Source organism: Glaciecola sp. KUL10, from assembly GCF_003203515.1.
In the GTDB taxonomy this organism is placed as follows: Bacteria; Pseudomonadota; Gammaproteobacteria; order Enterobacterales; family Alteromonadaceae; genus Glaciecola.
The window spans coordinates 1-57,671 of the sequence record NZ_BGNG01000004.1 but is presented as its reverse complement, the minus strand read 5'-3'; the positions used below and the strand labels follow the sequence as shown (position 1 = coordinate 57,671).

General features: G+C 41.8%; 45 protein-coding genes and 1 pseudogene (1 of these 46 running past the window's edge). 12 read left to right on the top strand and 34 right to left on the bottom strand.

Annotation, left to right across the window (positions count from 1 at the left end; translation table 11 throughout):
* Positions 1–1,600 carry the 5' portion of an ATP-binding cassette domain-containing protein gene (locus tag KUL10_RS08345; RefSeq protein ID WP_110428473.1) on the bottom strand. 314 nt of this gene lie to the left of the window's left edge, so the window shows 1,600 of its 1,914 coding nt (coding positions 1–1,600); it begins with the start codon at positions 1,598–1,600; the stop codon falls past the left edge of the window.
* Between the two features lie 158 nt (positions 1,601–1,758).
* On the opposite strand from KUL10_RS08345, the gene KUL10_RS08340 reads away from it, so the two are divergent.
* Complete coding sequence (locus tag KUL10_RS08340) at positions 1,759–1,968, top strand: YheV family putative zinc ribbon protein (protein ID WP_110428472.1); 210 nt, start codon at positions 1,759–1,761, stop codon at positions 1,966–1,968.
* 26 nt (positions 1,969–1,994) lie between these two features.
* On the opposite strand, the gene KUL10_RS08335 is transcribed toward KUL10_RS08340, so the two are convergent.
* A complete protein-coding gene (locus tag KUL10_RS08335; RefSeq protein ID WP_110428704.1) occupies positions 1,995–2,228 on the bottom strand; it encodes a SlyX family protein in 234 nt (77 codons plus the stop codon).
* Positions 2,218–3,195 (bottom strand): WD40 repeat domain-containing protein, encoded by a 978-nt coding sequence (locus tag KUL10_RS08330; protein ID WP_110428471.1) that lies wholly within the window; start codon positions 3,193–3,195, stop codon positions 2,218–2,220. The genes KUL10_RS08335 and KUL10_RS08330 overlap by 11 nt, the downstream gene beginning before the upstream one ends.
* Positions 3,196–3,292: 97 nt before the next feature.
* Between KUL10_RS08330 and KUL10_RS08325 the strand changes: the two genes are divergently transcribed.
* Positions 3,293–4,063 (top strand): FKBP-type peptidyl-prolyl cis-trans isomerase, encoded by a 771-nt coding sequence (locus KUL10_RS08325; protein ID WP_110428470.1) that lies wholly within the window; start codon positions 3,293–3,295, stop codon positions 4,061–4,063.
* Between the two features lie 52 nt (positions 4,064–4,115).
* On the opposite strand, the gene KUL10_RS08320 is transcribed toward KUL10_RS08325, so the two are convergent.
* Entirely contained in the window at positions 4,116–4,370 is a 255-nt protein-coding gene (locus tag KUL10_RS08320) for a hypothetical protein (RefSeq protein ID WP_110428469.1), read from the bottom strand.
* A 196-nt stretch (positions 4,371–4,566) separates the two neighbouring features.
* Between KUL10_RS08320 and greB the strand changes: the two genes are divergently transcribed.
* On the top strand, positions 4,567–5,064 hold the full coding sequence (greB, locus tag KUL10_RS08315) for a transcription elongation factor GreB (RefSeq protein WP_110428468.1): 498 nt from the start codon (positions 4,567–4,569) through the stop codon (positions 5,062–5,064).
* 72 nt (positions 5,065–5,136) lie between these two features.
* Positions 5,137–7,461: a Tex family protein gene (locus KUL10_RS08310; RefSeq protein WP_110428467.1), complete on the top strand. Its 2,325-nt coding sequence runs from the start codon at positions 5,137–5,139 to the stop codon at positions 7,459–7,461.
* A 37-nt stretch (positions 7,462–7,498) separates the two neighbouring features.
* Here the strand turns inward: KUL10_RS08310 and KUL10_RS08305 are convergent, their stop codons facing one another.
* The 3 genes from KUL10_RS08305 to bioH all read right to left on the bottom strand — a co-directional run bounded on the left by KUL10_RS08305 (position 7,499) and on the right by bioH (position 9,521).
* Positions 7,499–8,320, bottom strand: a complete 822-nt coding sequence (locus KUL10_RS08305) for a putative metalloprotease CJM1_0395 family protein (protein WP_110428466.1) — start codon at positions 8,318–8,320, stop codon at positions 7,499–7,501.
* 9 nt (positions 8,321–8,329) lie between these two features.
* A complete protein-coding gene (locus KUL10_RS08300) occupies positions 8,330–8,566 on the bottom strand; it encodes a hypothetical protein (protein ID WP_110428465.1) in 237 nt (78 codons plus the stop codon).
* A gap of 139 nt (positions 8,567–8,705) precedes the next feature.
* The gene (gene bioH, locus KUL10_RS08295) at positions 8,706–9,521 is read right to left on the bottom strand and encodes a pimeloyl-ACP methyl ester esterase BioH (protein WP_110428464.1); all 816 of its coding nucleotides are present in this window, start codon (positions 9,519–9,521) and stop codon (positions 8,706–8,708) included.
* 45 nt (positions 9,522–9,566) lie between these two features.
* On the opposite strand from bioH, the gene KUL10_RS08290 reads away from it, so the two are divergent.
* Entirely contained in the window at positions 9,567–10,349 is a 783-nt protein-coding gene (locus KUL10_RS08290) for a ComF family protein (protein ID WP_110428463.1), read from the top strand.
* A 6-nt stretch (positions 10,350–10,355) separates the two neighbouring features.
* Here KUL10_RS08290 and KUL10_RS08285 read toward each other — a convergent pair whose 3' ends face one another.
* On the bottom strand, positions 10,356–12,947 hold the full coding sequence (locus KUL10_RS08285) for a M14 metallopeptidase family protein (protein ID WP_110428462.1): 2,592 nt from the start codon (positions 12,945–12,947) through the stop codon (positions 10,356–10,358).
* A gap of 177 nt (positions 12,948–13,124) precedes the next feature.
* Here KUL10_RS08285 and nfuA point away from each other — a divergent pair, with 177 nt between their 5' ends.
* Both nfuA and KUL10_RS08275 read left to right on the top strand, forming a co-directional pair.
* Positions 13,125–13,703, top strand: coding sequence for a Fe-S biogenesis protein NfuA (nfuA, locus tag KUL10_RS08280; RefSeq protein ID WP_110428461.1), 579 nt, complete (start codon positions 13,125–13,127; stop codon positions 13,701–13,703).
* 341 nt (positions 13,704–14,044) lie between these two features.
* On the top strand, positions 14,045–18,625 hold the full coding sequence (locus tag KUL10_RS08275; RefSeq protein ID WP_158525346.1) for an EAL domain-containing protein: 4,581 nt from the start codon (positions 14,045–14,047) through the stop codon (positions 18,623–18,625).
* Here the strand turns inward: KUL10_RS08275 and KUL10_RS08270 are convergent.
* A complete protein-coding gene (locus KUL10_RS08270; protein ID WP_110428459.1) occupies positions 18,622–19,947 on the bottom strand; it encodes an MATE family efflux transporter in 1,326 nt (441 codons plus the stop codon). The genes KUL10_RS08275 and KUL10_RS08270 overlap by 4 nt on opposite strands.
* A 102-nt stretch (positions 19,948–20,049) precedes the next feature.
* Between KUL10_RS08270 and KUL10_RS08265 the strand changes: the two genes are divergently transcribed.
* A complete protein-coding gene (locus KUL10_RS08265) occupies positions 20,050–21,174 on the top strand; it encodes a polysaccharide deacetylase family protein (protein ID WP_158525345.1) in 1,125 nt (374 codons plus the stop codon).
* A gap of 47 nt (positions 21,175–21,221) precedes the next feature.
* Here the strand turns inward: KUL10_RS08265 and KUL10_RS08260 are convergent, their stop codons facing one another.
* The 6 genes from KUL10_RS08260 to KUL10_RS08235 form a co-directional block, all read right to left on the bottom strand.
* Positions 21,222–22,745 (bottom strand): tryptophan halogenase family protein, encoded by a 1,524-nt coding sequence (locus KUL10_RS08260; protein WP_110428457.1) that lies wholly within the window; start codon positions 22,743–22,745, stop codon positions 21,222–21,224.
* Positions 22,742–24,247 carry a tryptophan halogenase family protein gene (locus KUL10_RS08255; protein WP_110428456.1) on the bottom strand — a complete coding sequence of 502 codons (1,506 nt, stop codon included), beginning with the start codon at positions 24,245–24,247 and terminating at the stop codon, positions 22,742–22,744. Before KUL10_RS08255 ends, KUL10_RS08260 begins: the two co-directional genes overlap by 4 nt.
* A gap of 6 nt (positions 24,248–24,253) precedes the next feature.
* Positions 24,254–25,279, bottom strand: a complete 1,026-nt coding sequence (locus KUL10_RS08250) for a cupin-like domain-containing protein (RefSeq protein ID WP_110428455.1) — start codon at positions 25,277–25,279, stop codon at positions 24,254–24,256.
* The gene (locus KUL10_RS08245) at positions 25,269–26,009 is read right to left on the bottom strand and encodes a SapC family protein (RefSeq protein WP_110428454.1); all 741 of its coding nucleotides are present in this window, start codon (positions 26,007–26,009) and stop codon (positions 25,269–25,271) included. The genes KUL10_RS08250 and KUL10_RS08245 overlap by 11 nt, the downstream gene beginning before the upstream one ends.
* 99 nt (positions 26,010–26,108) lie before the next feature.
* Positions 26,109–29,195 (bottom strand): TonB-dependent receptor, encoded by a 3,087-nt coding sequence (locus tag KUL10_RS08240; protein ID WP_233499756.1) that lies wholly within the window; start codon positions 29,193–29,195, stop codon positions 26,109–26,111.
* A 214-nt stretch (positions 29,196–29,409) separates the two neighbouring features.
* Positions 29,410–32,550, bottom strand: coding sequence for a TonB-dependent receptor (locus KUL10_RS08235; RefSeq protein ID WP_110428452.1), 3,141 nt, complete (start codon positions 32,548–32,550; stop codon positions 29,410–29,412).
* A gap of 192 nt (positions 32,551–32,742) precedes the next feature.
* Here KUL10_RS08235 and KUL10_RS08230 point away from each other — a divergent pair, with 192 nt between their 5' ends.
* Both KUL10_RS08230 and KUL10_RS08225 read left to right on the top strand, forming a co-directional pair.
* Positions 32,743–33,333, top strand: a complete 591-nt coding sequence (locus KUL10_RS08230; RefSeq protein WP_110428451.1) for an RNA polymerase sigma factor — start codon at positions 32,743–32,745, stop codon at positions 33,331–33,333.
* Positions 33,330–34,352, top strand: a complete 1,023-nt coding sequence (locus KUL10_RS08225) for a FecR family protein (protein WP_110428450.1) — start codon at positions 33,330–33,332, stop codon at positions 34,350–34,352. Before KUL10_RS08230 ends, KUL10_RS08225 begins: the two co-directional genes overlap by 4 nt.
* A 188-nt stretch (positions 34,353–34,540) precedes the next feature.
* Here the strand turns inward: KUL10_RS08225 and KUL10_RS08220 are convergent, their stop codons facing one another.
* The 8 genes from KUL10_RS08220 to KUL10_RS08185 all read right to left on the bottom strand — a co-directional run bounded on the left by KUL10_RS08220 (position 34,541) and on the right by KUL10_RS08185 (position 41,876).
* A complete protein-coding gene (locus tag KUL10_RS08220) occupies positions 34,541–36,238 on the bottom strand; it encodes a flotillin family protein (RefSeq protein WP_373415183.1) in 1,698 nt (565 codons plus the stop codon).
* 96 nt (positions 36,239–36,334) lie between these two features.
* Positions 36,335–36,988 carry an OB-fold-containig protein gene (locus KUL10_RS08215; protein ID WP_110428448.1) on the bottom strand — a complete coding sequence of 218 codons (654 nt, stop codon included), beginning with the start codon at positions 36,986–36,988 and terminating at the stop codon, positions 36,335–36,337.
* Positions 36,989–37,154: 166 nt separating this feature from the next.
* Complete coding sequence (locus KUL10_RS08210) at positions 37,155–37,787, bottom strand: N-acetyltransferase (protein ID WP_110428447.1); 633 nt, start codon at positions 37,785–37,787, stop codon at positions 37,155–37,157.
* An 8-nt stretch (positions 37,788–37,795) separates the two neighbouring features.
* The gene (locus tag KUL10_RS08205; protein ID WP_110428446.1) at positions 37,796–38,443 is read right to left on the bottom strand and encodes an SCO family protein; all 648 of its coding nucleotides are present in this window, start codon (positions 38,441–38,443) and stop codon (positions 37,796–37,798) included.
* 148 nt (positions 38,444–38,591) lie between these two features.
* Positions 38,592–39,494: a heme o synthase gene (gene cyoE / locus KUL10_RS08200; RefSeq protein ID WP_110428445.1), complete on the bottom strand. Its 903-nt coding sequence runs from the start codon at positions 39,492–39,494 to the stop codon at positions 38,592–38,594.
* Positions 39,495–39,521: 27 nt separating this feature from the next.
* Positions 39,522–40,505: a heme A synthase gene (locus KUL10_RS08195; protein ID WP_110428444.1), complete on the bottom strand. Its 984-nt coding sequence runs from the start codon at positions 40,503–40,505 to the stop codon at positions 39,522–39,524.
* Between the two features lie 21 nt (positions 40,506–40,526).
* Positions 40,527–41,141 (bottom strand): hypothetical protein, encoded by a 615-nt coding sequence (locus KUL10_RS08190; RefSeq protein ID WP_110428443.1) that lies wholly within the window; start codon positions 41,139–41,141, stop codon positions 40,527–40,529.
* 18 nt (positions 41,142–41,159) lie between these two features.
* The gene (locus tag KUL10_RS08185) at positions 41,160–41,876 is read right to left on the bottom strand and encodes an SURF1 family protein (protein ID WP_233499755.1); all 717 of its coding nucleotides are present in this window, start codon (positions 41,874–41,876) and stop codon (positions 41,160–41,162) included.
* A 62-nt stretch (positions 41,877–41,938) separates the two neighbouring features.
* Between KUL10_RS08185 and KUL10_RS08180 the strand changes: the two genes are divergently transcribed.
* Positions 41,939–42,148, top strand: a complete 210-nt coding sequence (locus KUL10_RS08180) for a DUF2909 family protein (protein ID WP_110428442.1) — start codon at positions 41,939–41,941, stop codon at positions 42,146–42,148.
* Here the strand turns inward: KUL10_RS08180 and KUL10_RS08175 are convergent.
* The 8 genes and pseudogenes from KUL10_RS08175 to lexA all read right to left on the bottom strand — a co-directional run bounded on the left by KUL10_RS08175 (position 42,145) and on the right by lexA (position 50,317).
* Positions 42,145–43,026: a cytochrome c oxidase subunit 3 gene (locus KUL10_RS08175; protein ID WP_110428441.1), complete on the bottom strand. Its 882-nt coding sequence runs from the start codon at positions 43,024–43,026 to the stop codon at positions 42,145–42,147. The genes KUL10_RS08180 and KUL10_RS08175 overlap by 4 nt on opposite strands.
* An 11-nt stretch (positions 43,027–43,037) precedes the next feature.
* The gene (locus tag KUL10_RS08170) at positions 43,038–43,628 is read right to left on the bottom strand and encodes a cytochrome c oxidase assembly protein (RefSeq protein WP_110428440.1); all 591 of its coding nucleotides are present in this window, start codon (positions 43,626–43,628) and stop codon (positions 43,038–43,040) included.
* 30 nt (positions 43,629–43,658) lie between these two features.
* The gene (ctaD, locus tag KUL10_RS08165; protein ID WP_110428439.1) at positions 43,659–45,266 is read right to left on the bottom strand and encodes a cytochrome c oxidase subunit I; all 1,608 of its coding nucleotides are present in this window, start codon (positions 45,264–45,266) and stop codon (positions 43,659–43,661) included.
* Positions 45,267–45,277: 11 nt separating this feature from the next.
* A complete protein-coding gene (coxB, locus tag KUL10_RS08160; protein WP_199509212.1) occupies positions 45,278–46,390 on the bottom strand; it encodes a cytochrome c oxidase subunit II in 1,113 nt (370 codons plus the stop codon).
* Between the two features lie 772 nt (positions 46,391–47,162).
* Positions 47,163–48,194: a hypothetical protein gene (locus KUL10_RS08150; protein WP_110428437.1), complete on the bottom strand. Its 1,032-nt coding sequence runs from the start codon at positions 48,192–48,194 to the stop codon at positions 47,163–47,165.
* A 124-nt stretch (positions 48,195–48,318) separates the two neighbouring features.
* Positions 48,319–48,438: pseudogene (locus tag KUL10_RS18805) on the bottom strand (DNA mismatch repair endonuclease MutH); the annotation flags it as partial.
* A gap of 272 nt (positions 48,439–48,710) precedes the next feature.
* A complete protein-coding gene (gene zapE, locus KUL10_RS08140) occupies positions 48,711–49,448 on the bottom strand; it encodes an AFG1/ZapE family ATPase (protein ID WP_233499754.1) in 738 nt (245 codons plus the stop codon).
* 248 nt (positions 49,449–49,696) lie between these two features.
* Positions 49,697–50,317 carry a transcriptional repressor LexA gene (lexA, locus tag KUL10_RS08135; protein ID WP_110428436.1) on the bottom strand — a complete coding sequence of 207 codons (621 nt, stop codon included), beginning with the start codon at positions 50,315–50,317 and terminating at the stop codon, positions 49,697–49,699.
* A 163-nt stretch (positions 50,318–50,480) separates the two neighbouring features.
* Here lexA and plsB point away from each other — a divergent pair, with 163 nt between their 5' ends.
* The gene (gene plsB / locus KUL10_RS08130; RefSeq protein ID WP_373415182.1) at positions 50,481–52,922 is read left to right on the top strand and encodes a glycerol-3-phosphate 1-O-acyltransferase PlsB; all 2,442 of its coding nucleotides are present in this window, start codon (positions 50,481–50,483) and stop codon (positions 52,920–52,922) included.
* 158 nt (positions 52,923–53,080) lie between these two features.
* Here the strand turns inward: plsB and ilvA are convergent, their stop codons facing one another.
* The 3 genes from ilvA to KUL10_RS08115 form a co-directional block, all read right to left on the bottom strand.
* Positions 53,081–54,616 carry a threonine ammonia-lyase, biosynthetic gene (ilvA, locus tag KUL10_RS08125; RefSeq protein ID WP_110428435.1) on the bottom strand — a complete coding sequence of 512 codons (1,536 nt, stop codon included), beginning with the start codon at positions 54,614–54,616 and terminating at the stop codon, positions 53,081–53,083.
* Positions 54,616–56,463: a dihydroxy-acid dehydratase gene (ilvD, locus tag KUL10_RS08120; protein WP_110428434.1), complete on the bottom strand. Its 1,848-nt coding sequence runs from the start codon at positions 56,461–56,463 to the stop codon at positions 54,616–54,618. The genes ilvA and ilvD overlap by 1 nt, the downstream gene beginning before the upstream one ends.
* 491 nt (positions 56,464–56,954) lie before the next feature.
* A complete protein-coding gene (locus tag KUL10_RS08115; protein ID WP_110428433.1) occupies positions 56,955–57,281 on the bottom strand; it encodes a hypothetical protein in 327 nt (108 codons plus the stop codon).
* Between the last annotated feature and the right edge of the window lie 390 nt (positions 57,282–57,671).

The following is a 57,671-nucleotide window of genomic DNA, read 5'->3' as shown; positions in this document are numbered from 1 at the left end:
CTTCCATTTTTGAGCTTTTTGCAGCTTGTGCATTTGAAGCAAACAGCCATTTTTTATAGTCGTCCAAATCACCTTTAAAGCTGCTGACTTCGCCTGAATCAACCAAATAAAAGTCATCACACACCGTGGATAATAAGTAGCGATCGTGCGAGACCAAGACCATTGCACCTTCAAACGCTTGAAGTGCATAGTTAAGGGCTTGACGCATTTCAATATCAAGGTGGTTGGTCGGCTCATCTAGTAGCAGCATATTAGGTTTTTGATAGACAATCAGTGCTAATACTAGACGTGCTTTTTCGCCACCAGACATTAAATTAACTTGCTTGTAGACCTCGTCACCTTGGAAACCGAAACCGCCTAAGTAATCTCGAATTTCTTGCTCACTGAGCTTTTTATCCAATCTAAATAAGTGCTCAAAAGGATCGGAGTCTAAATGCAAAAGCTCGACCTGATGCTGAGCAAAGTAACCGATTTTTAAGCCAGCGGAGGTGTGGTATTCACCGCTCATTGGGCTAAGTTGTTCTGATAACAGCTTTATCAAGGTAGATTTACCCGCACCGTTTTTTCCCAACAAACCAATGCGAGAACCAGGCACAAGGTTCATCTTTACTTCGTTTAAAATAACGGTTTCGCCATAACCCACTTTGACCTCTTCCATTAAAACGAGTGGATTGGGCAGCTTATCAGGTATTTTAAATTCAAAACTGAATGCAGATTGAGCGTGAACAGGCATCAAATCTTGCATTTTTTCAAGTTGTTTAACCCTGCTTTGAGCTTGTTTGGCTTTGCTCGCTTTTGCTTTGAAGCGCGTAATAAATGCATTTAAGTGCGCTTTCTTTTTTGCCTGCTTTTCATATTCGCTGGCTTGCAAGCGAAGTCTTTCAGCACGTTGCTTTTCAAAACCAGAGTAATTGCCCGAATACATCACGAGCGCAGTTTGCTCAAAGCTCACGATGCCGCCGACACATTCATCAATAAAGGACTTGTCGTGGGAAATGAGCAGGAGTGTGCCTTTGTAGCCTTTAATCCAATTTTCTAACCAAATAACTGCGTCTAGATCTAAGTGGTTAGTCGGTTCATCCAGCAGCAATAAGTCGGATTCGCACAAGAGTGCCTGAGCAAGATTGAGGCGCATTCGCCAGCCACCTGAAAAATCAGACACTGGGTTTTGCAATTGCGCAGTTGAAAATCCCAAACCATCAAGAATAACCGCGGCTCTCGCTTCAACATCGTAAGCGCCAATATGAGCGAGCTTTTCATGCAACTCAGCGATTTTTTCACCTTGGTGAGCGTCTTCAGCATCGAGTAATTGAGCTTGTAGCTTTCTTAATTCGGTATCGCCGTCAATGACATATTCAAGCGCACTTTTTTCGCTAGCAGGCGTTTCTTGAGCCACTGAAACAATGCGCCAGTGTTTAGGCACAATACAATCACCCGCATCAGCTTGAAGCTCTCCGCGCAGCATCGAAAACAGCGTCGATTTACCGCAACCATTGGCGCCGATGATCCCAATTTTGTGGCCAGGATAGATTTCAATATTGGCATCTTTAATTAATGTTTTGATACCGCGTTGAAGAGATAAATTTGTTAATTGAATCATTTAGTGATGGCTGCTTATGCGCGTAAAACAAAAAGTCTATGGAAAGGCGCAAGAATACCAAAGATGAGTGGGTTTTGCGCGTCACTATTTACTTTAATGTGCGCTATAATCGCTAGCCATACGTAAGACTCTGAAGATAAGGGAAATGGAAAATAAGTATGAGTCAGAAAAAACAAAAACGTCGGTTTATTGCAGGCGCTAAATGTCCAAGTTGCAAAAGCTTAGATACGCTAATGCTGTATTTTGAAAACAATGTAGAAAAAATGAATTGCGTACATTGCGGCTATAATGAATCTCAAACCGATGAAGAAGTCGAACAAGCGACTCGTGCCAATGAGAACGTGATAGGCTTGTTTAAACCCGAGTAGTAGAACCCGAGTAGGAGCGGCAAACCTCAGTAGTGAGGCGGAATCTCCTCTCCAGAGTTAATGTTAGAGCTGGTGCTTTGCAAGCTTTTCAGTTTCTCAATAATCACTTGCTGTTTTTGTTCAAGCGCATCAATCGCCATTTGTTGTTGAGTCACAATCTGGTTGAGTTGTTCAATTGTGTCTTCCTGAAAAGCCACTTTAAATTCAAGTTGGTCAAGTTGCGCTTGTGTTTGTGCGTTTAAATCAGTGTTATTTGTCATGCCAGTATTCAACATTGCCCGAGCTTGCAATTGAGATAACGCCATTTTCGTTGAAACCCACCCCATATACAACAGCAGACTGTCTAGCAATGCCATTATTGGGTGCGACACGCCATTGCTCTAGATTATCACCTGTCGCAACATCCCATAATGCTAGGCGTCTAGCCGGTGAACCCGTTAGCAGTTTTGTACCGTCTTCGCTAAACCTCACACTCGTAAACACAATCTGACGTTGAATAAAGTTTAAGCGGCTAATAGCATTACCTGTTTGGGCATCCCAGATAGTGGCATCGTCTTGACTGTCAGCGGTAAACAGATAACGCGCTTGATCATCAATGCTCACCATAGTCACTCGGTTGGTATGATTAAACACATGGATGACTTGCCCCGTCTGTGTGCTCCATAAATAGGCTTTGTAATCATTACTGCCGGTAATAGCAAACTTACCATTAGGCGAAATATCTACTGTGTTTACTTTTTCAGTATGTCCCAAAAACTCAAGTCTTCTGCCCGTATCAGGCTCAAAAAACAAAACGGTGCCATTTGCCCTGCCAACCAACACACCTTTACCTTGGTTACTTATGGCTACATCGCGGATCGTTGACTCATCTATTCGCCAAAATCCGATGGGTTCGCCAGATGCAATATCCCAAACGGCAAATGCTTCATTGTCGGCCGTAATCGCCACGCTTTGATCTGCGCTAATATGAACATTATCCACTAAGTTGGTGCCGTCACCTTGGTGCCGCCACGTGAAGCGATTTTTATGTTCACTTAAGGACCACACTTGAATGTGCGAATTAACCGTAGTGACGACCGCAAAACTGCCGTCGGTGCTGATATCCGCATCATAGATTCCACCATCAGAAACACTGTCTTTTGCGTCGGGTGGGGTAAACTCACCAGAACATCCACTCAATAAAAATGCGGAAATAAGCAATAAGGCTAAAAACATCTGTTTAATCATGGGAAAGTGGTTTCTTCTTTGTGTCTTGACCTTTACTATAGCGGCAGTAATACAAAATTCCGCAACCTTCAAACAATAACAATATTGGAGAGATTTAATGAAGAAGGCTACCCTGGCGCTAGCAATCCTATCTGCATTAGCACTTAGTGCTTGTCAAAAACAAGACGCACAACAAGCAGAAACGGCCGAGACTGCAGCAAGTACTGAACAAACAAGTAAAGAAGACCCATACACTACCGATGCACAAAAGCATTCTTATGCACTTGGTGCTAGCATGGGTTTATTTGCACAAAACCGTATCGAACAACAAAATACGTTTGAAGTCGAAACTGATTTAGAAGCCTTGATGCAAGGCTTTAAAGACGGACTCGAAAAAGAAACCATCTACAACATGCAAGAGATTCAGCAATTAACACAAGCTTCTGATGCAGTCTTACGTGAAAAGATGGCAGCCAAAGAAGAAGCATCAAAAGTTAAGAACCTTGAAGAAGGCCAAACATATCTTGCTGAAAATGGTAAGCGCGAAGGCGTTACGACTACCGAATCTGGTCTTCAGTACGAAGTGTTAATTGAAGGTGAAGGCGAGCGTCCAGCCGCAACTGACACTGTAAAGGTTCACTATCGTGGAACAGTTATAGACGGCACTGAGTTTGATTCATCATACTCACGCGGCACGCCTGCTGAGTTCCCTCTGAACGGTGTAATCTCTGGCTGGACTGAAGGTGTTCAATTAATGACAGAAGGTTCAAAATATCGCTTCCACATCCCTGCTAATTTAGCATACGGCGAACGTCAACAAGGCCCAATCATCGGGCCAAACTCAACGCTTATTTTTGATGTTGAGTTATTAGAAATTGTTAGTAAATAATATCGAATATCTTTGATTCGAATAATACGCCATTGTCGTTCAGACAATGGCGTTACTCTACTACGTTTGCGATGTATTGTTTTTTACTCATCTTTCTGATTATTTTTCTACCCAAGTAACAAGTCAGCACACCAATACTAAAATAGGTAAGTGATTGCAGTGAATCTGACACAAGCATCCAAGCAAAAAAGCTGTAGCCCATCAAAAACAAACCTGTAATAAACACTAAAAACCCCAGAAAAACGATCATAAAATGTTTAACGGGTAAATGTTCAATATTGTTGTTGTGATTTTGGTTTAATCCCATAAACTTCTCCAAAGATTGTTTATGGCGTTGAATACGTGAAGCACCTAGCGTAGTCGTCGCCTACCGCTAATAAAGTCCAAAGTGCTAGTATCGGATATAATGACATTAACGTACAGATTAATGTTCATTTTTTCGCCATATTTGTTAATTAATTGTACCATTTAATGTAAATCAGTTCATATAAGAGATTGCTAATTTGCCTACCCAAATAATTACTCGCGAAGGATATGAAGCGCTAAAAAGAGAACTCGACTTTTTATGGCGTGAAGAACGCCCTGAAATAACCAAAAAGGTGACATGGGCAGCAAGTCTTGGTGACCGAAGTGAAAATGCAGACTATCAATACAACAAAAAGAAACTCAGAGAAATTGATCGACGTGTACGCTATATCACAAAAGCACTAGAACGCTTAAAAGTAGTTGATTATGACCCACAACAAGACGGTCGAATATTTTTTGGAGCTTATGTAGAGCTAGAAAATAGCAAAGAAGAAACACTGCAATTCAGAATCGTTGGCTATGACGAAATCTTCGGTCGCAAAGGCTATATATCAATCGACTCACCCATGGCACGCGCCTGTTTGAAAAAACAAGTTGATGACGAAGTCCACGTAAGCACTGAAGCAGGCAAGTTTGAATGGTGGGTAGTGAATATTAGCTATCAAAAACCTGAAAATTGGCTATCGGATACGTAGCAAATCCATCGACTTGAATGTTATCATTCGGCCTAGAAAATCTTACTAATCATCTATCCATCAGAGTCTTTCATGATCATCGAAAAAATTGCCAATGAGCTCAACGCGAGTGCAGCTCAAATTACTGCCGCTGTAAAATTATTAGATGAAGGTGCAACTGTTCCCTTTATTGCTCGCTATCGAAAAGAGGTGACGCAAGGCTTAGATGATACTCAACTGCGCACACTTGAACAGCGACTGGTTTATCTGCGCGATTTAGAAGATCGACGCAAAGTGATCATCAAATCGATTGATGAACAAGGCAAGTTAGACGAATCTTTGAAAACTAAATTACTCAGTGCAGACAATAAAACTGCGCTTGAAGATTTATATTTGCCATTTAAGCCGAAGCGCAGAACCAAAGGACAAATTGCCATTGAAGCTGGCTTAGAGCCACTTGCTGACACACTTTTTAATGACCCATCTGCAGACCCAGAAGCCTTAGCGCAAACCTTCATCAATGAAGAGAAAGGAATCACCGATTCCAAAGCTGCGCTCGACGGTGCAAAATTCATTTTGATGGAACGTTTTGCAGAAAACGCTGAGTTACTTGCCGCAATCAGAAGCTACCTAAACAAACATGCACACGTAAAAAGTAAAGTGCTTGCGGGTAAAGAAAAAGAAGGCGAAAAATATAGCGACTACTTTGAATATTCAGAAAGCTATTCTAAAGTGCCTTCACACCGTGCACTTGCGATCTTCAGAGGTCGAAACGAAGGGATCTTGCAGGTCAATATCGATGCTGATCCACAACAAGAAGACAGTGTTAAACACTCTCATTGCGAAGATATTATATGCAGAAGCCTAGGTTTAAACTTGCATAGCACCTCGCGTGATAAGTGGCTGCAAGGCGTTGTTCAGTGGGCGTGGAAAATTAAAATACTCTTGCATATGGAAACAGAGCTGTTTGGCAAACTGCGCGAACAAGCCGAAGAAGAAGCCATTAAAGTATTTGCTAAAAATCTAAATGATTTACTAATGGCTGCTCCGGCTGGCCCTAAAGTCACCATGGGTCTTGATCCTGGTTTGCGAACGGGGGTAAAAGTCGCAATTGTTGATGAAACCGGCAAGGTTTTACATACCACCACCATTTTTCCGCATCAGCCGCAAAACCAATTCGATAAATCAGCACGCACTTTGGCAACATTGTGTAAACAGCACAAGGTTCAGTTAATCAGTATCGGTAACGGCACTGGTTCTAGAGAAACAGACAAGCTTGTAAGTGAGGTACTCAAAGCCATTCCTGAGTTGGGTGTGCAAAAAATCGTGATCAGCGAAGCGGGCGCCTCGGTATACTCAGCGTCTGAACTTGCTTCAAAAGAACTACCAGGCATGGATGTATCTTTGCGCGGCGCAGTATCAATAGCACGCCGCTTACAAGACCCGCTTGCCGAGCTGGTGAAGATAGAGCCCAAAGCGATTGGAGTTGGCCAATATCAACATGACGTTAGCCAAAGCCTATTAGGCAAGTCACTTGATTTGGTGATAGAGGATTGTGTAAACGCGGTAGGCGTTGATTTAAATACTGCGTCTATTGCATTGCTCAGTCATGTGTCGGGACTGAACAAAACCCTTGCTCAAAATATCGTAAATTATCGCGATCAAAACGGTGCGTTTAATGATCGCAAAGCCTTGAAAAAAGTCGAACGTCTTGGTCCTAAGGCATTTGAGCAAGCAGCCGGATTTTTAAGAGTGATGAATGGCAGCAATCCATTGGATGCATCGGCCGTTCACCCAGAAGCATATCAAGTCGTGGATACGATTGTCGCTAAATCAGGCCATGCGGTTAACGATATGATTGGCAATACCGATTTGCTGAAACAGTTATCACCCGATGATTTTATTACCGATGAGTTTGGTCGCCCCACTGTTGTTGATATTTTAAAAGAGCTTGATAAGCCAGGCCGCGATCCACGTCCAGAATTCAAAACGGCAAGCTTTAAAGAGGGTGTTGAAACGGTTGCAGACCTTAAAGTCGGTATGATCTTAGAAGGCGTCATCAGCAACGTTGCTAACTTTGGTGCCTTTGTTGATATTGGCGTGCATCAAGATGGCTTAGTGCATATTTCTTCTATCTCGAATACCTTTATCAAAGATCCTCGCGAAGTCGTGAAAACAGGCGATGTTGTTAAAGTCAAAGTCATGGAAGTAGACACACAACGCAAGCGAATCTCGTTAACCATGCGTTTAGATGATGAGCCGACCGCCAATCAAGCAAATGCGTCAAAGCAGAAGCCTCAGACCAAGCAGCAAGCGCACAAAAAAGCGCCGAATAAACCAGCGAGTAATCAAAAGTCGTTTGGAAATGCGGCAATGGGTAATGCCTTTGCAGATGCATTTGCAAAGGCTAAAAAGTAGATAATAGGCGCTGTTAGTAAGCACTAAGTGTTACGAACTATGCGCTGAGTGAAACCCCGCTTTGTTGGCTTTTACCTATTTTTGAGTAAAAGCCATCAATAACGCTTTTAGTTTTTGCAACAGTATCGCTTTGTTCAAAACTGTTTGCATCAAATGATGAATCATTATCCGATGCTTGTTCGCCCGATGATTCCGTTAGTTCTTTAACGCGTTCTTGCGACATTTCAGAACGCGCAGCTTGTTCTTTTTGTGAGGCCTCTGACGCTACCTTATAGTCTTGAGTAGAGGGTTCAGCCGGTGCCAGTGCTGCGGCCTTAACTTGCTGCATTTTACGCACCGTTTCTTCTGGCTCTTTAGCTTCTGAAACGTCTATTTTGACTTCGCCCGCAACCGCATAGCGATTGCCATCAGGGCCTTTCTCATATTCGTAAGTAGGTGAGCCAGCGTATTGTCCACCCACGGCGGCGTGCGCCTGTTCGTGCAGTCGAACTTCTAAATCACGCGCCTTTAAATCGGCAATTTCTTTTTGCTCTTGCTGTTCTGATTGCTTATCTTTTGCGTCTTGTTTACCCGCTGATTCTTGCTGGGTATCGTTAGTTTGCTCGCCTATCGATGCTTGTGTCGGATCGAATGGCGTCGACTGCTGATTTGCACTGGGTTTTTCGTAAGTAGGATTGTTAAACGCATTTGACGAAGAACGCTCTTGCTCATTTGCAAGTCCTTTCTCGGTAGCTGATTTTTCGTTTTGAGCAAGTGCAGGAATGATCTCACGTTGCACGTTATCACGGCGCGCCGATTCTGTTCCAACGTTATTGGTTGGAAATCCGTTCGCAATGGGTAAAGGCGTGACAACGTTCATCGTATTTACTTACGCCAGTGTATCGATCAGTGTGCCAAGCATTTCATCGGCACGTTTAATTACGCTTGCCGAAGCCTGCGCTTGTAAACTGCCAGTGGTCAAGTCGACAACACTTTCGTTTAAGTTGCTTTGTGCTGGGCGCGTTGCGATGTTCGCAGCAGCCTCGGTGACCTTAGCTTCGCCGCGTTTGTAGCCTTCAAAACCAGAATACAATGCGGATTGAGCACCATTTATCGGTGAAATCATGTTTGAACCTCATAATCAAAACACTTTTCAGTGTGTCTAATTATCGACCAATTCTTTACAAAACTGAAGTTAAAATAGCTAATACTGACGGCAAAATAGGCTATCTGTTCAACTTTCGTACATATTTATTTACAGGTGACTATTTTTTATCAATAGAATTAGTGAGTTGAGTTTGATTCAAAAAGGCCATTATATCGTCATAAATTTGCTCGCAATCAGTGACAAATGGCGCGTGAGACGCTTTTTTGTGAACAATGCTAGTGCTATTTGGATGTAAATCCGCGATTTTTTCAATCACTTTATAGGGGATCAATAAATCCAATCGACCGTAGATACGCAGTGTTGGTAACACGATCTTACCGATGGCTTCACGTAAATCAACGGTACTTAACAAAGACAAGCCCGCATCTAGCAAAGCAGGATTAGGTGAAGGCTTTGATAAAAGTCGTTCAGATAAGGTTCTAATCGCGGCTTTTCTTGCAGAAATATCAGCAATCCCTTGCATTTGAATTGCTAAAAATCGATTTAAGGTCTTGCCGTGATCGTCACTTAGTTGACGATGGAATAAATCTAACACATTAGGTTTGATGCCCAACCAATCGTGACTTTCTTCAAACTTTGGCGTGCTTGCGATACACACAAGCCCTGATAATTTGCTAGGATCATCAATCGCAATCTTTTGAGCGACTAGCCCGCCTAGCGACCAACCTACCAATATTGAGTTTTCGGGAAGTCGCGTCTCTACCCAATTAGCTAAATAGACTAGGTTATAGTGTTCTGGCGTGACATCAACGTCATGAGCGTCACCATAGCCAGGTAAGTCGATACACTGACACTTTACATGCTTGTTTAACATATTAGTCAGTGACGTCCAAACGCCACTGTTCATACCCCAACCATGAAGAAAAACAAGCGTTGGTTCAGATCTAGACGACAGGCTACTAAGTTGATTCATCTTGCTAAACTACCTTTCAAATTTACGATTTTGCCATGTTGAAATATGACCAATAGACAGCGCCTTATTTTGCACTCAGCTTTAAATAAAATTAAGCAGATGCGTGATAACTTAATATCAAAAACAGCTGCGTTTATCGGCCACCAACATTGCTATTTCTGTCATCAAACGAGTGGATTACTAACCTGTCAATATTGTGAAAAAGACTTGCTTAACGGGCCTCAATCAAACATTTTTTTAACCCATTATTGGATGCATTCGACGCGCGTAAACCTACTCAACAATCCAAAAATTAATAAGCACTTACTGACCCCAAATTATGCTAATTTGATTGTCCTTAGTGAATACAAATGGCCAGTAGATAAACTCATTTTAGACTTAAAATTTGCTCAAAAGGTGTATTGCGCACATATCATTACCGACTGGTTTATTAAACGTGTGCATCCGCTTTGCCTTGAGTCTATAGAAGCACTAGTGCCAATCCCATTGAGCCATCTACGTTATATGCGACGCCAATATAATCAGGCACAAATTTTGGCGGATTTATTGGGGCAACACTTCTCTATTCCTGTCATCAATCCGTTGGCAAGAGTGCGACATACCCAAGCACAAGCCAAGCTGAATCCAGAGCAACGGCAAAGCAACCTTAAAGATGCCTTTGCTTGTGTTGACGAACTTCCTTATCAACACCTTGCGCTCATCGATGACGTGATCACAACTGGCGCAACCATCAATCAAGCTTGTAGTGCCTTGCAAGCCAAGCAAGCTGACTTGCAAATTACTGTCATCACAATGGCAATATCGTTAACCAGTGATGCTAAGACCTAAGCGTACTTACAAAAGACTAGACATAAAGATACTGTTTGCCATTAGCTTGTTAGTGCCGTCCCAATAACCTCTAAAGTGGATATTATCGACAAATGCAATGACCACACCTCTACCTTGTTGTTTAACCGTCAACGCAGTGGTATTGCCGATTAATGCTTGCAACTCATCCGCAGTGTAGCCAGCCACCAATGGTTTCTCTTTATAAATGGCAATATTTTCAAAGGGCTCAGCCGAGGTTTTCATCACCAGATTACTGGTTTTAAAGAATGCGAGCTCATCGTTTTCATAACCAAAAAATAGTGGATGAGTAAGGTCTATTTTCGCTTTGTAAACCGAACCTGCAATCAACTTCTTAGCGCGTAAGGCTTGACGGTCACCATAGGCTAGGCCCTGAGTCGAAAACGCATTATCAATATCTTCGTTGCTGAGGATCTTGTTATCAATCCACGAGTTCTTTGCAAACCAACTAACCGCGTTTTTCTGCCCGATTAACACGCCGCCTTTTTGCACCCAGTTTTCGATTTTTTCTAAGGTCGATTTTGATAATGACCCATAACGCCCATTGGCAAAGATAATGTGTGTATAACGATCGATATCCCAACGGTTAAGATCTTCTAAATCCCATAACGTCGCTGGCAAATTAACGCGAGTGTCTAGGTAGTGCCAAATTTCACCCACTTCATATTGTGAAGTACCTTTTCCACCCACCATTAGTACGTTTGGTAATTCCACTTTTGCAAACTGGCGACTGCCCAAATCAATGCCTTTTGAAGTTAGACCAGAGGTAATCGTCGTTAAATCTATCTTATGATCGTCAGCAAGTGTCTTAAGCGTAGCCTGCCAATTTTCAGGTTGTGCTAATGCGCGAGAAATCATCACGGCACCAGCATTAAAGTCTTTTTGAGTGCCTTGTGCATCAACAGTTGCGGCAAAGTCAGCTCCTGCTAATCGCACTTCAAAGTCTTTTTCTAACAATGATTGGAGTAATGCCGGTGCTTTTGCGTCGTGCCACTCAAATACATAGGCATAGGCGTTTTCGGCAATATTGCTATTGTCCACAACATGCTCAAAACCTTGCGACGTACTTGATATTTTGCGCGCAGCTCGTTGACTGACTGATTCATAAGGTAAGTTAAATGCTAGAGGCAAATTCCAGTTAGACACATCATAAAATGTGTTATCAACAAAGCGTTGGCGTTCAGAAAAAAGTGACCGAATCAAACGGTATTGAACTTGATTAACGGGCACATACACACTTTGTTCAGCATTAAAGGTTTTGTCGTCATAGAAAAAGTCTTTATCCAAGACTTCGTACTTAATCTTGTGTGATGTAAGGATGCTCAACGCACGCTCAAAAGCACTTTTGTTTTTGCTAGCTGAGACCACAAACCCGCCGATATCATCTTCTTTAATCAACGAAGCAGTATCTCTGTGGAATTGACTCTGATAGGCCAGAATAGCCGCTTTGTTTTCTTGAGAACCTTTAAAAGTCGATAAAGACGTTGTTACCTGGTTTTGTATACTGGCAGGAAAGCTAAGCTCACCGTTAATCGATTCTTGCAGATGACCACGACTGCTGGCTTGCTCAAACAATATCCCAATACTGCCATGCGCATCTGGATACGTTGAACCCTTGCCATAATAGAAATCGTCAAAGCTTTCTTCAGTAAAATAAAGCTGGTCAGTGTCGTCTAGCGCTTGTGCGTGGAAGTTACCCAAAGACTTTGTGAGTGTCACATTGGTGTCTGGTGTCCAAGGGTTTTTGCGCGAACTCACACCCGGTTGAAAGAAGTAAGTGCTGTTGGTACCCATTTCATGAAAATCAGTCAACACATGCGGTCGCCATTGATGGAACTGTTTGATTCTAGCTTGCGATTCTGGGTGCGTTAGTAAAAGCCAATCGCGGTTCAAATCAAACCAGTAGTGATTGGTCCGACCTGACGGCCAGTGTTCAATATGCTCGCGATGGCGAGGATCGGCGACGAGGTTTTTGCCTTTGTGCATATTAGCCCACTGCGCAAAACGCGATAGCCCGTCTGGATTGAGAGCAGGGTCAAGCAGGACAACGTTTTCAGCTAACAACGACAATACTTCTGGGCTTTGTGAAGCAGCAAGATGATATGCAATTAGCAAGGCCGCGTTCGCACCTGACGGCTCATTTCCGTGCACGCTATAACCCATATAGATAAAGAGTGGTGCATCTGATGGCGCAGCTTTGCCCGTTTGAATACGTTCTAGGTGAGCCTTTTGATAATCAGCTATTTTGTCGTGATTATCGGCAGCCGTTATCGTCATCAAAATCAAATCACGTTGTTCGTGAGTTTGACCTGTTGTAGTGATGGTAATGCGGTCAGAGGCTGCATCAAGCGCACGCATATAGCTTAATAGTTGGTCATGACGCACATGCCAAGTGCCTACTGGATAACCAAGTACCTGTTCAGGGGTTGGAATATCAGCGAGGTAATTTTGATTTTTAGGAAGGTAATCAAGATCGCTTGTAACCGTCTTTGCTGACGCAAAATGACAGAAAAATAAGAGTGCCGCGCATATTGACCACACTTTCCCACAGCGACCATTCGCATTTAACCTTCCAAACATAGTAAGTCCTCGTTCTTGAATAACGCCTAATCATACCCCATCTCTTAGCCATAAGGCGTTTAAAAAACAAGCGCATGAAAAAAACAGATAATACTTGAGTGTTTTACTCAAGTAATTTTGTTATTATGCATAGCAATTAAGTTTGTAACCAACAATGATAGAACATCAGAGGGTTAAATGATCACTATTTCTGAGTCTGCGCAAAGCCACTTCGCAAAATTATTATCGCAACAAGGCGATGGAACAAATATTCGTGTTTTTGTTGTTAACCCAGGTACATCAACCGCCGAGTGCGGTGTATCCTACTGTCCACCAGATGCAGTTGAAGATACAGACATTCGGTTAAATTTCAATGGGTTTGATGCAGTAGTCGACGCTGAAAGCGCACCGTTTTTAGAAGAAGCTGAAATCGACTTCGTGACTGACCAAATGGGCTCGCAACTCACGCTTAAAGCCCCTAACGCGAAAGCTCGTAAATTATCTGACGACGCACCACTAGTAGAACGAGTCAATTATCTGATTGAAACCGAAATCAATCCCTCACTCGCCAGTCATGGCGGAAAGGTCATGTTAGTCGAAATCACAACTGATGGCGTTGCTGTGCTTCAGTTTGGTGGCGGTTGTAACGGCTGTTCAATGGTCGATGTTACCCTTAAAGACGGTATCGAAAAGCAAATGCTTGAACAATTTGCTGGTGAGCTAACGGGTGTTAAAGATGCTACTGAGCATGAAGCGGGTGAGCATTCTTATTATTAAATTGTCTTACTATGAAAGTGTAGGTTATTTCGTTACCAAGGATGGTCACATACAGTTATCTATAAACTGCTCGTTCGGTGAAAGACCGCTTTTGATTATTGATCTACCTTCAAGCACTTAACAGTGCCATTAAACCAACCTTTCTAAATTTCATTGAAATGAAAAATAACTGAAGTACAAAAAAACCTCCACACTGCAGTGAATACTATCCAATAAAAGTCAATTGCTAACACCCAAGTGATATAATTTTAACAGTTTAAGTAGCAACTTGACTTTTTATAGAGCATCCCAAAAGGCGTTGAATTTATATTAATATGATTTTTCAAGTATTTACGAGAAAAGTGAGGTTCATAATTGTTGCAGTGATTGTATCACTGTTAATTGCGTGTGTTTGTCTAAACAATGCCTTTGCAAATGAAAACGCGCTTGTTCCATTGATAAAAGAGCCTAGACTTTCGTATATAAATACAAACCTAGGGTTAGATCAAGATACGATTCACTCCATTCTTATTGATTCTGAAAATTTCATGTGGCTGGCTACCGAAGAAGGCCTGAATAGATTTGACGGCGCAAGCTTACTGAAAGTGTCAGGAAAGCATAAAGAGCTGGATTCTTCATCGATATATCAGCTGTTTGAACATAGTAGCGGCAAAATTATTATCGGTACCGCTAGCTCAGGGATATTGAGCTTAGATAAGTCAAGCCAAGAGGTTATTACCTTATTAGATCCTAAAGACCTTGATCACGCTGAATGGTATCAGTATGTAGATAGCATCATTGAAGGCAAAAAGGACGAATTAATTGTCGGTTTGAGCCACTCAATTTACAGTTTGAATCTCGAAACTAATGAAAACGAACTGCTCTTTTCCCTAACTAAAGAACAGTACGACAATGGCGTCATTATCCGTACCTTATATTTAACTGATAACACCTTATTAATCGGCACAAACTTCGGATTAACTACCTTAGACTTAACAAACAAATCATCGGCTTTCATTTATGGAAATACAGACCAAAGTGAAGATAGTTTTAACGTTAAATTACTAACTGATTCACCTAAAGGTGAGTTATTGATTGGCACCGTCAAAGGCTTATTTGAAGTGTCGATTGCTGACATCTTGAAAGAAGCTAACAGCGATAAACCCGAATTAAAACTAAATACCATCTTGCCACTTCGCAATATTTGGGATCTTACCTTCGTTGATAGCGAAAACGCCTACATTGCAACTGACCTAGGATTGTTTGAACTCAAGTACAACGAGCTCACAAGCCGCTTTCTGTTTGCCCCATTCAAAGCATATGAAGTGCTATCTTCCTCTGAGATAACTACACTTGCTCATGATAAGGATGGCAACATATGGTTTGGGACACCCAAAAACGGGGCGATGCTCTGGTCACCCAAAAGCCTTCTTTTTACGAATATATATAACTCTTTATATCTGCCAGATCAAAAGCGACTAAGCGACAATATCGTTTATTCAGTCTTCGAATACGATTCGAATACGCTGTTCGTGGGCACTAGCAATGGATTAAACAAATACACATACAGCGACGGTCAAATCACACAATTCAATACCAGTCAAAGGAATGTAGGTGATTATACTGATTCTGAAATAATTGAAATGGCAAGTACGCAGACTGGTTTTTTATGGTTGAATACGCAAGACGGTCTTAGATACTATGACATTGATACAAACCGATTTGCTGCTTTACCCTTCAAATCTGAAGAGATAAATGACTTTCTGGAACAATATTTATACTCGGTGAATTTTGAAGATGAAGATCGTATTTGGCTAATTAGCCTCGATGGAATTTGGGTGTTCGACACTAATCCTGAAAAGCTAACTCAAGTTGAATTAGACGGCTCTGGTATAGACATAGCTGAAGTGTATTATTTTCTCGGCATAGACAAACATTCCAACTCCATGCTGTTAAGCACCCCGTCTCGGGTGTATGGAATAAATCTTGATGATCTTTCCGTAACACTAAAGCACTCGATCGCAAATGAAGGTAAAACAAACTTTGTGCCTACTCAATTTATACCTGCTGATAATGGCATATCATGGCTTGTATACGCAGGTTTGGGTTTATACAAAATAGATTCGAAGACGTTTTCTACTATCAGCAAATATTCGACTGATAATGTCCTCACAACCAACTTAATTTACGATGTAAAAAAAGACAAGGAGGGAGTGTTTTGGTTTTCATCCCACTCTGGCATACACACATTTGATGAGACAACAGAGCAAAGCGTTTCTTACAACTTTGAAAGCGGCCTTCCTACTTCAGAATTCAACCTTGGTGCTGGCGAGAAATTGCAAGATGGACGGTTTGTATATGGCAGCAACCTAGGCATTACTATATTTTCTCCATCAGAAATTAAAAAAGCGACCGAAGCGGAATCTGACGCGTTATCGATTACAAATGTATCCTTAAGCTCAAGAAGCATCAGCACGCCTCTCACACTTTTGAACGATTACACACTCAATTTAAAGCATGATGATTTTGGCTTAACCGTATTTGTATCATCAATGGCTTACAAGAACAAAAGCAATCAAACATTTAGATACACGATCAAAGAAAACAAAAATATACTGACATCAGCCGCAGTCAACGGTGCTTCTGTCTCTTTGCCAGCATTAAAGCCAGGAAACTATGAGCTTGAGATCACAAGTGCCGGCACTGATGCTTCACGCATGTATTTGAATGTCGCATACCCACCATTTCTTTCACCATTTGCCTACTTGATATATTTTTTGTTGAGCATTTCTATTCTTAGTTTTATCTATATCAAAAGACGAAAAGTTCGTTTGGTCATAGAAAGTGCCAATGCACAGGTTAGCGAATACAATAAGAGACTGACTGATGCATTAACTGCCAGTAACTCTGCAATTTGGTCGTACTCATCAGAAAAAGACTGCATATACGCTGATAGAGTTGCTCTCGATTTAAAGATCCAAAATAACTCTGCTATGAGCTTGCCTACGTATATTGAGCGCATGCATGAGCTTGACAAACCACGTTTCAATAAAGCATGGTTTTCACTTGTAAACAAAGAAAGTAGTAAACTTGATGTGAGTTACCGAGTCATGTCAGAGGAAGGGATTTGGATATGGTACAGAGATGTTGGTAGCCTGTATTCATTGCCCGATGGTCAATTTGAAATTAAAGGTACTTATAGCAATATCACTTCGTCCGTCGCGGCTGAAGAAAAGCTCAAACTATTGGGAAAAGCCTTTACACATACCAATGATTGGGTATTAATTTTTAATGCAGACAAACAATTAATCGCAACCAATCAAGCGGTCAAAAAGGCCTTTCGCGTGCCATCATCAGATGATGAGGAGGTGAGCAACCACCTTCTGTTAAAAAAATTTCCTGAGCTGAATGAGTCAACACTAATGCGTCTAAATCGTATCAGTGTTGGCGAGAGATACAAGGTTGAGCATACACTTGATATCTTTGGCGAAACTTCAACACTGCTAATGGATATAAACGCCGTCGCAAATGAACAAGCGCCTAGTAAAATCGATTATTATCTTATTATAGCAACTGACATAAGTGATCAAATCAAGGCGCAAAAAGAACTTCAAACTCTTGCCAAATACGACCCCCTTACGGGACTTATCAATCGTAATTTACTTATTGAAAGACTGAAACACTCAATTACCATCTCAGAAAAACATGATGAGATATTGGCTGTAATGTTTATTGATCTTGATAGATTCAAACCTATAAATGATAGCTTTGGTCATCAATATGGTGATGCTGTTTTAATCGAAGTAGCCAACCGAATAAAAAATAACTTTGAAGAACCAGACAGTGTCGCTCGAATTGGCGGCGATGAGTTTGTGGTCGTGATTGAAGACGCTGCAGACCTTGATAGAATAAACAAAAGAGTCAATAACTTATTACACGAGTTGGAAAAAACCATCATCGTTCAAAACCAAGAAGTCAGCATTTCTGCGAGTATTGGTATAGCTCTTTATCCTGCTGATTCAGACGATCCAGAACACCTGATTAAAGATGCTGATATTGCAATGTTTGCAGCCAAAGAACAAGGCCGAAACCGCTATCAATACTTCACTCAGTCGATGAATGACGAAGTGCATGCGCAAACTATCTTACAAGGTAAAATCAAAAACGCAGCAAAAAACAACGCCTTCACTAACTACTATCAGCCTATAGTCAACATACAAACTGGCGAAACAGCTGGCTATGAAATGCTGATGCGTTGGTTCGATGATGGTAATTTTATGTCTCCTTCAGACTTTATACCTGTTGCTGAGCAAATCGGCTGTATTGTTGATATGACCATGAACGCTATAGAAAAAACAATATATGCAATTTCAGATTGGCGCAAAAAGGGTTTTGAGGGATATGTAGCAATTAACCTTTCCGCTCGTCACTTTTCTAAACGACCTGATTTCGATATCATAATTAAATGGCTATATACATGTAATGTGCCAGCAAGTTGTTTACGATTCGAAATTACAGAGGGTTTATTAGTTAACAATGATGTCAACACGCTAGAATACATGCGCGAAATGCGCGAGCTTGGTTTTAAAATATCCTTGGACGATTTTGGTACAGGCTACTCTTCGTTGAGTTACGTCAGAGACTTCCCTATTGATGTACTTAAAATTGATCGCTCGTTTGTGATGCATATGCTCAAAGATAAGAGCACCGAATCAATCGTTCGCGCCACTTTATTTATGACCGAGCTATTAGGCTTAGACACCGTTGCAGAAGGTGTGGAAACAAAAGAAGAATTAGATTACTTTAAACAAAACGGCTGTCGATATGTACAAGGGTTTTATTTTTCAAGGCCGCTTCCAAGTGCAGAGGTCGAGAAGACTATAAACAAACAATGGACCGTGCGAGATTCAGTCGAGTTTAGGTCATTTGTTGATTCTCGCTAATCCAGTAACTTAGCGCCACCACCAGACGCCAATCTCATGAACGCCGCCGCTAAAAACACGCCTCTACAAGCAAGAAATGCCATTAGAGCAAACCACAAAGCATGATTCCCATGATGCTCAAACAATAAAAACATTGGAATAAACCCAAACAATACGCTCATAATCATGGTGTTTCGCATCTCTACCGCTCTTGTCAGCCCAACAAAAACGCCATCGTATAAAAAGCACCAGTGTGCAATTAAAGGCAGACTGATGATCACAAGATAATAATTATCTAATTCTTTATTCAAAGCTTCTTGGTTAGTCAGTAAACTAACGATGTTCTCAGCAAATATAGCAAAGACTAAAGCGTATAAAAATGCAATCAAGCTCGACCAAATCAAACCATGACTGACGCTTCTTTTAATCCTTTGTACATCCTTTTGTCCTTTTGCTTCTCCCACAAGTGCTTCGACTGCGTTCGCAATACCATCTAAACCGAGTGCAATAAGTGCAAAGAATTGCATTAATATCGCATTTGAAGCAGCGCTTAGTGGACCATATTGAGCACCATTAAACGTAATAAATGCCAGCGTAAACTGCAGTGCTAAATTGCGCAGTAAGATATTAGAGTTGAGTTGTAATACTTTGCGCATTTCAAGAATCGACAACCAAGTACGTTTAAATTCTTTAATGACTAAGGGTCTAAAAACAAGCACTAAACTTATGATTAATAAGCTGTAATCCGCGAGGACAGTACCAAGGGCCACACCTCTAATTCCCAAATCTAACAGGTACACAAAACACAGGCTAAAAATGATATTAAGTAGGTTGACTAGGACTTGTAGCCCCATCACCAGCTTGGTTTGCTGTTGCCCTATCAACCAGCCAATCAACGCTAAGTTAATAAGCGAAGCGGGTGCACTCCAAATTCTCACTAAAAAATAGTCACTGGTGCTTTGATTCACATTGACATCAGTACTAGCAAACCATAATCCAAGCTTGAGTAAAGGTAGTTGTAATAAAATTAGTACTAAACCAATCGAAAGTCCGACAAATAAAGCCTGTACAATGACTTTAAGTTGCTGTTGAGAAGAGGCATGTTTAGATTGTGCGCTTAAGCCTGTTACCGACATTTTAAGAAAGCCACACACCCAAATTATTTGTGTGAAGATTAGGCTTGCGATGGACGCGCCGGCTAAATAATAGGTTTCGTCCATATGACCCAGTATCGCAGTATCGATTAAGCCTAAAAGCGGCACGGTAATATTGGCTAAAATAAGTGGAGCGGCGAGCACAATAATTGAAAAAAATGAGCTTCTTGGTAGGGCTTGATTTGGCATTGAGTGAAAACAGCTTATACTGATAAGTTAAAGAAAAGCCTTAAGTAAAGCAAAGGCATGTTTAAATCTTTGAGCAACCGCGCAAAAGGAAAGCAATCAAATATGGCAATTTCTCGTGTAATAAGAAAAAGCTTTAACATCTGCGCATTCATCTTGTTAATGAGTATACACAGTATTAGTGTCGCTAGCCCACACGTCAGTATCTTGCAGTACCATCACGTGTCTGAAACTACTCCCGATATTACCTCGATTACGCCTACCAAGTTTGTCGAGCACCTCGAATATCTGTCCGAGCATCATACCGTTGTGAGCCTAGAGGATGTAGAAGAATCAATAAAACAAAAAAAAGCGCTTCCTGAATTCGCAGTTGCGATTACCTTTGATGATGGCTACAAAAATATTTTAGAGAACGCACACCCGCTGTTAAAGCAATATGGCTATGCCTACACAGTCTTTATTAACCCAGCGCAAATTGGCAGCTCACCTTCGCAGCTTACTTGGGAAGAGGTAAAGCAAATGTCGAAAGAAGGGGTCACCTTTGCCAACCATACTGTTGATCATGCTCATCTACTAGAAATGCTTGAAAATGAAAGCGAAAGCGATTGGCTAGCTAGGGTGAAACGAGATGTTGAAATGGCAGAAACGATCATCACTCAACAAGTAGGATATAGCCGCAAATGGTTGGCCTATCCGTTTGGTGAGTTTGATGGACGCTTAAAAAACATGCTCTCCGAAATGGGTTATTTAGCGTTTGGACAACAATCAGGTGCGGCTGCTTGGTATGTCGATCTACAAGGTTTACCAAGATTTCCAGCCTCAGGCAGATATGCTGACTTAAACAGCCTAAAAACAAAGCTAAGAAGCCTAGCAATGCCCGTCATCAAAAAGACGCCTAACGACCCCAAGGTAAAACTCAATACAAGTTCGCTGGCGGTTTCTTTAGTAGTAGACACTCAAGACTTCTTACCTGACCGTTTTGCTTGCTATTACTTAGGTGACAAGATGGATGTAAGCATACAACCAGTATCCAAATCCAAACTAGCCGCACACGAGCTTATTAATGAAAAAGCCGTGTTACATAACTTTGCGTTTTCAATCAATCGCAAATTTAATCCGGGTAGAAGCCGGGTAAATTGTACGGCCCCCAGTTTAACTAGAGGCGGTAGGTTTTATTGGTATTCGTTGCCGTTTTTTACTGCAACGGCGCAAGGTACGTATCCTGACTAGTAACTATCATTGGATATTCAATCATAATATTAGATTTTTCAAAGCACCTAGCTAAGGTTTGCTAGATACTCTCTATTGGTCGGCAGTTGCTTAATTAATTGCTGCTTTAGCAAATAGTTTTCATCTCGTATACGATTGAGCCTTTTCGTTGTATCGGTTTGCTGATTCAAAAGCTGCTGGTGTGAAGTTTTAAACTGCATGCCATAAAGGACAAACTGCTTACTGGCGGAAGAAAACAATTCAAACCGGTTCATACTTTCATAAAGCCATGGACTTTGTGTGCGCCAAAGGATCAAACTCTCTTTTAAGGTTTCGGGAATACTATTGGCCTCTCGATGAGCACACCAGTATTCGCTATCTTTTCTATCGCTTAATACATAGTGCAGCTTTAAAAAATCAACGATTTCTATCCAGCGTTCAGTTGTGACTGAATTGAAGCGTTTGGCCAATACGTTCATTGCCTTGTGATCATTTGTAATTTGTTCACTTACCCATTGGGCTGATTTTTCAATCAGTACCATTGCAGTCGCTTCCAAAGGTTCAACAAATCCAGCTGATACTCCTATGGCAACACAGTTTTTATGCCAAAATTTTTGTCTGTAACCAGGTGTAAACTTGATGGTTCGGGTACTCACATCGCTTCGTGCTAGTTTGGGATCTTGCTCGATGTATCGCTTTAAACTTACTTCGGCGTTACTGTCAGTTTCAAAACGGCTTGAATATACGTATCCTATCCCTCGCCTATTTTGCAGAGCAATATCCCAAATCCAGCCATTCGATTGAGCAGTGGCAATCGTACTCGATGCGATCTCAGTTTTGTCATCTGCATGTTCTACCTGTGCCGCAATGGCTCGGTCGTTAAATAGTACATCTGAGCAAGTTTTAAAGGGTATACCATAGTGTTTATCGATTAAAATTGAGGTAAAACCACTACAATCAATAAACATATCACCTTCAACAGTGCCTCTGTCTTTTAAATTGAGATGAGAAATATAACCATCTTTGTCATTTACGACGCCTTGAACATGATCTTGTATATAATTGACTCCAAATACTGTCTCACAATGCGATTGCAATAAGGCGACGAACTTATTGGCGTCTAAGTGATACCCATAATTTAGCGCAAAAGCGTAGTCTTTCATTGTCGATAGTTTCGGCGCAAGTGCTTGCTCACACGCAGCGCTTTGTGCACAGACAAAATCTGCAAAATCTTGTTCGTTTGAAGGCTGCCAGTGCTCAGCAAGATTAAATGCTCCGTATGAACTTGGCAGAGTAAACGGGTGGTAATAGTGATTATTTTGAGTATGCCAATTAACGAATTTTGATGCTTGCTTAAAACTTGCATTGCACTTTTTGAGTAATTCGCGTTCGCTGATACCAATGCTCCGAAGTGTCTCTCGCATTGTGGGCCACGTGCCTTCACCTACTCCTAAATTTTTGACATCAGGCGATTCGATCAAGCTGATCTGAACAGCATTTTGACCGTGCTTTAAATGCGAGTTTTTGGCAGCAATGATAGCAGCGGTGAGCCATCCTGCAGTTCCGCCACCCACTATTACAATGCTTGTCACGCTTGCTCTTTCTCCATTTGTTGAAGATGACTGTCGCAATATTGCTTTAAAAAGTCGACGTGAGTCGGTAATTGAGCCACCGCTTTTTCTACCATCTGTTTATAACTCGAAAGTTGCTGGTGTAATCCCTTTGTTTCAATCACCTTGGCTCCAAGATGATGTTGCTTTGGAAAAATGCCTTGCCCCATCATTACTTGGACCCATGAATCAACTCTAAACAAACCAACCTCGTCAGGCCATGCGTATGCATTTTCTTTAAAGATTTGCATACGGTGGTTGAGCGTCTCAGGAATTTGCATATTTTTATAGTGTCGCCAAAACTCGCTGTCTTCTCGCTCAGTAAGGTGATAATGCAATATAATAAAATCACGAATACTCTCTAGTTCTTTATTTGTCTCTTGATTGAAACGTTCTGCTTGGAAGCTTGTGGACTCACTAATAGGGAAGAGTTTCATCAGACGCACCAACGCAGTCGTGACTAGATGTATACTCGTGGATTCTAAAGGTTCAATAAATCCATTTGCTAGTCCAATGGCGACGCAGTTTTTATACCATGCTTTTTGACGCCTGCCCGTTCTAAACTTGAGTTTACGAGGCTCGCTAATCATTTTTCCCTTTAAGTTTTGGGTTAATAGATCAAGCGCAGCTTGGTCTCCTAAAAACTGATTACTAAATACTAACCCATTGCCAGTGCGGTGTTGTAAAGGTATACGCCATTGCCAACCTGCACTGTGAGCCGTTGCAACAGTAAATGGCTTTGGATCTTCTACAGATTCGGTTTGCACGGCAAAAGCACTATCAGCAGCTAAATAATGCCCCCAGTCTTCAAACACAACACCAAGACTTTCACCCAACAATAATGACTTAAACCCAGTACAATCAATGAAAAAATCACCGTCAATTTGCAAACCATTATCTAAATAAAGGCATGAAATATTGCCATTCGCATGGTTTGAGATGTGTGTTATTTTTCCTTCTACACGCTTTACCCCCAGCGCTTCACTCTTACCTCTTAGATACTGCGCATACGCAGTTGCGTTGAGGTGGTATGCGTAATTAATAGACCGATTACCTAATTTTGTAGCAAATTTATTAGCTTTAGCTGCTTTTAATTCAAGGCAATAATCATCAAGACTGCCGCCAAACCCATTGGCCTTTGCCTCCATCCAAAACTCATGAAATTCAACCATCCAAGAACGCTGTCCAATTTCGCCAAATGAGTGCATATATGATTGCTGTTGTTGCCCCCAATTTTCAAACTCGATCCCAAGTTTAAAGGTAGCTTGAGTCGCTCTCATAAACTCTTGTTCATCGATTCCAATTAACTGATGATAGTTACGCATTGTCGGGATCGTTGCTTCACCAACGCCAACGGTACCGATGTGATCTGACTCAATTAAGGTGATATCCAACACTGCGCCCAAGCGAGCAATCAAGCTGTATGCACTTAACCAACCCGATGTTCCGCCACCAGCAATCACTACCTTTGTCTTTTTATTCATATACTTTTATCGATTTAAATTGTTGAGAAGTGTCGCTCTGAGTCGTCTAGCAGCCACATCATCAATATCACCTAGAGGGCCTAAAGCAGCAGTGGGTAAATGCGAAGTCACTTTATTGGACTCTCCAAAGACGTAATAATCGTAAAGAGCCTTCCACGCTTGCTTCTCATGTAAAGGCCTATCGCGGATACTTAGCATGCCGTGCATGAGTGCATCCATAGGATTGCCCATAAAGGCAGGTGCTGTCATCCACCAGAAATTAATCATCACATTAAAACGATCGAATGCTTGTACTTGGTGCCACCACATACTTGGATAATAGAGTGCATCACCGGGCTCCATATCGACAATGAGTGCATTGTCTAGCGCAGCACTTAATCGTGGGAATTTGTCAAAATCGGGCTCATTAAGATCAGCCATTGTCACGACTTGGCCACCTGGGGTCGGGCTAAGCGGTCCCGGATACAGATTTTCTGCTTGTTCAGGTGGAAACAGCGTGAATCGCCTTTTTCCAAAAACGCAACAGGCGATATTGGCGGGCAAGTCAAAATGAGCTGCGGCTATGGACTCGGTGCCTAACCAAATCTTTGCTACAGGACGATTGTTAGCAAATTGCGGATGATTGAAATTCAGTACATGATTTTCACTTAATGACGGAAAACCATCTTCTAGACGCAAAGAGTTAATATATAAATAATCGTGCTCTTGGTTGTCAATTTGCGAACGTATATGCGACAGCACTTTAGTTAAGTTGGATTTATGACTCGAATAATTAAACCCTGAGCATGTGTCATTGTAAGTAAAATTAGCGTTTATACTTGGCTCACCTTGATAAACCAAAAACGGGCGTTGGCTATCATGCGCAGCAAGTTCTGCCATAACACTGTTTTGGCCTTCTTGTTTGCCTTTGAGCACCAATGGCCAATCCTTTACTAAACCTTTGAGTAAAATAGGTTGGTTAGTGCTAAATAGTTCATCAAATGGAATCGATTCCGGGGTCAATCCATCCAGAATTTTAATTTCAGTGTTCACTAGGTATCACTTGATTCTTTATATCAATCATATGCTGAAAATTACTTAAAGAAGACAAAAGGTAAAACAGCACACTCAAAACACCAAATTTATTTAACTTTTCAAGTGCTTCGCCAGATAATGAAGTGAGCGTATCTTGTCGAATGGTGTAATATCCTTGAAGATTTATTTCTTCTTCACTGTTTAGTTTTATTTGAATAGATAAGGGTTCAAGCAGGTCAAATTCATTGATCATCGCAAAGAGCGTTGCATTGTATTTCATACCCATTTGAATAAGCTGTAGGGAAGATTTGATATCTTGCAGTAAGGGCGCTTCGCCACCAAATGGCAGAAATATAGCCTCACCCTGCTCAGCACTCACTCGAGGATCATCAACATCTATACAAATCAGAGGGTTTTCTTGGCTGGCAGTGTTGTTGGTATCTTCAGTATTAGCGTATCCAAGACTGAAGGGGCCTCGTTTAAGCAAAGCAGGTGCGTGCTTGGATATCCACCCATTTTCATCTACAAATAAATTTTCGTCTTTCTCAAACCCTAAAATAGCATGTAGTTGCAGATCGTTTTCGTCTTCATCTTTGTGAATAACGAGGGGAAATTCTTTGTGTAAATTAGCAACCTCACTGACATATACAAGCGAACGGTTAACAGATAACCCTTCTCCATGAGATTCGATTGGTCGTATCTTTAAATCTTTATGCTCAATATTGTTGAGAACTTCTATTGTTGCCATATTGTTTTTTTACTCGCTGTATCGTTACATCGCCCTATCGTCGTTAGAGTGTATCAGTAAAAAGCTCAGACGGTCCCTGTCCGAAACTTTAGAGGGAAACTAAAAGCGATAATTTGCACTTAATACAAAACGTCTATCTGCTTCTTGAAGGAAAAAGACGTTATTGCGCGACCTACCAAACTGTTTTTGGCCTTCTTCAGTCAAGTTGATAATATCTAGACTCACGACAAGATCTTCACTGACATCGTAACTCACGTTGATATCAACTTGTTCGAATGCATCGATAAAGATAGGATTTCGATTGCCGAAACCTCGATTAACTTGACTAAGAAACTCATCTCGCCAGTTGTAAGCCAAACGTGCAGACAAACCATTTTTTTCGTAAATAAGCACAAGGTTTGCTGTGTCACTCAAACCCTCGAGGGCAAATTGATCGACACTGATCGCACCACCAACATCGTATCCAATGTCGCCATCTACAATGGTGTAATTGAACTGATAACCAAAACCAGACTCGCCAAAGAAATGTTGCCACGCAAGTTCATAACCGTCGATGACTGCACTTTGATTATTAACAGGGCGTGTCACTTGGAAATCAAATAATGGATCGCCTGCCTGAGAAAATACGTCAAACGTGCCAAATACTGAATCAGCAAAGGCTTGTGAATTATCAAATTCAGCTGCGCCACCAGGATAAGCCTGAGGATTCTGTAAAATAGCGGTCATGGTAAATAAGTTACGCTCGTTTGTATCGAAACCTCTGCTTGCGAGCTCTTGAGCAGCCTGAGCAGCGAGTGTTCCTGATGCGTTAGACGAGGGGTCAGTCAAACCAAACAGCGTTTCAGAGCCTTGTGCGGTTCCAACAAAGTTCTCAACGTCCTTGCGATAGTAGCCGATAGATACCACGCTTGAATCGTTGTAATACCACTCTAGCGATAAATCGAGATTGGTAGACTCAAGTGGATCTAGCTTCACATTGCCAGAACTACCCGTCGCGTTTCCGCCAAGAGCTGTTGGCCTTGCGGGTGCACTGACTGACGTTGAAGAGTACAGACGCCCGTATGATGGTCTCGCGAGCGTTTTACTAAACGATGCTCTCGCTTTTATGTCATCACTAACATCAAGTGTTAAATCAAGACTAGGTAGAAGATTAGTGTAACTGTGTTCACCCACTAAACTTTGCACGTCCGCACTCGGTTCGACTCTAAAATCGTTATCAGACTCCCAAATTATTCTTTGCGGCACTAGCTGGTTAGAAGTAGACGTTACGTCAGTCTTTTCGTAGCGCAACCCTGCGACCACATTAAGGTTCATGCCACTTACTTCATAGTCGGCCTTTGCTTGTAAATAGGCAGAAATAATATCTTCTTCAATGGTGTTATCATCAAAACCATTTATCGGTAATGAACCTAGTGCTAAACCATAATCAGCGCCGACAACATTGAGTAATTCAACCGGGTCGCCTCTAAAAGAAACGCTTCCTAATGGAATGGTAGTAGAACCTGCGGGGCGGGCAATTTGATCAGCACCAGGGACACCATTAATATCAAAATCTTGGAATTCACATGCGGTACACGTTTGTTCGAAAAGACCTTCGGGGATATCGCCTGGGAAACTTACTCCCCAGCCACCAAGAGCTTCACTGCTTGATTCACGAGTTTGCTTCATCGTGGTGCTTAACATACCTAAACCGAAATCCAAACTCACTTCATCTAAATCATATGAGCCTTCAAAGCGAATTTGATCAACTGACGTTTCTTGGTTCGACTTTTCGGTCTGCGTGACTTGTGAACCAATATCAGGCTTATCAAATATACCGTTATTGTTGCCTTTCAATTCATCGTCAATAACGATACTCGCTTGTGGAATTGCACCTGTGAAATCGGCAACTTGCCAACCTGCATTTGAGCCAGCAAAGTTAAAGCGAATCGAGTTTTGACCAAAGGGTCCATTGCCGCCACTTTTTGCTTCAGAACTCGCCGCGTCAAACCTTAAATTCAAAGAGTCGTTGACAAAATACTCTACGTTGAAGCCAACTGACTTAAGTTCATCTTTAGTTGCAAGTGCTAAGTTTTGGAAGAAGAAATCTTTGCCACCTTCAATATCCTCAGCAAATCTAACGGGTGTTGCAACAATTGGGTTGCCATCAAACTCAACGCTGTTGAACTGACGCGCAAACCAGACACCGTCAATCAGTGACGAAGACGTTTGTTCATTACTAGCGTAGCTCGCATCTGCCGTGATCGTTAGGCTATCATTTGGTGCAAATTGCAAGGTCAACATCGCATTGGTGCGCTCGCGATTATCTTGGTTTGTTCCCAACCCAATGTTAGTAGGAATCGCGACAATTTGCCCGATTGTAGGCTCATTGATAACTTGAACATCAGGTGCACTAATGGCCGCTAATGAATCGGCTGTCCATTCCTGAAGTTGAAATTGCTCAACACTCATGTGCCGACTTCCAGAATCACGTTCTTGAAAGGAGCCAAATAACGACACACCAAAGTTACCGTCATCATTCACCCAAGAAGTCAATCCGCTTAGCTCTGGTGTGACACCACTTCCACTTTCATCTTTTACTGCTTTTACACCCACCGAGCCTTTCATCTCTCCAACATCTAAGGGCCTCAGGGTATTAATATTAATAGTTGCGCCAATCCCGCCAGATGGAATCGCAGCAACACCGGTCTTATAAACTTCAATTCCACTCACGCCTTCAGAGGCAATATTCGAGAAGTCAAAGGAGCGGCTAGAACCAGAGGTGCCTTTATCTTGCGGATTTCCAGTTATAGTAGATACATTGGCCGCAGGCATTTGACGGCCATTGAGTGTAATCAAATTAAAATTGCCACCAAAACCACGCACAGTGACTTCAGAGCCTTCACCGTTAACGCGATTGATAGAGACGCCGGTAATACGCTGTAATGACTCGGCTAAGTTAGTATCTGGAAATTTGCCCATATCAACAGCAGATATCGCATCAACAACACCACTGGACTGGCGTTTGACGTTCATCGATTGAGATAAGCTTCCTCTTACACCCGTAACTTGGATAACTTCGGTTGCATCTGGCTCTGCATTGGGTGCTTCTTGAGCCTGCGCAACTGCAACACTGCCCAACATGAGGCTGATACTCTGTGCGAGTAAAGTGTATTTAAATTGTTTTTTTGTTTTAGTTGTCATCATTTGCCTGCTTGAATGTGATTAATTTTCAATACACTATGAAATTAAAATATTCATCGGGCGTTTGTTAAAAACAATCACGCTCTAATTACATTTTATTTACATAGTCAATACCAATGACGAACGAGTTTTATTTTTCCGCTATATTTGTTTTGATAAATGTTTGAAACACGCGCAAAGGGCATATTTAGTTAGTAGGAATACTTGATAAAAATATTTAGAATTTAAAACGGAGTCCCAGCGCATATCTTGCGCCAGGTTGCTGAGCCAGCAGGAATTGATTGCTAAAACGGCCATGCTTTAACACATTTTCCTGAGTGAGGTTTACTCCTTCAAAAAAGACAGAGAGATTTTCGTTCAATTGATAAGAAGCACTAACATCAAGTTGCTTATATGCGCGAACGAATGTCGGTTCTGCCCCCTGCACTTGCACTAATGATTGTAAAAAACCATCTCTATTGTTCAGTGATAGTCTAAATTGTAAAGCTTCCTTTTCGTAATACAGAACAAGGTTTCTCGAGTCGCTTAGACCTGTAATCGCAAATTTTTGTGTCGTATCAAAAGTATCAAGCGTAGCGTTACTATCCACAAAGGTAGAATTTGCAATAATTCCCCAACCGTTTGAAAAATCGTGTTGTAAAACAAACTCTAAACCGCTCACACGAGCTGTTGGACCGTTTAACGGCTGGATAATGTCGAACAAGGCGATATCATCAAAAGGGTCTGGCAAAGATGCATCAATACCGGTGCTTGGATCGCGTACATCATTAATACTGCTTTGATTGACCGTTTCGACAATGAAGTTACTGACTCGTTTGCTAAAATAACTCAAAGAGATATAACTAAGTGGTTTGTAGTACCACTCGAGCGAAAAATCAGTATTCACAGACTCAAAAGGCTTTAGCGCTGGGGATCCTGAGCGTGCACGTAAATCTCCACCTTGGCGAGTAGTCGTCACAATCAGGCTGGGCGATAATTGAGTCATAGTTGGTCGCGTCAACGATTTAGAAACAGCAATCCGAGCAATAAAACTGTCAAAAAATTCACTCTTGATCGTTAAGCTTGGTAACCAGTTACTGTATCCCGAAGACTCAGATAGCGGTCTCCCTGCACTAGAACGCTGCCCTAATTCGGTTTGGTCAAGTACAGTCAGGCCAAGTAAATCTGCTTCAAACCCGTTTACACTTAGACGAGTATTTTCGTAGCGCAACCCATATGTTACGTCGAGATCAAAGGTCTTAAACTGATAATCATGAAAAAACGAAAGATACGCAGCATTGACTGTTTCACTTACAAAATATGAGTTATCTCTCAAAACCGCATCAAAATTGACGTCACTATTAGACTCTAAAAAATCAAATAATTGCTCTCCATTGTGTCTTAACCATTTGTTAGGAATAGACTGATAGCCACTGATTCCTTTCAAAAACTGACTGCCAGCATCAAAAACGGTTTGAAAACTATCAGGGAGATCGGGTTCAGGAAAGTAACCACAAAATGAACAATGCACAGCGTTGTTTTCATTGTCCCAGCGTTCGTTTCGTTTTGATTGCTTGCTTTGTAAAAGACCGGCTTTTATTTCAAGGTTTAAGTCAAAAGCGTCAAAGACGCTCACGTCTACTTTCGCCTGATCAAAACGATCTTGTATATTCCAACCTCGGCGCAACATCACATGGGAGCGGGCGTTAGCTGGGTCGAGGTAGTTTGAAACACCCGAAACATTTCCCAATGCATCAACGATGTCATCACGGGCCGTTTGGAAGCCAGAAATCTCAGGTAAAATTTGATCACGTACATTGTTATATGATGAACGATTCAAATACCCAATTAAGGTCAGGGCATTACGCGCGCCCTTAGTATCTTGCGTGCTGGCTTTTGACCGAGACACATCAAAATCAACGCTAATATTAGGACGGGCTTGAAATTTAGCATTGAACCCCAGCGCACTAACACTTGAGGGCCGATCAAATGTGCGTGAATGAAAATCAGTTGCATGACCCACTTGCTGAGAAAACGAGATAGCCGTTCCATTTTCATCAGTAATCACGTTTTCGACGTTACTAGGGGTAAACCAATGTCCCATTGAGGTAGAGTCGGTTTTAACTGTAAAGTCTGACTGCAAGTAATCCAGACTCATTTCTAAGCGATCACTATGCTTATATTGGATAACTGCCGTTCCGCCTGTTCGCGTTCGTTTTTCAAATCGAACCCGTTGATCGTAGTTTCGAGGAATAAACGTATTTTGAGTGATGCTACCTGCTTGTGAGCGGCCTTCTAAAGGGCTGATATCCGTATTTAACAACCAAGCGTCTGTCTGTGCTTCATTGATTCGGGATTGTCTAACTTGATGAGAAAGCGACAATAACCAACCCAGCTTGCGGTTGCTATTACTTAAAAACAAAGATGCATGCGGTGTAGAGCGCTCGCTATTTGTGTCGTAGCTTGCTTTTAAGCTTCCTGCAACAACGAACCGATCAGATGCAAATGGCTTTGCAGTTTCAATGTTTATTGTCGACCCAATACCACCAGAGGGCTGTGATGCAGTAAATGTTTTATTGACCGTTATCGCCCTAACTAACTCAGGCGATATTGTATCAAAACTAAATTCGCGACCTAAATTATCTGAGGCCATTGGCCTACCATTACTTTGTACCAAATTAAACTGAGGCCCAAACCCTCTTACAGTCACAAACTGACCTTCACCCTCGGCTCGATCGATAGAAACACCAGATATCCGCTGAAGGGATTCGGCAAGATTAGTATCTGGAAACTTTCCAATTTCTTCAGCCTGAATGGAGTCGAAAGCTTCATTAGCGTTTCGCTTAAGCTCAATCCCCCAATGCAGACTGTTGCGTAAACCCGTAACCTCAATAGTTTCAATATCTGGCAACTCATCTGGGTATGTCACGATGTCTTTGCCCTGAAGCGTCAGTAATTCAAAAAACTTAGAAAAGACAGAGCTATTTGCATCTTCAATTTTTTGAATTGAGATTCGCTTAATTTTTACTACACCCTCTGACTCGAAAGTGGCCGCTAACCCTGTACCCGCGAGAAGTCGATCAATGCCTTCTCGGATAGTGAAACTTCCAAATAAGCGATTTGCCTGAACTCCCTCAACTTTCTTAAAAGGAAAAATAATTGTTAAATCGACTTGCTTTGCGAACTCGATGAGAGCGACATCAGCGTCGCCACTAGGAATATCAAACGATATGGTATGCGGTTCTTTAGTTTTTAAACGCTCTGTAGGAGTTTTGGCTGGCAAGTTAGCCTGTTGAGGTAAAGTATAGCCAAGGCAGAAGTTTGAAATTATTACCAAACAACACCCAATCCCTAGCTTAAAATACCGTTTTAATTTCATAAAAAATGCATATATCCCTTACCACACACTACACTTTGACAACTAAAAACAATAACATGTTGTTAACAAGTTGTCTCAACCCACTAAGAAATCATTTATTATCTTTGATTCTGGCTAATTCAATAGCGGATTATGAAGACTCGTTCGTCTATATACAAAGAAGCCTTAAGCGCTGATTAAAGAAGAGCATTAATGGATCAAAAAACGTCAAATATAGGCACATGGCACACAGTATTTGTGGCGACTAAAGAAAGCCTAACTAGGATGGTCTCTAAACTAGTGCCACCCAAAGAAATTGAAGATATAGTGCAAGAGACGTATGTTCGGATTTGTCAGTTAGAATGTGAAGACAAGATAGAAAAGCCAAAGTCTTTTTTAATGAAGACAGCCCGAAACCTTGCGCTAGACTACAATAAAAAAGCAGAAACTCGTTTATCTGATCACGCTGAAACTGAAAACGATTATTTACTTCATAAAGATGAAAATGACGAAGTTTACGCACATATTGCAAGCAACAACGAATTCGCTGAGTTTTGTGAGGCAGTGAGACAATTGCCTCAACAATGTCGGCGAGTATTTGTACTCAAAAAAGTATATGGATATTCTCAAAAAGAAATCGCGAAAGACATGAATATTAGTCAAAGTACAGTCGAAAAACACATTTCACAGGGCCTTCGCCGTTGCACGATGCATATGATGAACTTACAAAAACGCAACAGACTAACTGCTCAAGAAGAGACGTTAAACTCCTTTCTGACTCAATTTGAAGGCGCTAATAAATGAGTAATGTTCACGAAATAAACAGCAAAGAAAAGGCAATTGAGCAAGCCAGTCTTTGGGTGGCAAAACTGGATAGAGAGCTTAGTGAGCAAGAAACTCAGCAGTTGCAAGCTTGGTTAGACTCATCCACTGTCAATAAAGCGACTTTTTTGGAAGTCGTCCAGGTGTGGGACAAACTAGAGTCTCTTTCGAAATTAGGCTTACTCTTTGAAACTCAAGCTCAAACTAGCTTCTGGCAAAGAAATAAAATACTGGCGAGTGCCGCAAGCGTGGCCTTTGCAGCACTTATATCATTGAGTGTTTACTTATTAAGCTCTCCTATTCAAGAGATTAAGTACCAGCGCGAGTATGCAACTCAAATTGGTGAGTATTCAAACTTTACTCTTCAGGACAACACGCAACTTTATTTAAATACAAATAGCTTGGTGAGGGTGACCTATACCGATAAACAAAGACTATTAGAGTTAGTTAAGGGGGAGCTGTTCGTCGATGTAGCTCATGATTCAACCAAACCGCTTAACGTTATCGCCAGAAATACTGTCATTCAGGCTGTCGGAACAGCCTTTAACGTAGAATTAAAAGAGGGAAGAGTAGAGTTAGTAGTCACCGATGGAAAAGTACTCGTTGAGCAGGATCTCGATTTTGTGAATACACCTCTTTTACAACGAGAAGTTAACTTACCAGCGTCCTCATTATCCTTAAAAGAAGGACAATTTGCTCATATAACTAGTCACTTATCAAATACGCTAGTAGATAGCACTGATCGCAAAGCGGTCGAGTCTCATCTGGCTTGGCAAAATGGTGAGTTGATATTTAGAGGTGAAAAGCTTGATGCCGCAATCAAAGAAATATCTCGGTACACCGACTTAACCTTTACGTTTAAAGAGCAACGTTTAAAGGAAATGCAAATCGCGGGCTTGTTCAAAACGAATGATATTGAAGCGTTTTTGTCAGCTTTACAGTCTAACTTTGACATCAAAGTCATTAGAGCTGATGGCCGAGTTCTATTAAGCGGAAGTTAGTGTTCTAGTTCTACTCCTCCGAATTAACAAATGATTCAGCTATTAGTCTGCTAATCGCGTCTGAACCTTCTCAGCCCTAAAAAGCGTTCCGTTCTTCACGCGAGTAATTTGAGTGTTAAACGCTAAGAAAATTGTATTTTCTGCTTCGATTTGTAGATGAAAAGGTTCAGTGCACTGACAGACTTACGTCAATCCTTTTTAGGGGATTGTGAATCATCCGTTGAAGGCTGACTTAAAATACCGTCTGTGATGCCACTATTACCTTTCAGTAAGTCATTTAAACTACCACTGTCAGCATCAACTAATCCTACTTCTTTAAGTAAGGCATCTACCACAGGTGCATTGGCGCGGTAATTCAAGGCCGCTTCAGTGACTTGTTCAGCGATACTGCCTTTTGAGCCACTGCTCATGGCATGCTCACCACCGGCGCCACCAAGACCATTGTAGCCCTGCAGAATTTTGATTCCTTCAATGTTTTCTAATGGCTTAACAGCATTGGCAACAATCTCAGGGAGAACTTTTAATATTGCTAGCGATTTTTGCAGTGCTATTTGCTCGTCTTTAAGCATGTTTTCAGCTTCGTGTAGCGCTAAGCGACCCGCCGCTTCTACTGATAGTACTTTTTCATCCGCGTCGGCTTGTAGCATTTTTGCATCTGCATTTGCTTTTGCTTCTGTCAAAATGGCTTGTGCGGTATTTTCTGCCGCGTCGCGCTTGGCTTCGGCTTCTACTTTAATACCCACGGCTTCGCGCTCTGCTTGTTTCTTCGCATCGATAACTTCGATTTCTTTTTGACGATTGGCTTCAGCAATTTGTTTTGCAGTAGTTACCGCTTCGATTTTTTCAACTTTGGTTTTTTCAGCTTCCGCTGCCTTTGCTCTTGCTGCAGACTCTTCTTCAGACTTCACTGCGACTGCAATTTGTTTGACTTGTTCTGCTACTTCAACTTCTTGTTGTTGACGAATGCGCGCTTGCTCAAGTGCTTGTCGTTTGGCGATTTCTTGGGTTTCGATCTCGCGCGCTTTTTCTATTTCTGCGGCTTCAACGGCTCTTTCTTTAGCGATCTCTGCTTCACGCTCTTCTCGTTCTTTCGTTTCGCGCTGCTTGGCGATTTCTGCTTTCTGCTCTTGGCGTTTGAAGGCAAGTGTTTGCTCTTGGGTTAATTTTGCTTCTTCTTCATCTCGTTTGATTTCTAACGACAGTTTTTCTGCATCAAGGTTTCTTTGCTCGATTTTAATTCTATTTTCTTGTTCGATATCGTTTGTTTCTTTGCGCTTTTCTTCAATGATTTTAGCCAAACGAGCACGACCCTCGGCGTCAAACGCATTGTTTTCATTAAAGAATTGAAGTTCTGTTTGGTCAAAACCGGTTAACGAAACTGATTCTAGCTCTAAACCGTTTTTCTCTAGGTCATTGGCCACGCTTTGTTGTACCTTTTGAACAAAGTCGGCGCGTTGTTCATGCATCTCTGTCATCGTCATTTCAGCGGCAACCGCGCGAAGCACATCAACAAACTTTGATTCCATGAGTTTCTTAACTTCTTCAACACGTGTGGTGCGCGTTCCCAATGTTTGAGCCGCCATCGAAATACCACTGGCATTAGGTGCAACACGCAGATAAAAATCCGCTTTTACATCAACTCTCATGCGGTCTTTAGTGATCAGTGCGTCTTTTTGGGTTTTTTCAACTTCAATACGCAGAGTGTTCATATTTACCGGAATCGTTTCATGAACCACTGGCAACACAATGGCACCGCCGTCTTTAATGACCTTTTCTCCACCTAAGCCTGTTCTGACAAAGGCGGTCTCTTTAGTTGCACGTTTGTACAATTTTGCGAGTATGAGACCAATCACAATCAGTGAAATGAAACCAATACCCACCATCATCAAGATGAAAGTTGTACCACTATTGGCGCTTAATTCATTCATTATTACTTCCTTTTAAATTTAGCTTTATTGAGTTCTATGTTTTTACTACTGTCTTTAAATGACAGCTTGATAGGGGATTGCCTTCCAGCTATTTATTGCTTTTTCGACCAATACTACGGTTTGTCCATTCGTGAATTCTTGGTCGGACTCTAGCGGCTCGACCATCACATAATGCTTTTGTTGATGCTCATCCACAAAACTTGCTTCACCAGCAGAGCCTTGCTTTACGATTGTGCTAAGTATGACCGCTTTTTGTCCTACAAATGCATCTTCTGATAAAGCACTAGATTCAAGTTGAGGTACCATATTGGAAAATCTAGCACCAATTTTTGCCGTCAAATATAGGCTGCATGCAAATGTAGTGATAGGGCCTATGTAAGCTGGCAGGGTCGTCGACATTAGGCTCATTGCCGTGTAATTAAATGTATAGCCCAAAATACTAAAACTGGCGAGCAGTAGCACTAACCAAATCAATAAAGGTAACCTGTCTAAGCATAGCCATCCGATAAGTGATGAAACGCCACCCGTGTTTAATCCGTTAGCATCAATGTCTACGCTATCTACAGAAAAAGGGGAAAGATCGTCTAATAGACCCGCAAAACTAAGGCCCAGAAGCAAAGCCAAACCTTCGAACAGGCCCAAGATAAGTAATAATCCGAGTGCGATTAAATATGGGAAATTTGATTCAAAGAATAAAAAATCAATCATATTGTTTTCAAGTCAAAACAATTAATTATTTGATTTGACAAGCTAAACTCCTTTTAGCGTTTATTTTTGATGTTCGTTACGCAGTATAAAATACACAACAACGATAAGATACTGTACCTGAATTAGCGACTTCTTAGAATAGTTTACACGGCACTTGTTAAATTTTTTACTGCACAGTAAGACTCATTCTAATGAAAACCAGATCAGTATTGAGAAGTTTATTTTGGTCATGAAATTTAAAACCAATTCTTTTATAACACTCAATAGCACTATGATTAGTCGATTGAACATCCAAAACTAAGCTTTCTTTCTTTTGCTGAATCGCTTGTTCGGCAGCAAACTCGCATAAGTGACTCGCCAGACCTTGTCGCCTAAAATCATTCGCTACGCTCAAGTGCCCGATACAGAGTTCTGACGCTAGAGGAGGCTTTAGCGTTTGCTGCAGGGAATTGTTGAAGCGGCTCAACGCCTTTAGTTGCTCGGTGTTTAGATATTTACCTAATGTCAAAAGTGTAGAATCTATGTAATCTTGTGAAGGGCTACTGGTCCATAAGGTCATGCAGGCTGCTATCGTATCGGATTCGTATTTATTAGTTGGTGAATCTGTCATCACAAGGTAATGAGTGCCATGGCCAAATTGCCCGTTTGTTTTTGCACATGCTTTATTTAAAAAGTGAATGGCCTTGGTAGCGCCACCAAATAGTAGATCAAATAAGTCACTTCCTGATGCATAAATTAGTGAAGCTAATTGCTCATAATGCGACTGTTGTGGGGAACTAAGACCCAGTTCAATTTCCACGAAAAGAACTATAAGCCCAATAACTTTGGAATATCAGTCAGTATTTGTTGAGTATCACTAACAGGCAGCTTTCCTGGTTCATGTTTAGGTTTAAACCTTCCAACAACTTGCCCCTGAGGGTTTATCACGACAATTGATGCGCTATGGTCAACTAGATAGTTGGGATTATCAGTACTTTCACTTGTAGAATACATCATCCCCATACTTCGAACTAGCGGGAATAACTCTGCGTGAGGGCCCGTACTCGCCACAAATTCAGGGTTAAAGTAATTGATATATTCATTTAACCGTTCAGTAGTATCACGCTTGGGATCAACGGATAAAAACCAGATTTTGAGAGGTGTTTGCGTATCTAGCGACGCTAATTGAGGATACACTTTGTTAATTTCGGCTAGTGTAACTGGACAAATATCAGGGCAAAAAGTATACCCGACGAATGCCAGCGTCCATTGATTTTGAAGTGACGCATTGGTCATTTCAGCGCCCTTGTGATCCGTCAACACAAACGGGTTTAGAGCGCGAGGCTGAGGGTACCAACTCATATACTCGGTTTGTTCTTGTATAGGTTTGTTAGTATCACCGTTCATTAAATAAGCAACAAAACCGCCTATCACTATCGCCGTAAGTGCGATAAATGTCAGTAGCTTATTGTTCATATACTTATCCTCAATTTGTTACCGATTGACTATGTTGTTTATCAAAAGCGCTCGACGTTAAAGTATAATGACAAGATGTGACGCTTTAAATACATAGCAATCATTAAGCCTGATATATAAATCAAATTAAATATTTGAGACCCGCCGTTTAAATTACAAAATAGTGGTCAACTAACAACACGATAAATAATAGCATCAGGTGAATAATTGAGAACTTAAAAGTGTCCATTGCGGTGTTGGCCTCTGGCGCAAATTTGAGTTTGAGTGCGTAATACAAAAAACCGGCATTTAGTAAGCTGGATCCAACCAAATAAATCACTCCGCTCATATCAACTAGATAAGGCAAAGCACACACAAGACAAAGCAACACTGTATAAAGTAAAACACATGTCTTGGTGAACTCAACGCCGTGAGTACACGGTAACATTGGTATTTCTGCTTTGGCGTAGTCTTTCTCACGATGAATCGCAAGCGCCCAAAAATGTGGCGGCGTCCATGTAAATACGATAAGCACAAGCAGCAACGCATAGGCGTGAATTTCACCCGTTACTGCTGTCCATCCCAATAATGGCGGTGCTGCACCAGCAAGCCCACCAATCACGATATTTTGCGGCGTCGCACGCTTAAGGTAGGAAGTGTAAATTACTGCGTAGCCAACTAGGCTGGCTAAAGTCAGAACGGCCGTCAACATATTTACAAACAAAGCCAAACTGAAGAAGCCCAACACACCTAAAACAAATGCAAAGGTTAACGCTTTTTGCGGAGTGACTTTACCCTTGGCAACAGGGCGGTTGAATGTACGTGCCATCAGACTATCTATTTTGTGATCAACCACATGATTAATAACTGCTGCTGCACTTGATAAAAAACCAATGCCTATCATGCCAAAAACAAGGACTTTGGGTTCGATCCAAGTATCAGTGGCTAAACACATTCCGACTAACGCGGTAAGTAACAAGAGCATTACCACACGAGGCTTGGTAAGTTCGTAATAGTCTTTCCAAGAAGACTGAAGTACTTGGGTATTGCTAAGAGAAGCTGATTTATTCATGAGTCATTCCTTAGACATAAATTTGTATCAATATTTTCGATACATGGTGTATGTCAATAACACCATTACTAAGAGTAAACACGCGGCGACCGCGTTATGAAGTACCGCGACAGTTAACGGTAAGCTGTACACTACATTGCTAACACCTAGCGCTATTTGTGCGCCAAGTACTAACACTAGAGTAACTGTGAGTTGTTTGACCAATCCCGATGAAGATTTCTTATAAAGTGCAATGGCAAGCCAGCACAAGTATAGAAAAACAATAATTGCGCCGATACGGTGAAGCACATGCATCGTCATTCGCTCGTCGTAGCTATGAACACCAAACTCATAATTTTCTGCGGCTGGAATAGAAAAAGCGCCGGCTAAATCAAATCTAGCTGTCCAGTCACCTTGGCAAATAGGCAACTCTGTACAAGCTAGTGAAGCATAGTTAGCGGATGTCCAACCGCCTAAGGCGATTTGACCGACTAATAAAGCGATGCCAATACCACCAAATTTTGCATAATTTCTAATTTGTGAATCGCCCCCTGGGATCCTGAAGGGCGTTAGACGCAGGTACAATAAAAACAAACAGGAAAGCACTGTAAAGCCGCCAAGTAAATGTCCCATCACGACGATCGGGATTAAATTCATCGTCACTGTCCACATTCCCAGCATACCTTGGAAGCACACTAGCAATAGAATCAGAAAAGGGAGTTTAATTGGCGTGGCTTTTCTTTTTGCTTTTTTAATTAACGCGACAAAAAAGGTGACTAAAATAATAAACCCCAAGGCCGCCGCAAAGTAGCGATGAATCATTTCATTCCAAGCTTTTTCAGCCTCGACTGGTCGCTCTGGAAAAGCTGCGTTAGCGTTTGCCACTAACTCTTCAGTTTGAGGGACTAACAAATGCCCGTAGCAACCGGGCCAATCAGGGCAACCTAAGCCCGCGTCAGTTAGCCGCGTGTAAGCACCTAAAATGATGACAAAAAGTGCCAAGAAGAGGCTAAACAACACCAACTTTTTCATCTAACAAATGTCCTTGAATTGCTATCCTATGCGCGAAAGCTTTAACAACTTACGCAAATCTGCCAAAACATCTCGTCCATCCATGATTGCTTGTTCGGTGTCGGGAGTATTTGGGTATTTTAAGACAACATTGTGTAATGTATCTGTGATGAAAATAGCATCAATGCCAGTATTTTTAAACACATTATTAACACTTTCATTATCTTGATTTAACAAAATGCCAAGCTGTTTTTCTTTTATGTTTGCTAATACCGATGCGTCGCTTTCATCAGTGACCAAATATACGGCGTCGACCCTTTCCATGTGGCGTCCAACTGCTTGGCGAACTTGGCTAATAGTTAGCACTGCATTTTCACACGCTTGGTCACAAACTTCAGGTATCGTCATCATTAACTTCCAAGTGTTTTTTTCGCCTTGTTCATGTTTATCTATTTGCGTTAGCAGTGTACTTGCATCAATAGGCTGTGCCAGCAACTGTCCTCGGTTAGTCGCGCTTTTATTAAACCAATCGTTTTCGAGCGCCAGTTTGGCCAGTACAACGGGCAGCACAAACACAGTAACTAATGCAATAATGGTGAATTTGTTTTTCTTTGCTTTTGGCTTTTCTGATTCTATTTCACTGGAGATTTTGCTCATTTTAATTGTCCTTAATGACTACAGCACGGAAGAAGATGGTTTGTTAAGTTTGATAAGGCTCAACAAGTAAATAGTTAGACACGCGATTGCCAATCCAAACCATTGAATTGCGTAGCCCAAGTGTTTTTCTGGCGCCATTACAACGGGCGTCCATTCGCGCACGAAACCGCTCGCTGGATTTGGGTCTACATTGACGACAAAATCGAGAACCTCCATGTCTAACGCAATTTCAATAACAGATAGATCGATTTGTTGGAGTAATATTGGAAACTCAGTCGCGCTGGTATTAGTTTCTACGATCATCCTGTTGTCCGAAGGATACGAAACAACACCAAAGTAAAAATCGCTGGGGTCAATTTGTTGTTTGGGCAGTAAATCGCGACTACCTAGATTTTTTAACCAACCTAAGTTAAGCATCACTACGCCGCGCTCAGTCTGCAATGGGACAATTACATCGAAGCCCACTTGCCCTTGATAAATTTTGTTATCTATATAAAACAATTTATCCGTCAATAAATTTCCATTCAACTGAGCAGGGAAGTCTTGGATGGAAGTTTCAAGCGACAGTAGCTCGTCAATGGTATGAGGATGATTTTGTCTTCGCTCTTCTAACTGAGCTAGACGTATTTCTTTTTGAGCCTGCCTATCTAGTTGCCAAAGCCCAAGGCCTGTCATTGCTATTACACAGATGACAGCAATCGCCGTTGGCACTATTGGAATAATAGGAAGCTTCATGTTAGCGTTATTCTCTTAGTAAAAACCTCAGTAACACTTAATTAGAACTAATAAGGCTTATCATGTTAATCATAAAAATAATAATTGGCTTGTTGTTACTTTTTGTCGTCTACAACTTGTTTAAAGCAATGATGGTGATGCTTAAAAACGACCAAGACCAACCAATGAGTAAATTTATTGGAAGACGACTGATGGCCTCGGCCTTGGTGTTAGTGCTAATCCTGTTAGCCGTGGCGACTGGACTAATTACGCCCAACGCCAAACCTTATTAAATAATGTAGACGAAGAAAAACAAGAACAACCAAACTACATCTACAAAGTGCCAATACCAACTTCCTGCTTGAAAGGCAAAATGCTCTTTAGGTGAGAAATGCCCTTTTAATACTCTAAAGAACAGTACCATCAAAATTATTGTCCCCAATGTCACATGCATACCGTGAAAACCGGTCAATAAGAAGAAGGTATTGCCATACACACCCGATTGAAGCGTTAACTGTAAGTCGTTATAAGCGTGAACATATTCCGCACCCTGCAGATACAAAAAGATGCAACCTAAAACGATAGTCACGCCCAACATTACCGTAAGTTGTTTACGCTTTTCTTGCTCTAATCCGACATGAGCAAAGTGCAATGTGACAGACGATACAACCAGAATTAATGTGTTGATCAGTGGCAATCCGGTCCACGGCATGACTTGCGTGGTAGTGCCATCAGGTGTCGTTGTCAGCGGCCACATCGCTTCAAAAGTGGGCCACAAGACCTCATTTGTCATTGCGTTATTGCTCGATCCTCCTAACCATGGAATGGCGATGGTTCGAGCGTAGAATAAAGCACCAAAGAACGCGGCAAAAAACATGACTTCAGAAAATATAAACCAAGCCATACCTTGTCTGTAAGAACGACTTAATTGATCGCTATACAATCCGCTCATCGATTCATCTATTTGGTTTTTAAACCAACCAATAAGCATAACAAGTAATGCACAAAGACCGGCGATTAACACATATGCGCCATAGCCCTCTTTTCCTCGTGTGGCCTCAATGGTGTAGTTACCTGCACCAACCGCAATTAAAAACAACGCAACTGCGCCTACAATTGGCCATATGCTTTGCTCGGGTACATAGTATTTTTGGTATTCTGGCTGAGCCATAACTTACTCCGTTAGCTATTATTCATGGCAACATCAACAACAGGTTGCGCTTTTGCTGAAATGTCATAGAGCGTGTATTGCAATGTAAAAAATGAAATATCGTCCGGTAACTGAGGGTCGATATAAAACTTCATTGGCATCACTGCTTCTTCACCCGCTTTTAGTGGCTGATGCTGAAAGCAAAAGCACTCTGTTTTGTTCACGTACAAAGCTGCATTACCCGGCGTTACCGAGGGGATAGCTTGGGCAACAATATCTCGTCCTGCTGGGTTTCTGACATAAAACGCTACCTCTGCCATTTCACCAGGGTGTACGTCTACTCTTCTGGTTTGCGCTTCAAATTCCCAAGGCATTCCCGTATTCGTTCGGGTAATAAATTCGACCATGATAGTTCGGCTTTCATCAACGTCTACAGCCTCATATACCGCAGCTTGGTCTGAAGTTTTTCCATTGATGCCAGTTATATCGCAAAAGACATCATACAAAGGGACAAGCGCAAAACCGAAACCAAACATAACAAACACGAGTACGACTAATTTAGCCACTGTTTTGCCATGTTCAGGCTGTTGATTTTTATTTTGTGATTCCAATTGCATGTCCATTTTCTACTTAACTTACACTCAAAACTGCAGCTATTTCACGACAGGTGGCGTTTCAAAAGTGTGGTATGGTGCTGGTGAAGGAATCTCCCATTCTAGACCTTCAGCTCCGTCCCAAACTTGATCAGATACTTTTTCACCTTGATGACGACACGCCTTAATAAGCAGCGCTAAGAAAATTAATTGTGATAAACCAAATGCAAAGCCACCTACCGAAATCCATTTATTGAAATCCGCGAATTGCAAGGCATAGTCTGGAATTCTGCGTGGCATTCCTGCAAGGCCAACAAAATGCATGGGGAAGAACAGTACATTTACCGAAATGAGTGAACACCAAAAATGCCATTTAGCTAAAGTGATATCAAACATGCGGCCGGTCCATTTAGGTAGCCAATAATAGACGGCTGCCATGATTGAAAAGACAGCGCCCGTGACCAAAACATAATGGAAATGAGCCACTACAAAGTAAGTATCATGATATTGGAAATCCACCGGTGTAATCGCCAACATCAATCCTGATAGACCGCCTATTGTGAATAATACAATAAACGCAATTGCGAACATCATGGGTATCTCGAAACTAAGAGAACCTCGCCACATGGTAGCGACCCAATTAAAGACTTTTACGCCCGTTGGCACCGAAATCAGCATTGTGGCAAACATAAAGAACATCTCGGCAGCCACCGGCATGCCAGTGGTAAACATATGGTGAGCCCAAACGACAAACGAGAGTAATGCAATGGATGCAGTCGCATAAACCATTGATGCATAGCCAAACAGTTTCTTGCGCGAGAATGTGGGTACAATGGCCGAGATGATCCCAAAGGCTGGGAGGATCATGATATACACTTCGGGGTGCCCAAAGAACCAAAAGATGTGTTGGAAGAGAACGGGATCACCGCCCCCAGCCGCATCAAAGAAACTGGTGCCAAAGAATTTATCAGTCAGCACCATTGTGACTGCCCCAGCTAATACAGGCATTACTGCGATCAGTAAAAACGCTGTGATTAACCACGTCCAAACAAACAAGGGCATCTTCATATATGTCATGCCTGGCGCGCGCATATTCAAAATGGTAACAACCACATTAATTGCGCCCATTATCGATGATATACCCATGATGTGGACTGAGAAAACGAATAAAGCGGTACTATCACCACTGTAAGTGGTTGATAGAGGTGCATAGAAAGTCCAACCAAAAGCTGGGCCGCCACCTTCCATAAACAATGAAGATAAAAGAATCAAGAATGCAAAAGGTAAGATCCAAAAGCTCCAGTTATTCATTCTTGGCAACGCCATATCTGGCGCACCGATCATCATAGGCACCAGCCAGTTAGCTAAACCTGTAAAGGCCGGCATAACTGCACCGAAGACCATAATCAGCCCATGAACTGTGGTCATTTGGTTAAAGAAATTGGGTTCTACAATTTGGAGCCCTGGTTGAAATAGTTCAGCGCGAATGACCATTGCCATCGCACCACCCACTAAAAACATGATAAAAGCAAACCACAGATACAATGTACCTATGTCTTTGTGGTTAGTGGTAAACAACCAACGCGTTATGCCCTTTGGAATATGGTGCTCATGATGATCGTGCTCGTCATGAGCATCTTGAGAAATTGTGTCTGTTGAAGCGCTCATTTTCTAACTCCTTATTGTCCGTTCATCAAAGCATTAACATCTTTGGCTTGCACCATCTCGCCCGTGTTGTTTCCCCAAGCGTTGCGTTCGTAGGTAACGACAGCGGCGATTTCTGACATAGTCAATTGCTTAGAAAACGACTGCATTGATGTGCCTGCTTTACCATTAACAACGATGTCGATATGTGCTGTTATCTGGTCGCTCTTTATCGCCATTGCGCTGCCCTTCAATGCAGGGAAAACACCGGGAAGTCCTTCACCATTTGGCATGTGGCAAGCTGCACAAACTGTGTTGTATACACGCTCACCTTCGGTCATTAGTTCTTCCATGCTCATGTTCATTGCTAACAACCTTTGCTCTTCTTCTTTGGCACGTTTCGCCATTGCTTCTTGTTCGTTTATCCATGCTTTGTATTCTGCGGGCTCTTTTGCGATAACCACGACAGGCATGAACCCATGGTCTTTTCCGCATAGCTCTGCGCATTGTCCACGATAAATCCCAGGTTCATTAACTCTTGCCCAAGCTTCGTTGATGAAGCCGGGGTTCGCGTCTTTTTTAACGGCAAAATCAGGTACCCACCACGAATGAATCACGTCGTCTGAAGTGATGAGAAAGCGAACTTTTTGACCTGTTGGAATGACAAGCGGTTTGTCTACTTCTAATAAATAGTTTTCGCCTTTGTCGAATTTGTTTTTGATTTGCTCTTGTTGCGTTGCTAATACGGAAAAGTATTCAACATCATTGTCCATGTACTTATAGTGCCACTTCCATTGAGAACCAGTTACCAAAACAGTAATGTCGGCTTTACTCGCATCTTCCATTTCTAGCAAGGTCGTCGCAGCAGGCCACGCCATACCGATCAATATTAAGAATGGAACCACCGTCCAAGCGATTTCGACTTTCACATTTTCATGAAAGTTAGCAGGTTTGGCTCCCTTAGATTTGCGATGCCTAACCATGGAGTAAAACATTACGCCAAACACTAAAACGGCAATGACCACACATATCCAAAACATCAACATATGTAACCCATAAACTTCTTGGCTTATATCTGTCACGCCTGGACGCAAATTTAGGTCAGAACGCTCTGCTGCCGTGGTTGCAAATACTGCTGGACTTAACATGCACAATACGGTGCAAAGCAAAGTTGAAATCCGGTTCACTGGCAAGTCTCCTGTACTAGACTAGGGCGCTAATCTAGAAAGAAAAAAGATCAACGCATATCTAAAGTTATTATTATTTGATGTAAATCAAATGTAATGATGAAACATTTCATTAACACTTGTCTAGTGTTTGTTCGAAATTAGTTTAATTTAAGTACGAGAAAATCGTTATATGTATATAAAACATACAATTAAACCCTTGGTTTTGTATGAATGTTATTTTTGAGGTGTTGTTTTTGATAATGAAAATTAGTTTTAGAAGGGTATTGATGTACTTTAGTGATGCTTAGGCTTTTAGTTCGTAAATGAGACAAACCGGACGTTCGTGTTTTTCTGGGTTGAACGATTATTCAATAATTTGTTGAGTCCGGCTTGTACGTAAACCGGATCTTGAACGGTATCAACTAAGGATGGCAGGAAATCGTGCACAACGGACATTGACGGCTGTACAAATTCAGTTACTAAATCCAGTAGCTGAACACTAACATTTACCTAACCGCAAAGTTTAGTAAACTTCTCGGCTAATTCATCTAAGTTTTCTTTGCGGTTGGGGTCAGGTAGGATGCAATCTACTGGACGAACCGCAACACAGCTAGGCTCGTCATATCGATTAAAAGTGTAATGTTCAACTTCTCATTAATACCATTTCAATTCGCTAAGTTAACATTGAACAAAAGTGCTTTGATACGAATAAATAAATATTTACTCGTAGTTTCGTACTAAGCTTATTTTTTTAAGACATTTTTGGTGGAGCGTTTTTCCTGTGCGAGTAGTCACTTCGTCTTTTTAATCCTAAAAAACATAGAAGCAATGCTAAAAGTGACACAGCTGGAGCGTTTAATTCTTCGATTCTACCTGCTGTAACAAATGCAATGTTATTCTGATAATCGACTGATAAAATCTCGCCTATTACCCCGCCGCCGCTTGCTGCGGCAATTCGCTGATTCATGATATCGTTTCCTCGGTCCCCGCCATACAGATTAGAAAACAAGCCTTTGTCGGTAAGGGTGATCGTCCTTCCGTTATCGAACCTCCCATGATCAAGTACGTCGGACACAGTAATGTTTTCTACACTTTGAAAATAACCGGCCGCACTCGCAGCACTGGAAACGTTGGTCTCGTTGACAACGAAAAAATCGGATGCCGTTTGTATCCAGATATCCCTTCTGTAATCGCCGAAGAAATCTAACGCTTGTTGTCCCTGAGTCCTTGATAGAAAAGTGTTGTTGGCATTACTAGAGCCATTTGTGTAGTAGGTCTCATTAGCAATCACATGATACGTACCCAATAGGGTTCTATGATAGTCAACAACGTCGGCCGAATCTGAAATGCCCAAAAAGTTTAAAAACGAATCGACGTTACCTACATTAAAATTCTGGTCAATTTGAAGTACTTCTGTTCCAGCACGGATCCACATTAATTGGTTTGTGGTCCAAGTAGAGAAGATTTCAGTAGCTTGACCTCCTGCCGAAGCATTAGAAATTCTTTGATTCAATGCCGTTGCCTCAGAACCGTTTGTAAACAATCCATTGTTAGTCAATGCAAAGTAACGGCCATTTCCCATGTGGTGAAAGTCTCTTACCGAGCTTATGTCGCTGTTTTGGGTAATGCTCGACACAAAGCTATTTACATTGCTTACGTTCATATTGGCGTCGATGCGTAATACATCGGTTTGTATGAACGCAGCGTTTGAATAGATACTCCAAACAAACGACAGCAAAACTAAACAGGATTTAACAAATTTAATGACGATTTTTATTTTCATAGTCACTCGGTCCGTAAAAAAATATTGCTTATGTGTTTACGTGTGTCAAATATGCCCCGTTTCTCTCACCCAATTTTAATCAAAACGATGACGAATGGAGTAGCCTAATTGCGTTGCTTGAATTTCACTCGCCAGAGAAAGCTCTTTCTAAAATAGCATTGGTAAAGTTTTTACGGAGATAAAAGCCACGTGGGCACGTTTGTATGATTTGGCCAGCTTCTCCAATCGCATTTGTTAACTGTGAGCATTTTGTAAAAACAAAGTGGAGTTAGTGAGACAAAGCGGAAATTGCGGCTTAGAAAAGTGCTGGACCTATGAGTTGGAGCGTTTTAAGGATACTACACCCCATAATCTTCTACGAAGAAACGTCATTCCCAACTCGAGTTTACATATATCTGGTTGGTTAATCATAAAGACACCTGCATGGAGACTTAAGCCTGCCACTTTTGCGACACAGCCTAACTCAAAGTCCTACTCTGCTGTATGTGCGATGGTTTGCATGATATAAACCCTTCGTCATTTCCGTCCCCATTCTTTTCCACCCATTTCTACTAACCGAGACGCAACTCGTCTAAAGGAAAAGGCGAGATCATTGGCGGACGAAAATTGTGCCAGTGACACACCAATTCGACCCGTCGCTGACCACTCATAGTATTCTCCCGCTTTGGTGCGAATCATGGTCGTTGCAAAGGAACTCGAGTTCCCTCCCTTTTCACTGACAACTAATTCTCCGTCGCCGTCACTGCTTTCGACCTGCGCTTCAAAATCAATAAACAATTCGTCGAGCGGGACTTGTGCTGCCAGCACCAAGCGGGTGCGAGCTTCATAACACGCATCAATGAGGGTCACGAACCGTCGCGCTTCGTTGAGATGGTTGGCGTCCAGTTGGGGAACGCGCTCTATGATGATGACCGGAAATCGGCAGCAGAGGGAAATATAATCCGCCGCCCCGAGCGGTTGGTAGCACAACTCTGAAAAGTCAAACCAAGCGCACCGCTCATTCAATCGGGCGACCTTGACGGTGCGACCAAAGAGGACAGGAATGATCTCGGCCTCAGTTCCGGATTCAATACCACCAAATATTTTTTCCAACTGCGGCTGCATGTTATTGTTGATATCATTATCATCATGAATTTCATTGTGTGACCAAAAATAGGACTGGCCACCCGCTCGAGTTTCGAGTCGATAATCTACACTGGAATCCTCCATTGAAATAATGTCGAACCTTTGATTCAGGATGTCGATGAATGGCAAAAAGAGGGAGCCGACGAGTTACACGATGTTGTGCTGCCATATTCTTCATCACCGCCTTCATCATGGACTTAGTGAGTTGTCAACATGGTGGTATGGTACGCTTGATTTCTGTATGGGTATCAAATGAATTTGTAATAGAGACTCAAGTTTCGGAATTGAACTTGTACAATTTAGGTATAACTGTTTGAATAATATAACTGCCTGAGCGGTCTTATTCAGTCCGCTCAGGCATACACACTTAGCTTAATCTACATCCAATCTGAATTGCGAATCACACCAACTGCAATCCCTTCAATATTAAAAAATTGAGAAGCAAGGTCGACTTTTATTGTGTTAAAAGATTCATTTTCAGCATGAAGCATCACTTCACTCCCGCGTTTTTCAAAACGCTTAACAGTGACATCTTCGTCTACTCGAGCAACGACAACTTGCCCATTCTGCACACTTGTCGTTTTATGAACTGCTAACAAGTCTCCATCCATTATACCAATGTCTTTCATACTCATACCGCTGACCTTGAGAAGAAAGTCTGCGTGGGGCTTAAACAAGTCAGGGTCGACTTTATAATGACACTCAACATGCTCAGTCGCTAAAATAGGTTCACCAGCAGCCACTCTTCCTATAAGCGGTAAACCCTCTTCAACTTCATCCTCTAAAGCGCAGTTGAGTTTTATCCCTCTAGAGGTACCCGGAATAATATCAATGACACCTTTTTTAGCGAGTGCTTTTAAGTGCTCCTCAGCAGCATTAGCTGAGCGGAATCCTAGCTGCCTGGCAATTTCTGCACGGGTAGGTGGCATTCCTGTTTCAATCATCGTGGATTTAATCAGGTTTAAAACTTCTTCTTGGCGCGGAGTTAATGGACGCATAAACAGCCTGTTTTTCTATACAGTTACATGTGATTATATACAGCATCTTGCAAAGCGCAACACACAAATCAATGATTTACACATAAATTGTTACGCTAGGGTTGCTGACTAATGGGTGATTAATGCTATGATCATCAAGTTTTTATTTGTTAATAAGGGTCTTGTGATGCGCATTCGTGCATTCTTCCGTCAAGTTTTTGCTTTTCCAGTAAGATGGCTTATTTCGGTTAAGAGTATACCGGCTAATATTGAAACCGAGCTTGGAGTTGAAAAGTCCAAGCCCATACTCTATCTCGTCCAAACAGCTTCATTTACGGATCAAGTTGCACTGAGGTTATCTACAAAAAGCCTGGGGTTGCCGGATCCACAAAGTAGTGTTGAGTTTCTAGGCGCAGAACACAAACGCACTTATTTTCTAAACCGTCCGCAAACGCTCTTTACCCGCAAAGTAAAGAAAACATCTATTGAAGATACGTTCACGCAGTTGTTTCACATTCATCGTGAAAATCCTGAGTTAGACCTTCAAGTTATACCAGTTTTTATTAGCTGGGGACGAGCTGCTGGCAATGATAAGCCTTCAGGCTTTGCGCAACTGCTCGCTGATCGCGCATCACCTAGTTGGCTTCGAAAGCTCTTCATCGTGTTATTTTTAGGCCGTGATAATTTTGTTAGCTACAGTAAAGCCGTTTCCACTCAACAAATGTCCCAACTTCATGGGTCGGATAAAAAGATTGCACAAAAACTTGTCAGGGTTGCGAGCACTCACTTCCAACGTAAGCGCCAAACATTAACTGGGCCAATGCTTCTTGAACGTGTCACGTTGCGAAACTCTTTACTAGGTTCAGATGCGGTCAAAGCAGCTATGCTAGAAGAGAGCCGACAAAAATCCATTAGTGCAGACGAAGCAAAGAAAAGAGCAGTTGGTTATATTAATGAAATAGCAGCAGATTATCGCGAAGGCCTTATACGAATCGGTGACCGTTTACTGGGTCGAATTTGGAACAAAATCTACAATGGAATTAATGTCGGTCACTCACACCGGATTAGAGAGCTTGCTCAAAATGGGCATGAGATTATCTATGTTCCGTGTCACCGTTCGCATATGGATTATTTACTACTTACCTATGTCATTTATCACGAAGGGTTAGTGACACCGCATATTGCAGCCGGCATTAACCTTAATTTTTGGCCCATCGGAAAAGTCTTCAGAAGAGGTGGAGCTTTCTTTTTGCGTCGCTCATTCGCCGGAAACAAACTATATACAGCGGTGTTTAGAGAATATTTAGAATTACTTTTTAATAAAGGTTACTCAGTCAAATACTACCCAGAGGGAGGCAGAAGCCGAACGGGCCGTTTGCTTCCTCCTAAAACAGGTATGCTAGCGATGACTTTACAAGCGGCGCTCAAAGGTATCAACAGACCTGTATCGATTGTGCCTGTCTATTTAGGCTACGAGCATGTTATGGAAGTTAAGAGTTATCAAAAGGAACTAAAAGGAAAAGGGAAAAAGAAGGAGTCTCCTGCTCAAGTATTTTCTGCTATCCGCAAGCTAAAAAACTACGGTCATGGCTTTGTGAATTTTGGCGAACCCTTGCAGATCAACCAATTTTTGGATGAACACGTTGAAAATTGGCGTGACACTGATACCAATGATGATAAAAAACCATCGTGGCTAACACCTGCTGTTAATCAACTAGCAGATACAGTAATGACTAGAATTAACCGCGCAGCAGCATTAAACGGTACAGCGTTAGTGTCTTTATGCCTTCTGTCTTCAAAAACTCAGATTATGAGTGAAACTGAGTTAGTAAATGCACTTGATGACTATTTAAGCCTGTTGCGAGAAGCGCCCTACAGTGAGGATTCAACTATACCTGATGAAGATACTCAAACGCTGGTCAATACCACACTTGCGCTCAAACGTTTTGAGCAAAGTGTCGATGATTACGGTCGCATGGTAGCGACCAAACCTGATAATGCAGTGATGCTCACCTACTATCGAAATAATATTATTCACTTGTTTGCACTCCCTAGCTTGATCGCTGCGTTAGTGTTTTCAAAAAAGAAAGTAGAAAAGTCAGATATATTAGAAACGGTTCAGCGGCTGTATCCCTTACTTAAGAAAGAATCATTTATGCACTTCAGCGTAGATGAGGCAATTGCTTACACAGAGAAACTAATATCTTCCATGAAGTCAAAGGGTATGCTTTTGCAAGCCGGTAAAATGCTGACAACACCTGAACCTAAACAAAAGCAGTTCTATTCAGTTTGGTTGCTTAGCCGTGTGATGCAAGAAACTTGGCAGCGCTACGCAGTCGTACTTCGCGTGCTTGAAATGCATAAATCATTAGGTCGCTCGCAGTTGGAAAAACAAAGTACGATTATCGCTGAAAGACTTTCAAGCCTGTATGGCATGAGTTCGCCTGAGTTTTACGACAAAAATGTGCTTGGTACATTTGTGAATGCACTACGCGAGAATAAATTACTCACCACCTTAGATGATGGGACGCTTGAGTTTTCTGAAGATAGTATGGCGCTGAAAGAGGTAATTACGCCGCTGGTGTGGCCTGAAATTGTTCAGCATTTGGAGAAGATTGAGAAATAGGTTTTATTCTCTGGGTGTTATAACGGCAAGAGCATCGTCATACCAGCGTCGGCTTGTATCTGCTTGACCTGCCTCGCTGTTGATTAAACCATGAGGGTGTATTGAGGAAATCTCCGCTGATGCGGAGATGACGTGACAATTTGGAGATGACCTGAGATTCAATCAGACGCTAAGAAAAACTCGTAAGCTGGGTTATCTATGTGTTCTTTTACGTTAAATCCAAGATTACTCACATGCTCTTCAAATAATGCTTTTTGCGATTCAGGAATATCGAATCCACTTAAGACCATGCCTTCCGCCGCACCATGATTACGGTAGTGGAATAGCGTAATATTGAAGTCTTCACCTAAATTATTCAAGAAATGCATCAGCGCGCCAGGGTACTCTGGGAATTCAAACGAAAATAAACGCTCATTGAGTTGCTTGTGTGGCTTACCGCCCACCATGTAACGCAAATGAAGCTTAGCAACTTCGTTTTCTGACATATCGCAGCAGGTATAACCATTGTCTTGCAACTTGGCCATTAAACTTTCGAATTCACTGCGACCTCGCTTAAGCTTGACACCGACATAAACATGCGCTTGATTTTCATTGGCATAGCGATAGTTAAACTCGGTAATCGTTATTCCGCCGAGCAAACCACAAAATGTTTTAAATGAACCTTGAGTTTCTGGAATTTTAACTGCAAAAATAGCTTCTTTTTGCTCACCTAGCTCGCAGCGTTCTGACACATAGCGCAGTGTATGAAAGTTAATATTCGCACCACATAGCACGCCAGCCAATTTTTTATCTGATAGCTTATGCTGTTTTGAATACTTTCTAATAGCTGCAACAGATAGAGCACCTGCTGGTTCGGCAATGACTCTTGTGTCATCAAAAATATCTTTGATAGCCGTGCATATTTCGTCGTTACTCACAGTCATGAATTCATCAACATGCAGCTGACACAGTCTAAACGGTTCTTCGCCTATCGTTTTAACTGCGACACCGTCAGCAAAAATCCCCACGCTAGGTAGTGTGACTCGTTTACCCGCTTTGTCAGCTTCAAGTAAACAAGCTGATTCTTCTGATTCCACCGCGATGATCTTAATGTCGGGTCGAATCTGCTTGATATAAACCGCCATACCTGCGATCAACCCACCACCGCCAACCGCAATAAATACGTATTCTAAATCTGGGTTTTGCTCTAGTAACTCTTTTGCAATCGTGCCTTGTCCGGCGATCACGTCTGGATGATCAAACGGAGGGATCATCGAATAACCATGCTGTTCACAAAGCTCGGCTGCCATTGCGCTTGCTTGGTCGAAACTGGTGCCATGCTGAACAACACTGACGTTACTGCCACCAAAGCGCTTAACAGCAGCAACTTTGATCTCTGGCGTCGTTTCAGGCATGACAATCGTTGCTTTTATATTTAAGGCTTTTGCTGCATAAGCAACGCCCTGAGCATGATTACCAGCAGACGCTGCGATGACACCTCGCATTTTCTGTTCGCTCGATAGCTGACGAATACAGTTATAAGCCCCCCGCAGTTTGAACGATTTAACCGCTTGCTGATCTTCTCGCTTTAAGTAAATACTATTGCCCAAAGACAATGACAAACTCGGCATGTAGTTTAACTCAGAATTGACTGCTGCCTCGTAAACAGGCGCAGTCAAAATCTTAGTTAGGTACTGGTAATCTGAAACACTCATTAATAGTCAATCTTAGATGGGTCGCGCACCGCACCTTTATCGGCACTGGTTGCTAACATGGCGAACACTTTCAATGACGTACTGACTTCGCGCACGCGATCTTTTGGCTTCCATGGCTTGGCTGAGTTTTGCATCGCGTCTCTTCGCTTTGCCATTTCTTCATCAGAAATCATTAAATTCATGCTGCGGTTTGGAATATCAATGGCAATCGTGTCACCATTTTCGACTAAGGCTAAGCCGCCGCCAGAAGCTGCTTCTGGCGAGCAATGGCCGATTGAAAGACCTGAGGTTCCTCCAGAGAATCGTCCGTCAGTGATCAATGCACACTCTTTCCCTAAACCCTTTGATTTAAGATACGAGGTTGGGTAAAGCATTTCTTGCATGCCTGGTCCACCCTTTGGTCCTTCGTAGCGAATAACCACAACTTCCCCTGCTTTAACCTCATCTTCCAAAATACCTTTTACGGCATCATCTTGGCTTTCATAAACACGCGCTGGACCAGTAAATACATGGATAGATTCATCGACACCGGCTGTTTTAACGATGCAGCCATCTTCAGCAAGGTTTCCAAATAACACTGCCAGCCCACCTTCTTGGCTGTATGCATGCTCGACACTTCTAATACAACCCTTTTCCCGGTCTGTATCAGCCGTTGGATAACGACAGTCTTGGCTAAATGCCTTAGTCGTGCGAATACCTGCAGGGCCTGCGCGATAGAAAAACTCGGCGTCTTCATTGTTGCCAGAAGTAATGTCCCACTCACCAATCACTTCGCCCATGGTTTTGCCAAGCACATGAGGGTTGTCTGCATGCAATAAACCCGCTTTGTTTAGCTCATTTAAGATCCCCATTACACCACCTGCTCGGTGAACATCTTCCATGTGATATTGCGGCGTTGCCGGAGCAACTTTGCTTAAATGCGGTACTTTACGAGACAATCTATCGATATCAGCCATAGTGAATTCAACTTCACCTTCGATAGCGGCTGCTAATAGATGTAAGATGGTGTTAGTTGAGCCGCCCATTGCAATATCAAGGCTCATTGCATTTTCAAAGGCATTAAAGTTAGCAATGTTGCGCGGAAGGGCTGATGCATCATCGTGTTTATACCAACGCTCGCACAATTGCACAATTTCTTGTCCCGCGCGTTTAAACAACTGTTCGCGATCGGCATGCGTTGCCAACATCGAACCGTTACCCGGTAACGATAAGCCCAAGGCTTCAGTTAAACAGTTCATCGAATTGGCGGTAAACATGCCCGAACAAGAACCGCAGGTTGGGCAAGCTGACTTTTCAATTTCGCTGGTGTCCTCATCAGACACATTTTCATCCGCTGCCGCGACCATTGCATCAACAAGATCGAGTTTTATAATTTGATCAGAAAGCTTCGTTTTGCCCGCTTCCATTGGACCGCCAGAAACAAACACAACCGGAATGTTCAAACGCATCGCTGCCATTAGCATGCCTGGAGTGATCTTGTCGCAGTTTGAGATACACACCAATGCATCTGCACAATGCGCATTTGCCATATATTCAACTGCATCAGCAATAATTTCGCGTGATGGCAAGCTGTAAAGCATCCCGCTGTGTCCCATTGCAATGCCGTCATCGACCGCAATCGTGTTGAATTCTTTTGCAACACCACCAGCGGCTTCAATGCTTCTTGCAACCAATTGTCCCATGTCTTTTAAATGTACATGACCAGGAACAAATTGAGTAAATGAGTTAGCGACCGCAACTATCGGTTTGTGAAAGTCATTGTCGGTCATGCCTGTTGCGCGCCATAAAGCACGGGCACCTGCCATATTGCGGCCTTGGGTCGTAGTAGCGGAACGTAATTTTGGCATCTGAATCTCCTGATTCATTTTAATAATCGAGCTTTATCTTTAACTCGATATATAACTGAGAACATATGAGGGGCGTTTAATTATAAGCAATGCTTTTAAACCACGCATTAAAACGCAAAAAACCCTCATTTAGAGGGTTTAGGAATACATATACCTGCGCCCTCGCGAAAGCCATTTCATACTAGATGTTATTTATTTTACTTAACATTCGTATAAGGCTGCGAAGATGCTCTTTGAAATCTGATTGTCGTCACACGCGATAATGTGCCTGATTTAGCAGCGTTAAGCAATAGAAAGTGGCATCTATGTGAACGAAATTTGATTCATTTAGGATAAAAATGCTTTTAGGGAGGCGGAAAAGCAGAAGGCATATTTTGAAAGCAAGTAAATGAAACCCCTTTCAAGCCATTGGATAAACTTTAAAAGGGGCTTCATTAATCTAAAAATTTTAAAAGAAGCTACCAACTCAAAACATAGGATTTGCTTTGTAATTAAGTATCAACTCTCATTTTGCTTGTTCTATATTTTTTGATTGACCTACCAATCACACAACCTACACCAAATGATGGAAGATGAATAATAAGTATCATTAACAACAAAACTAAATCTAGAGAAAATGAGTCTAACTCTTTACGTCCAGCGGGTGGTTCAAACGTAATAATTGCTAAAAACATTTGGAACGCCAACATTCCAATCGTTATTAAAACCAATTTCCTAAAGCTTATACCGGTTGAATTTGACTCTATGAGTCGAAATATAAGACCTGACAAAACCCCCACTAAAATTGTCATAACTACTGGATTAAACCCTATTATCATTAAGTACATATCCTTCTAACTGTATAATCATTACAACCTCCAACAGTGCAAACGGACCATCTTTCATTAACAGTATTTTTGGCTTTTTCAGCAACTAGTTCAAAAAGAGCAATCTCAGAACTTTTGTTCAGAGCAATCGTCGCTATTGCGGATACTCCTGAACCGTCGGGTGGAACAGTGTACTGCATTTTTTCTGCTTCAAAACTGTTCAAATAAATCAAATAGGTTTCGTTGTGACTTAGCCTTAGACAAGTCTTTAGATCTTTGAAAGATGGACAAGTTTTTATATTTAAACTTGATAATGATCTATTTAGTGTAATCACTCGCTTGAGAATTGGGCTTTCCTATAACGCTCTATAATCTCGCCGATAGGCAGCAACTCGGCTTAAG

What these genes read in the sequence shown, in the direction of transcription:
- KUL10_RS08190 (WP_110428443.1), bottom strand. Translation starts at nt 41,141, where the DNA reads ATGAGCAAAATCTCCAGTGAAATAGAATCAGAAAAGCCAAAAGCAAAG.
- KUL10_RS08335 (WP_110428704.1), bottom strand. Translation starts at nt 2,228, where the DNA reads ATGACAAATAACACTGATTTAAACGCACAAACACAAGCGCAACTTGAC.
- KUL10_RS08340 (WP_110428472.1), top strand. Translation starts at nt 1,759, where the DNA reads ATGAGTCAGAAAAAACAAAAACGTCGGTTTATTGCAGGCGCTAAATGT.
- ilvA (WP_110428435.1), bottom strand. Translation starts at nt 54,616, where the DNA reads ATGAGTGTTTCAGATTACCAGTACCTAACTAAGATTTTGACTGCGCCT.
- KUL10_RS08240 (WP_233499756.1), bottom strand. Translation starts at nt 29,195, where the DNA reads ATGATGACAACTAAAACAAAAAAACAATTTAAATACACTTTACTCGCA.
- bioH (WP_110428464.1), bottom strand. Translation starts at nt 9,521, where the DNA reads ATGAATCAACTTAGTAGCCTGTCGTCTAGATCTGAACCAACGCTTGTT.
- KUL10_RS08205 (WP_110428446.1), bottom strand. Translation starts at nt 38,443, where the DNA reads ATGAACAATAAGCTACTGACATTTATCGCACTTACGGCGATAGTGATA.
- KUL10_RS08195 (WP_110428444.1), bottom strand. Translation starts at nt 40,505, where the DNA reads ATGAAAAAGTTGGTGTTGTTTAGCCTCTTCTTGGCACTTTTTGTCATC.
- KUL10_RS08225 (WP_110428450.1), top strand. Translation starts at nt 33,330, where the DNA reads ATGAGTAATGTTCACGAAATAAACAGCAAAGAAAAGGCAATTGAGCAA.
- ctaD (WP_110428439.1), bottom strand. Translation starts at nt 45,266, where the DNA reads ATGAGCGCTTCAACAGACACAATTTCTCAAGATGCTCATGACGAGCAC.
- KUL10_RS08270 (WP_110428459.1), bottom strand. Translation starts at nt 19,947, where the DNA reads ATGCCAAATCAAGCCCTACCAAGAAGCTCATTTTTTTCAATTATTGTG.
- KUL10_RS08170 (WP_110428440.1), bottom strand. Translation starts at nt 43,628, where the DNA reads ATGGACATGCAATTGGAATCACAAAATAAAAATCAACAGCCTGAACAT.
- KUL10_RS08255 (WP_110428456.1), bottom strand. Translation starts at nt 24,247, where the DNA reads ATGAATAAAAAGACAAAGGTAGTGATTGCTGGTGGCGGAACATCGGGT.
- ilvD (WP_110428434.1), bottom strand. Translation starts at nt 56,463, where the DNA reads ATGCCAAAATTACGTTCCGCTACTACGACCCAAGGCCGCAATATGGCA.
- KUL10_RS08150 (WP_110428437.1), bottom strand. Translation starts at nt 48,194, where the DNA reads ATGAAAATAAAAATCGTCATTAAATTTGTTAAATCCTGTTTAGTTTTG.
- KUL10_RS08265 (WP_158525345.1), top strand. Translation starts at nt 20,050, where the DNA reads ATGGCAATTTCTCGTGTAATAAGAAAAAGCTTTAACATCTGCGCATTC.
- KUL10_RS08220 (WP_373415183.1), bottom strand. Translation starts at nt 36,238, where the DNA reads ATGATGGTGGGTATTGGTTTCATTTCACTGATTGTGATTGGTCTCATA.
- KUL10_RS08290 (WP_110428463.1), top strand. Translation starts at nt 9,567, where the DNA reads ATGACCAATAGACAGCGCCTTATTTTGCACTCAGCTTTAAATAAAATT.
- nfuA (WP_110428461.1), top strand. Translation starts at nt 13,125, where the DNA reads ATGATCACTATTTCTGAGTCTGCGCAAAGCCACTTCGCAAAATTATTA.
- coxB (WP_199509212.1), bottom strand. Translation starts at nt 46,390, where the DNA reads ATGTTAAGTCCAGCAGTATTTGCAACCACGGCAGCAGAGCGTTCTGAC.
- lexA (WP_110428436.1), bottom strand. Translation starts at nt 50,317, where the DNA reads ATGCGTCCATTAACTCCGCGCCAAGAAGAAGTTTTAAACCTGATTAAA.
- KUL10_RS08285 (WP_110428462.1), bottom strand. Translation starts at nt 12,947, where the DNA reads ATGTTTGGAAGGTTAAATGCGAATGGTCGCTGTGGGAAAGTGTGGTCA.
- KUL10_RS08310 (WP_110428467.1), top strand. Translation starts at nt 5,137, where the DNA reads ATGATCATCGAAAAAATTGCCAATGAGCTCAACGCGAGTGCAGCTCAA.
- KUL10_RS08245 (WP_110428454.1), bottom strand. Translation starts at nt 26,009, where the DNA reads ATGGCAACAATAGAAGTTCTCAACAATATTGAGCATAAAGATTTAAAG.
- KUL10_RS08235 (WP_110428452.1), bottom strand. Translation starts at nt 32,550, where the DNA reads ATGAAATTAAAACGGTATTTTAAGCTAGGGATTGGGTGTTGTTTGGTA.
- KUL10_RS08115 (WP_110428433.1), bottom strand. Translation starts at nt 57,281, where the DNA reads ATGATAATAGGGTTTAATCCAGTAGTTATGACAATTTTAGTGGGGGTT.
- KUL10_RS08320 (WP_110428469.1), bottom strand. Translation starts at nt 4,370, where the DNA reads ATGGGATTAAACCAAAATCACAACAACAATATTGAACATTTACCCGTT.
- cyoE (WP_110428445.1), bottom strand. Translation starts at nt 39,494, where the DNA reads ATGAATAAATCAGCTTCTCTTAGCAATACCCAAGTACTTCAGTCTTCT.
- KUL10_RS08325 (WP_110428470.1), top strand. Translation starts at nt 3,293, where the DNA reads ATGAAGAAGGCTACCCTGGCGCTAGCAATCCTATCTGCATTAGCACTT.
- KUL10_RS08185 (WP_233499755.1), bottom strand. Translation starts at nt 41,876, where the DNA reads ATGAAGCTTCCTATTATTCCAATAGTGCCAACGGCGATTGCTGTCATC.
- KUL10_RS08175 (WP_110428441.1), bottom strand. Translation starts at nt 43,026, where the DNA reads ATGGCTCAGCCAGAATACCAAAAATACTATGTACCCGAGCAAAGCATA.
- KUL10_RS08230 (WP_110428451.1), top strand. Translation starts at nt 32,743, where the DNA reads ATGGATCAAAAAACGTCAAATATAGGCACATGGCACACAGTATTTGTG.
- KUL10_RS08180 (WP_110428442.1), top strand. Translation starts at nt 41,939, where the DNA reads ATGTTAATCATAAAAATAATAATTGGCTTGTTGTTACTTTTTGTCGTC.
- KUL10_RS08330 (WP_110428471.1), bottom strand. Translation starts at nt 3,195, where the DNA reads ATGATTAAACAGATGTTTTTAGCCTTATTGCTTATTTCCGCATTTTTA.
- KUL10_RS08300 (WP_110428465.1), bottom strand. Translation starts at nt 8,566, where the DNA reads ATGATTTCACCGATAAATGGTGCTCAATCCGCATTGTATTCTGGTTTT.
- KUL10_RS08215 (WP_110428448.1), bottom strand. Translation starts at nt 36,988, where the DNA reads ATGATTGATTTTTTATTCTTTGAATCAAATTTCCCATATTTAATCGCA.
- KUL10_RS08305 (WP_110428466.1), bottom strand. Translation starts at nt 8,320, where the DNA reads ATGAACGTTGTCACGCCTTTACCCATTGCGAACGGATTTCCAACCAAT.